The 44,204-nt window shown below is 68.9% G+C and carries 43 protein-coding genes; 21 read left to right on the top strand and 22 right to left on the bottom strand.

Annotated features, from left to right (window positions below):
* Positions 1-81: 81 nt before the first annotated feature.
* From cofD to HUX53_RS29245, 3 genes are all read left to right on the top strand, one after another.
* Entirely contained in the window at positions 82-879 is a 798-nt protein-coding gene (cofD, locus tag HUX53_RS29255; RefSeq protein WP_255205749.1) for a 2-phospho-L-lactate transferase, read from the top strand.
* A complete protein-coding gene (locus tag HUX53_RS29250; protein WP_176406437.1) occupies positions 876-2,162 on the top strand; it encodes a coenzyme F420-0:L-glutamate ligase in 1,287 nt (428 codons plus the stop codon). The genes cofD and HUX53_RS29250 overlap by 4 nt, the downstream gene beginning before the upstream one ends.
* Before the next feature lie 99 nt (positions 2,163-2,261).
* On the top strand, positions 2,262-4,817 hold the full coding sequence (locus HUX53_RS29245) for a bifunctional FO biosynthesis protein CofGH (protein WP_176406436.1): 2,556 nt from the start codon (positions 2,262-2,264) through the stop codon (positions 4,815-4,817).
* A 212-nt stretch (positions 4,818-5,029) separates the two neighbouring features.
* On the opposite strand, the gene HUX53_RS29240 is transcribed toward HUX53_RS29245, so the two are convergent.
* Entirely contained in the window at positions 5,030-5,479 is a 450-nt protein-coding gene (locus HUX53_RS29240) for an ATP-binding protein (RefSeq protein ID WP_176406435.1), read from the bottom strand.
* A 249-nt stretch (positions 5,480-5,728) separates the two neighbouring features.
* Between HUX53_RS29240 and HUX53_RS29235 the strand changes: the two genes are divergently transcribed.
* Together HUX53_RS29235 and HUX53_RS29230 are read left to right on the top strand one after the other, a co-directional pair.
* Positions 5,729-6,712, top strand: a complete 984-nt coding sequence (locus HUX53_RS29235; protein ID WP_309237490.1) for a helix-turn-helix transcriptional regulator — start codon at positions 5,729-5,731, stop codon at positions 6,710-6,712.
* 13 nt (positions 6,713-6,725) lie between these two features.
* Positions 6,726-6,941: a DUF397 domain-containing protein gene (locus HUX53_RS29230; RefSeq protein ID WP_217920054.1), complete on the top strand. Its 216-nt coding sequence runs from the start codon at positions 6,726-6,728 to the stop codon at positions 6,939-6,941.
* A gap of 69 nt (positions 6,942-7,010) precedes the next feature.
* Here the strand turns inward: HUX53_RS29230 and HUX53_RS29225 are convergent, their stop codons facing one another.
* Genes HUX53_RS29225 through HUX53_RS29210 form a run of 4 tightly spaced genes read right to left on the bottom strand, consistent with a single transcriptional unit; the run spans position 7,011 to position 10,083 of the window.
* Positions 7,011-7,814 (bottom strand): protein kinase, encoded by an 804-nt coding sequence (locus HUX53_RS29225; RefSeq protein WP_217920053.1) that lies wholly within the window; start codon positions 7,812-7,814, stop codon positions 7,011-7,013.
* Between the two features lie 13 nt (positions 7,815-7,827).
* The gene (locus HUX53_RS29220; protein ID WP_255205743.1) at positions 7,828-8,772 is read right to left on the bottom strand and encodes a radical SAM/SPASM domain-containing protein; all 945 of its coding nucleotides are present in this window, start codon (positions 8,770-8,772) and stop codon (positions 7,828-7,830) included.
* Between the two features lie 47 nt (positions 8,773-8,819).
* Positions 8,820-9,668, bottom strand: coding sequence for a helix-turn-helix transcriptional regulator (locus HUX53_RS29215; protein ID WP_176406434.1), 849 nt, complete (start codon positions 9,666-9,668; stop codon positions 8,820-8,822).
* A 19-nt stretch (positions 9,669-9,687) separates the two neighbouring features.
* Complete coding sequence (locus HUX53_RS29210; protein ID WP_369009220.1) at positions 9,688-10,083, bottom strand: DUF6879 family protein; 396 nt, start codon at positions 10,081-10,083, stop codon at positions 9,688-9,690.
* A gap of 160 nt (positions 10,084-10,243) precedes the next feature.
* On the opposite strand from HUX53_RS29210, the gene HUX53_RS29205 reads away from it, so the two are divergent.
* From HUX53_RS29205 to HUX53_RS29195, 3 genes are all read left to right on the top strand, one after another.
* A complete protein-coding gene (locus tag HUX53_RS29205) occupies positions 10,244-10,456 on the top strand; it encodes a hypothetical protein (protein ID WP_176406433.1) in 213 nt (70 codons plus the stop codon).
* 232 nt (positions 10,457-10,688) lie between these two features.
* Entirely contained in the window at positions 10,689-11,192 is a 504-nt protein-coding gene (locus tag HUX53_RS29200) for a MarR family transcriptional regulator (RefSeq protein ID WP_176406432.1), read from the top strand.
* A 29-nt stretch (positions 11,193-11,221) separates the two neighbouring features.
* On the top strand, positions 11,222-12,805 hold the full coding sequence (locus HUX53_RS29195) for an MDR family MFS transporter (protein ID WP_217920051.1): 1,584 nt from the start codon (positions 11,222-11,224) through the stop codon (positions 12,803-12,805).
* A 52-nt stretch (positions 12,806-12,857) separates the two neighbouring features.
* Here HUX53_RS29195 and HUX53_RS29190 read toward each other — a convergent pair whose 3' ends face one another.
* Together HUX53_RS29190 and HUX53_RS29185 are read right to left on the bottom strand one after the other, a co-directional pair.
* The gene (locus tag HUX53_RS29190) at positions 12,858-13,508 is read right to left on the bottom strand and encodes a DsbA family protein (RefSeq protein WP_176406431.1); all 651 of its coding nucleotides are present in this window, start codon (positions 13,506-13,508) and stop codon (positions 12,858-12,860) included.
* Positions 13,501-14,475 carry an NADP-dependent oxidoreductase gene (locus HUX53_RS29185; RefSeq protein WP_176406430.1) on the bottom strand — a complete coding sequence of 325 codons (975 nt, stop codon included), beginning with the start codon at positions 14,473-14,475 and terminating at the stop codon, positions 13,501-13,503. Before HUX53_RS29185 ends, HUX53_RS29190 begins: the two co-directional genes overlap by 8 nt.
* Positions 14,476-14,556: 81 nt before the next feature.
* Here HUX53_RS29185 and HUX53_RS29180 point away from each other — a divergent pair, with 81 nt between their 5' ends.
* The 3 genes from HUX53_RS29180 (at position 14,557) to HUX53_RS29170 (ending at position 16,848) form a co-directional block, all read left to right on the top strand.
* Complete coding sequence (locus HUX53_RS29180; RefSeq protein ID WP_176406429.1) at positions 14,557-15,078, top strand: MarR family winged helix-turn-helix transcriptional regulator; 522 nt, start codon at positions 14,557-14,559, stop codon at positions 15,076-15,078.
* On the top strand, positions 15,075-15,791 hold the full coding sequence (locus tag HUX53_RS29175) for an SDR family oxidoreductase (protein ID WP_176406428.1): 717 nt from the start codon (positions 15,075-15,077) through the stop codon (positions 15,789-15,791). Before HUX53_RS29180 ends, HUX53_RS29175 begins: the two co-directional genes overlap by 4 nt.
* A 76-nt stretch (positions 15,792-15,867) precedes the next feature.
* Complete coding sequence (locus HUX53_RS29170; RefSeq protein WP_176406427.1) at positions 15,868-16,848, top strand: substrate-binding domain-containing protein; 981 nt, start codon at positions 15,868-15,870, stop codon at positions 16,846-16,848.
* Here the strand turns inward: HUX53_RS29170 and HUX53_RS29165 are convergent, their stop codons facing one another.
* The 4 genes from HUX53_RS29165 to HUX53_RS29150 form a co-directional block, all read right to left on the bottom strand.
* Positions 16,849-17,793 carry a LysR substrate-binding domain-containing protein gene (locus HUX53_RS29165; RefSeq protein WP_176406426.1) on the bottom strand — a complete coding sequence of 315 codons (945 nt, stop codon included), beginning with the start codon at positions 17,791-17,793 and terminating at the stop codon, positions 16,849-16,851.
* Positions 17,794-18,080: 287 nt separating this feature from the next.
* Positions 18,081-18,503 (bottom strand): DNA-3-methyladenine glycosylase, encoded by a 423-nt coding sequence (locus HUX53_RS41710; protein ID WP_255205742.1) that lies wholly within the window; start codon positions 18,501-18,503, stop codon positions 18,081-18,083.
* Positions 18,504-19,487: 984 nt separating this feature from the next.
* Entirely contained in the window at positions 19,488-20,297 is an 810-nt protein-coding gene (locus HUX53_RS29155; protein ID WP_176406425.1) for a phosphotransferase, read from the bottom strand.
* 22 nt (positions 20,298-20,319) lie between these two features.
* A complete protein-coding gene (locus HUX53_RS29150; protein WP_176406424.1) occupies positions 20,320-20,850 on the bottom strand; it encodes a hypothetical protein in 531 nt (176 codons plus the stop codon).
* 196 nt (positions 20,851-21,046) lie between these two features.
* Between HUX53_RS29150 and HUX53_RS29145 the strand changes: the two genes are divergently transcribed.
* Positions 21,047-22,084 (top strand): transcriptional regulator, encoded by a 1,038-nt coding sequence (locus HUX53_RS29145; RefSeq protein ID WP_176406423.1) that lies wholly within the window; start codon positions 21,047-21,049, stop codon positions 22,082-22,084.
* A 230-nt stretch (positions 22,085-22,314) separates the two neighbouring features.
* Here HUX53_RS29145 and HUX53_RS29140 read toward each other — a convergent pair whose 3' ends face one another.
* Positions 22,315-22,539: a DUF397 domain-containing protein gene (locus HUX53_RS29140; protein WP_176406422.1), complete on the bottom strand. Its 225-nt coding sequence runs from the start codon at positions 22,537-22,539 to the stop codon at positions 22,315-22,317.
* A complete protein-coding gene (locus HUX53_RS29135; RefSeq protein ID WP_176406421.1) occupies positions 22,536-23,393 on the bottom strand; it encodes a helix-turn-helix transcriptional regulator in 858 nt (285 codons plus the stop codon). The genes HUX53_RS29140 and HUX53_RS29135 overlap by 4 nt, the downstream gene beginning before the upstream one ends.
* 199 nt (positions 23,394-23,592) lie before the next feature.
* Here HUX53_RS29135 and HUX53_RS29130 point away from each other — a divergent pair, with 199 nt between their 5' ends.
* Positions 23,593-24,348: an ATP-binding protein gene (locus HUX53_RS29130; RefSeq protein ID WP_176406420.1), complete on the top strand. Its 756-nt coding sequence runs from the start codon at positions 23,593-23,595 to the stop codon at positions 24,346-24,348.
* Positions 24,349-24,442: 94 nt separating this feature from the next.
* Here the strand turns inward: HUX53_RS29130 and HUX53_RS29125 are convergent, their stop codons facing one another.
* Positions 24,443-25,126, bottom strand: coding sequence for a pentapeptide repeat-containing protein (locus HUX53_RS29125; RefSeq protein WP_176406419.1), 684 nt, complete (start codon positions 25,124-25,126; stop codon positions 24,443-24,445).
* Positions 25,127-25,394: 268 nt separating this feature from the next.
* On the opposite strand from HUX53_RS29125, the gene HUX53_RS29120 reads away from it, so the two are divergent.
* The gene (locus HUX53_RS29120; RefSeq protein WP_176406418.1) at positions 25,395-26,216 is read left to right on the top strand and encodes an aminoglycoside phosphotransferase family protein; all 822 of its coding nucleotides are present in this window, start codon (positions 25,395-25,397) and stop codon (positions 26,214-26,216) included.
* 98 nt (positions 26,217-26,314) lie between these two features.
* Here the strand turns inward: HUX53_RS29120 and HUX53_RS29115 are convergent, their stop codons facing one another.
* From HUX53_RS29115 to HUX53_RS29095, 5 genes are all read right to left on the bottom strand, one after another.
* Positions 26,315-27,025 carry a bifunctional 2-polyprenyl-6-hydroxyphenol methylase/3-demethylubiquinol 3-O-methyltransferase UbiG gene (locus HUX53_RS29115; protein WP_176406417.1) on the bottom strand — a complete coding sequence of 237 codons (711 nt, stop codon included), beginning with the start codon at positions 27,023-27,025 and terminating at the stop codon, positions 26,315-26,317.
* Positions 27,026-27,129: 104 nt separating this feature from the next.
* Positions 27,130-28,317 carry a hypothetical protein gene (locus HUX53_RS29110; RefSeq protein ID WP_176406416.1) on the bottom strand — a complete coding sequence of 396 codons (1,188 nt, stop codon included), beginning with the start codon at positions 28,315-28,317 and terminating at the stop codon, positions 27,130-27,132.
* Between the two features lie 83 nt (positions 28,318-28,400).
* Positions 28,401-29,468, bottom strand: a complete 1,068-nt coding sequence (locus tag HUX53_RS29105) for a sugar phosphate nucleotidyltransferase (RefSeq protein ID WP_176406415.1) — start codon at positions 29,466-29,468, stop codon at positions 28,401-28,403.
* Between the two features lie 34 nt (positions 29,469-29,502).
* A complete protein-coding gene (locus HUX53_RS29100; protein ID WP_217920050.1) occupies positions 29,503-30,666 on the bottom strand; it encodes a glycosyltransferase family 1 protein in 1,164 nt (387 codons plus the stop codon).
* 109 nt (positions 30,667-30,775) lie between these two features.
* Positions 30,776-31,480: a class I SAM-dependent methyltransferase gene (locus HUX53_RS29095; RefSeq protein ID WP_176406414.1), complete on the bottom strand. Its 705-nt coding sequence runs from the start codon at positions 31,478-31,480 to the stop codon at positions 30,776-30,778.
* A gap of 66 nt (positions 31,481-31,546) precedes the next feature.
* On the opposite strand from HUX53_RS29095, the gene HUX53_RS29090 reads away from it, so the two are divergent.
* Positions 31,547-32,515 carry a lysylphosphatidylglycerol synthase transmembrane domain-containing protein gene (locus tag HUX53_RS29090; RefSeq protein WP_217920056.1) on the top strand — a complete coding sequence of 323 codons (969 nt, stop codon included), beginning with the start codon at positions 31,547-31,549 and terminating at the stop codon, positions 32,513-32,515.
* The gene (gene trxA / locus HUX53_RS29085) at positions 32,512-32,835 is read left to right on the top strand and encodes a thioredoxin (RefSeq protein WP_176406413.1); all 324 of its coding nucleotides are present in this window, start codon (positions 32,512-32,514) and stop codon (positions 32,833-32,835) included. The genes HUX53_RS29090 and trxA overlap by 4 nt, the downstream gene beginning before the upstream one ends.
* On the opposite strand, the gene HUX53_RS29080 is transcribed toward trxA, so the two are convergent.
* From HUX53_RS29080 to HUX53_RS29070, 3 genes are all read right to left on the bottom strand, one after another.
* Positions 32,810-33,898, bottom strand: coding sequence for a glycosyltransferase family 4 protein (locus tag HUX53_RS29080; protein ID WP_176406412.1), 1,089 nt, complete (start codon positions 33,896-33,898; stop codon positions 32,810-32,812). The genes trxA and HUX53_RS29080 overlap by 26 nt on opposite strands.
* A gap of 4 nt (positions 33,899-33,902) precedes the next feature.
* Positions 33,903-34,823 (bottom strand): glycosyltransferase family 2 protein, encoded by a 921-nt coding sequence (locus tag HUX53_RS29075; RefSeq protein WP_176406440.1) that lies wholly within the window; start codon positions 34,821-34,823, stop codon positions 33,903-33,905.
* Positions 34,824-34,990: 167 nt separating this feature from the next.
* Entirely contained in the window at positions 34,991-37,015 is a 2,025-nt protein-coding gene (locus HUX53_RS29070) for a hypothetical protein (RefSeq protein ID WP_255205741.1), read from the bottom strand.
* Positions 37,016-37,164: 149 nt separating this feature from the next.
* On the opposite strand from HUX53_RS29070, the gene HUX53_RS29065 reads away from it, so the two are divergent.
* The 5 genes from HUX53_RS29065 (at position 37,165) to HUX53_RS29045 (ending at position 44,169) form a co-directional block, all read left to right on the top strand.
* Entirely contained in the window at positions 37,165-38,004 is an 840-nt protein-coding gene (locus HUX53_RS29065; protein ID WP_176406411.1) for a TIGR03089 family protein, read from the top strand.
* Between the two features lie 115 nt (positions 38,005-38,119).
* Entirely contained in the window at positions 38,120-39,541 is a 1,422-nt protein-coding gene (locus tag HUX53_RS29060) for an LCP family protein (RefSeq protein ID WP_176406410.1), read from the top strand.
* 11 nt (positions 39,542-39,552) lie between these two features.
* On the top strand, positions 39,553-40,686 hold the full coding sequence (locus HUX53_RS29055) for an acyltransferase family protein (protein WP_176406409.1): 1,134 nt from the start codon (positions 39,553-39,555) through the stop codon (positions 40,684-40,686).
* 17 nt (positions 40,687-40,703) lie between these two features.
* A complete protein-coding gene (locus HUX53_RS29050; protein ID WP_176406408.1) occupies positions 40,704-41,870 on the top strand; it encodes an acyltransferase family protein in 1,167 nt (388 codons plus the stop codon).
* Complete coding sequence (locus HUX53_RS29045) at positions 41,857-44,169, top strand: bifunctional glycosyltransferase family 2 protein/CDP-glycerol:glycerophosphate glycerophosphotransferase (RefSeq protein WP_176406407.1); 2,313 nt, start codon at positions 41,857-41,859, stop codon at positions 44,167-44,169. Before HUX53_RS29050 ends, HUX53_RS29045 begins: the two co-directional genes overlap by 14 nt.
* Positions 44,170-44,204: the final 35 nt, after the last annotated feature.

Genomic DNA, 44,204 nt, shown 5'->3' with positions numbered 1-44,204 from the left:
TTTTTTGTGGAATCCAGGTGGAGCGAGAGGAGTCTCCGCTAGCCTCTTCGTCGGAGGCGTCAGAGGGTGATAAGGGACGTGATGTACACGCTCGGCGGGGGCATCAACGAGGAGCAGGGGTGGGGGCGCGCCGAGGAGACCTTCACCGTGAAGGAGGAGCTCGCGGCGTACGGGGTCGGACCCGAGTGGTTCGGGCTCGGGGATCGGGACTTCGCCACCCATATCGTCCGGACGCAGATGCTCGCGGCCGGGTACAAGCTGTCGGCCGTCACCGAGGCGCTGTGCGATCGGTGGAAGCCGGGGGTGCGGCTCCTTCCGATGACCGATGACCAGGTCGAGACGCATGTGGTCATCGAGGACGACAAGGGGCGGCGGGCGATCCACTTCCAGGAGTGGTGGGTGCGGATGCGCGCGTCCGTCCCGGCGTTGTCCATCGCGGCGGTCGGCGCGGAGGATTCGAAGCCGGCGCCTGGGGTGCTCGCGGCGATCGAGGCCGCTGACGTGGTGCTTTTCCCGCCGTCCAACCCTGTGGTGAGTATCGGGACGATCCTGGCGGTTCCCGGGATTCGGGACGCCATCGCCGCGAAGACCGTGGTGGGGGTTTCGCCGATCATCGGCGGGGCGCCGGTGCGGGGCATGGCCGATGCCTGTTTGAGCGCGATCGGGGTTGAGACGTCGGCCCGGGCGGTCGCCGAGCTTTACGGCCTCGGGCTGCTGGACGGGTGGCTCGTCGATTCGGCCGACGCTGATGTGCGGGTTGAGGGGATCGAGGTGCGGTCCCGGCCGCTGTTGATGAGCGACGACCAGGCGACGGCCGATATCGCGCGGGCGGCCCTGGATCTCGCGGTGGAGCTCAAGCGGGTGGAGGACGGCGCGTGAGGCTTGAGGTGTTCGGCGTTCCCGGGCTGCCCGAGGTCGCCGAGGGCGATGACATCGCCGCGCTGGTGCCGGTAGACGCCGTTCAGGACGGTGATGTGCTCGTCGTCACGTCCAAGATCGTCAGTAAGGCGGAGGGGCGGGTCCTGGTCGCGGACGACCGGGAGAAGGCCATCGACGCCGAGACCGTGCGGGTGGTGGCGCGGCGGACGCATGCGCGGGGCGAGACGCGGATCGTGGAGACGCGGCAGGGGCTCGTGCTCGCGGCGGCCGGTGTGGACGCGTCCAACACCGAGCCGGGGACCGTGCTGCTGCTGCCGGAGGATCCTGATGCTTCGGCGCGGCGCATCCGGGCCGGGGTGCGCGAGCGGGCTGGTGTGTCCGTGGGCGTCATCGTGTCCGACACGCTGGGGCGGCCCTGGCGGAATGGGCTGATTGACGCCGCTATCGGGGTGGCCGGGCTGGAGCCGCTCAGCGATCTGCGCGGGCGGGACGACTCCTATGGGAACCGGCTCGACGCCACGATTACGGCTGTGGCCGACGAGATCGCGGCTGCCGGGGAACTGGTCAAGGGCAAGCTCGACGGGGTGCCGATCGCCGTTGTGCGTGGGTTGACCGGGATTGTGACGGCTGATGACGGGCCGGGGGCTCGGGTGCTGGTGCGTCCCCCCGAGGAGGACATGTTCCGGTTCGGGTCGGCCGATGTGCTGCGGGCGCGGCGCACGATCCGGGAGTTCACCGAGGAGCCGGTGGATCCGGCGGCGGTGCGGCGGGCCGTGGATGCCGCGATCACCGCGCCGGCGCCGCATCACACGACGCCGTGGCGGTTCGTCCTGCTGGAGTCGGCGGAGTCCCGGACGCGGCTGCTGGACGCGATGCGCGACGCCTGGGAGGCCGACCTGCGGCGGGACGGGTTCTCCGAGGAGTCGATCACCAAGCGGCTGCGGCGGGGCGAGGTGCTGCGGCGGGCTCCGTATCTGGTGGTGCCCTGTCTGGTGATGGACGGTTCGCACGACTATCCGGACGAGCGCCGGTCGTGTGCCGAACGGGAGATGTTCGTCGTGGCGGCGGGCGCGGGAGTGGAGAACCTGCTGGTCGCGCTGGCGGTCGAGGGTCTCGGGTCGTGCTGGGTGTCGAGCACGATGTTCTGCCGCGACGTGGTGCGCGATGTGCTCGACCTGCCGGACGAGTGGGACCCCATGGGCGCCGTTGGGGTCGGGCACGCGGCGGCGCCGCCGCGCGACCGTCCGGCCCGGAGCGCCGACGCGTTCATCGAGGTGCGCTGAGCGGGAATAGATCGTGGGGGGCCGGGGCTGGTCTCGGTGGCGGGTCTTTCCGGGGACCCGGCGCGGTGGAAAATATGACGATTGGCATAGAGTGCCCGCATGGACGCCACGAGCTCCGCTCTTCGCCGGGCCCTGGCCCGCGCGCGTGACGGCAAGACACTGGACCGATCCGAGGCCACCACACTGCTGCAGGCCCGCGGGGCGCAGCTCGACGATCTGCTCGCCTACGCGGCCCGCACCCGGGACGCCGGTCTGGAGGCCGCCGGCCGGCCGGGCGTCATCACCTACAGCCGCAAGGTCTTCATCCCGCTGACCCGCCTGTGCCGGGACCGCTGCGGGTACTGCACGTTCGCGACCGTCCCGCACCGGGTGGAGTCGCCCTATCTCAGCCCGGACGAGGTGCTGGAGATCGCGCGGCAGGGCGCCGAGATGGGCTGCAAGGAGGCCCTGTTCACGCTCGGGGACCGTCCCGAGGACCGGTGGAAGCAGGCCCGCGAGTGGCTCGACGCGCACGGCTACGACGACACGCTCTCGTATGTGCGGGCGATGGCGATCCGGGTGCTGGAGGAGACCGGGCTGCTGCCGCACCTGAACCCGGGTGTGCTGACCTGGCGCGACTTCCAGCGGCTCAAGCCGGTCGCGCCGTCGATGGGCATGATGCTGGAGACGACGGCGACGCGGCTGTTCAGCGAGCGCGGCGGCCCGCACTTCGGGTCGCCGGACAAGGACCCGGCCGTCCGGCTGCGTGTCCTTGAGGACGCGGGACGGACGAACGTGCCGTTCACGACCGGGATCCTGATCGGCATCGGCGAGACGATCGAGGAGCGCGCGGACGCGATCTTCGAGATCCGGCGGACGATGCGGGAGTACGGGGCGATCCAGGAGGTGATCGTCCAGAACTTCCGCGCGAAGCCCGACACGAAGATGCGCGACACGCCCGATGCGGAGCTGGCGGAGCTGGCCGCGACGATCGCGGTGACGCGGCTCGTCCTCGGGCCGAAGGCGCGCGTGCAGGCGCCGCCGAACCTCGTCGCCGACCAGTACGCGCTGATGCTGCGGGCCGGGATCGACGACTGGGGCGGGGTCTCGCCGCTGACGCCCGACCACGTGAATCCGGAGCGGCCGTGGCCGCAGATCGACGAACTGACGGAACGGACCGCCGAGTCTGGGTTCTCGCTGCGGGAACGGCTGACGATCTATCCGGATTACGTGCAGCGGGGTGAGCCGTGGCTCGATCCGCGGCTGATCGGGCACGTTGCTGCTCTGGCCGACCCGGAGACCGGGTTGGCGCGTGAGGACGCCGTTCTTGAGGGGCGTCCTTGGCAGGAGCCTGATGGTGGGTTCGAAGCGTCCGGGCGGACGGATCTGCATACGTCGATCGACACGACCGGGCGGACCAATGACCGGCGCGACGATTTCGATGAGGTCTATGGCGACTGGGATGCGCTGAAGGAGCGCATGGCCGCGCCTCAGCGATTCGATGCCGACGTCAAGGCTGCTCTCGCGCGCGCGGAGCAGGACCCTGCGGGACTGTCGGACGACGAGGCGCTCGCCCTTCTGCACGCTGAGGGGCCTGAACTCGACGCGCTCGCCGCATTGGCCGATGAGCTTCGGCGAGACACTGTCGGGGACGACGTCACCTACGTGGTGACGCGGAACATCAACTTCACCAACGTCTGCTACACCGGCTGCCGGTTCTGCGCGTTCGCGCAGCGTCGGACCGATGCCGACGCCTACACGCTGTCGCTCAGCCAGGTCGGGGACCGGGTGGACGAGGCATGGGCGGCGGGCGCGACCGAGATCTGCATGCAGGGCGGCATCCACCCGGATCTACCGGGCACCGCCTACTTCGACCTCGCGCGTGAGGTGAAGCGGCGAGCACCCGACATCCACCTGCATTCGTACAGCCCGATGGAGGTCGTGAACGGCGCGTCCCGGACCGACCTGTCGATTCGTGAGTGGTTGCAGGCGGCGAAGGAGGCCGGGGTCGACTCGCTTCCTGGGACGGCCGCCGAAATCCTGGACGACGACGTGCGCTGGGTGCTGACCAAGGGGAAACTGCCCACCGACCAGTGGGTCGAGGTCGTCACCACGGCGCATGAGATCGGTATCCCGACGACGTCCACGATGATGTACGGGCATGTGGACACGCCGTCGCACTGGGTCGCGCACATCAAGCTGCTGAGGTCCATCCAGGAGCGGACGGGTGGATTCAGTGAGTTCGTGCTGCTTCCGTTCGTCCACCACAACTCGCCCATCTATCTCGCTGGGCTGGCACGTCCTGGGCCTACGGTTCGGGAGAACGTGGCCGTCCATGCTTTGGCGCGGATCCTGTTGCATGGTGCGATCCCCAACATCCAGACGTCGTGGGTGAAGCTGGGTGACGAACTGTGCACGCGCGTCCTGCAAGGGGGTGTGAACGACCTGGGCGGGACGCTGATGGAGGAGACCATCAGCCGTATGGCCGGGTCGGAGAACGGTTCGTTCAAGCCCATCAGCGACCTGGAGGCGATCGCCCGGCGCGCGGGCCGTCCGGCCAAGCAGCGCCTGACCCTCTACGGCGAGGTGCCGGCGGAACGCCTGGAGGCATCCCGCCGCACGGACGGCATAGGCACTTTCGGACGGCTGCGGGCACTCCCGATCTCGACGGCGTGATCAGGGTGCCCGGACCGCTGCCGTCAGACGAAGCTGCTTCGACATGGGGTTGTCTCCTCTTCAATAGGTATGGCGTCCGTGCCGGCTCCCTTGAGCGCGTCGAGGCGGCCCGATGGCGTGGCGTCCGCCCCGCCTCTGACGCCCCGCCAGGAGGGCGACGGCCGCAAGGCCCGTCGCCACCCCAAGGAAGAACGCCAGGGCGATCGGGACGTTCACCGGGCGGCGTTTCTCGCCACCTCGATCCAGACGATCCGGGCCCCGGTGTCCGGGGCGGTGAGGTGGCCCCAGCGGTCCGCGAGCGCCTCCACGATCATCAGGCCGCGGCCCCGGATGTCATCGGCGTCCGGACGCCGCGGCGCCGGAACCGTAGTCCCGCCCCCGACGTCGGTGACCTCGATCCGCAGGCCGCCCGGGTCGCAGACCGCGACCAGCCGCACCCGGCCGTCGGGGCGGCCGGCTGCACCGGAGTGCTCGCACGCGTTCGTGACGAGTTCCGAGACCATCAGTTCGACGTCGCCGATGTCGAGGTCCTGGACGTCGCCGAGCCATCCGCGCACACAGCGGCGGGCACGTCCCGCCGCTGCCTCCGCGGCGGGCCAGGACACGTCCATGATCGTTTCACAGTTGCCGGGGCCTGATACGGTCTCCAGAAGTACGGGCATGCTCGTCCGTTCCGGGGCCGCGCCAGCCGCCCGCCCCTGACCGCGTCAGGGTCACCGTCCACCTGGTCAGAGGCGGACGGAGGGCATTCAACCTGGCGTCGGCCCCCTCTCTTCGATGGTGCTTGTGGACAGGTACTCACCTTCACCGAGCGCCCTGTGCACCAGCCCAACTCCGGAAAGCGCCTGCCGGACCCCGGGCGGCTATGGCAACGTGATCCCACACGGAGTGTCGACACCTGGTCACCATCAGTGAGCGATGCGCAGCAGTGCTACTATCGCTGGAGTTACTACTTCAGGCAAGTGGTTACGGCGAAAATCTCGGCCGAATCGGCCATGAAGCCCCCGTACACAACTGATCTTGGTGAGGCTGCATTGGCGCCATCCAGACAACCCGCCTACGTGCCGTCCGTACGCGCACGACGACTGGCCCGCTGGCTCCGCGACTTCCGCCGCAAGTCGGGTCTAAGCCAGGAAGCGGTCGCCGCCCGGCTCGGGTGGTCTCAGCAGAAGGTCGGACACCTCGAAACCGGCCGCAACAAGGCCGCACCACGCGACGTCGCCCTCCTGCTCGACATCTACGGCATCGTCACACCGGAACGCGAAATGGTCCTCGAACTCGCCGAACGGGCCGATCAGCGCGGCTGGTGGACTGACTACGCCGACGTCCTCTCCAGCCCGTACGTCGCGCTGGAGGACGAAGCCTCCATGATCGGCGAATGGGCACCCCAGGTCGTGCCTGGGCTCCTCCAGACGCCCGACTACGTACGCGCGCTGCTCACCGCCGGGAACATGGACGGCACCAGCGCCCAAGAGATCGAACGCCGCCTGCAAGCCCGCCTGGCCAGGCAGACGATCACCACCCGCACCGAGAACCCGCCGGACCTCCACGTCATCCTCGACGAAGCCGTCCTCACCCGCCAGGTCGGCGGCCCCGAGGTCCAGCGCGACCAGATGCACCGCCTCCTTAGGGAGACTCGCCGACCGAACATCACCGTCCAGGTCCTACCGGTCTCCGCTGGAGCACACGTCGGCCTCGACGGCGCCTTCATCCTGTTGCGTTTCGCCGAAGCGGCGGACCCGGACGTCGCTTACACCGAGGGATTCCACGGGGCCGTGTACCTCGAGAACCCTCACCTGGTGACCCGTTGTAATGTTGCATTTGAGCGTCTTCGCGAATTGGCGCTCAGCCCGCAGGAGTCAGCGGACCTCATCGAGACCGCTGCCAAACAGTAGAGGTCCAATCCACATGACCCAGATCGACCTGTCCCGCGCCAACTGGTTCAAGAGCAGCCACAGCGGGGACGCCAGCAACACCTGCGTCGAGGTCGCCACCAACATCCCCGCCATCGTGGCCGTCCGCGACAGCACCAACCCCACCGGCCCCGCCCTCATCCTCACCCCAACCGCCTGGAAGACGTTCACCAGCAAACTCAAGAACGGCGAACTCCACCGCAGCGCCTAACCCCTCGCGCTCGAACGAACGAGGCTCCCGCCGTCGGCATGGCGAGAGCCTTCGTGTGCGAACGCGCGGCTATGGACGTGCTCCATCGCCGATGCGCGCCCGGTGGTGCGCCCACGCGCGGGTGGCCGCGGCCATCGCGCCGAGCCACGGCGCGTCGGGGCGCCGGTCAGCGAGCGTCCTGTACATGGACGTGTTGGCGGCGGCGAACGCATCGATCGCTGCAGGATCGGCGTCTTTCCACGACGGGCAGGCGGACGCCCATCCTTCAGCCTGCTCGGGGCTGTGCCCGGCCGCGACGAGTTGGACGACCAAGACCGCCGGGTCGATGAAAGCAGCGCCTCGGGTGGGCCACGCCCAGTCGACCGCCCATGTCCGGTCGCCGATGAGGATGTTGGACGGGTGGATGTCGGTGTAGAGGAGCGTGTCACCGCGCAACAGCTCAGGCTGGTCGGTGTACCGGTCCCACCGGGTCTCATGCCAGTCCGCGGCGAGCTCCGGCAGAGGGAGGCCGCCGATGCGCTTCAGCAGCTCGACCGCGGTGGGCAGATCGGCCGAGCCCGGTGCCAGGTCAGCGTGCCGCCCTCGGACGATCTCGAAGCCGAGCGCGATCCACTCCGGGCTCTCGGCCTGCCATTGCACGGCCGGGGAGATCGGCCGCACGCACGGGTTGATGAGCCCTTCCCGGACCAGGGAGTCGCGACGGCCGCCGGGGCGGTTGCGGACGGCCTTGACGAACCATGCGCCTTTCTCGCCGGTCACCAGGGCGGTGAGGTCCGAGGAGAATCCGCGCTCGGTCGGCTTGACGGTGATGAGTGCACCGGTGTTCGGGTACAGCGCCTCGGCGAGTCCGGCCGGTCCGGGAAGATCACTCAACGTGGATCTCCTGTCAGGTACGAGGGTTGCATTCGCTTCCCGGGTGTCCTGGGGTGCATTCTTGATCGGGGTCACAGGCCCCCGCACGGGGGACGGCGCGAATGGCGGCGGTGGCCTCGGCCATGGCGGTCCCGCCGACGATAGCGGCCAGCGGTTCCTCATGGACGTTGCCCACGCTCATCCACCCGGACATCACGCACGGCGAGACCTCGCCCTGTGGACCGATGGCGGCGCGGCCTTCCCCGCACCGGCCGCACAACTCGGCGGTGGTCGGCGTCTGGTCGGCGTCGGCACGGCCGAACGCCCGTACCCGGTCGACGCGGATCCTCGCGACACCGATCGCGTTCAGGTCGCGGCAAGCCCGCTCGGCCCGGTCGCGGTCGCCGGTGTCGATGACACCGGCGCGCAGCGGGACCCCGAGCCGGACCGCCCGGATGATGTTCGAGCGGGTACGGGCTTGGGAGGGACGCCGAGTGACGGCGTTGTGCTCGGCCGGGTCGGCAGAGTAGTACGACGTCGCCACCGACACCCCGGCGCGCTGGAACAGGTCCCACCAGCGCGGGGACACGTGCACGAGGTTGGTGAACACCTCGACGGAGAGGCCGAGGTCGAGAGCGTGCTCGGTCAGGGAGAGGGCGTCCGGGTGCATCGTCGGCTCGCCACCGATGTACTGGACGCGGCGGACTCCCCAGGCGGCGGCCTGGTCGAGGACGCGGACCCAGTCGCCGCGGGCCATGGTGCCGTGGTCGCCCGCCGGGCCGGAGGCGTTGAAGCAGTGCGCGCAGCCGAGTTGGCACCTGCGGGTCAGGTCGAGCCAGAGCATGACAGGCGCTCCCCGCCTGATCTGCTCGGATTCCAGGGTGATGGTCATCATGTCCTCCTGCGGCGCGCCTCGCTTGTCGAGGTGCGGCGACCCCGGGATCAGGGCCGTCCGTGTCGTCTGCGACAGAGCGTCCATTGAGCGCCACGCCACAGGCCAGGCGTGTGACCAAGTGTTACGACGAATCAGCCGAGCTCGCTGATCGCCGAAGTGATCAGGGCTCGTGCGTCCGCGCCGATCACTGCCATCTCGGCCAGTTCCTCGAACGCCTTCGCGTAGATCGCGATCTCCCCTGGAACAGTCACTGTGATGAGTGCGGAGGGAAGTTCTACCTGAACGTTCTCGGCATCGAACATGGTGAAGTCGGGGCGCGGAACGGTGGTACGCGTCCTGGCGAAGGGGATGATGCCGAGCGCCACCGAGGGCAGTGACATGACGGTCAGCAGATTGCCGAGTTGCCCGGTCATGCACTCGGCGTCGCCGAGCCGGTAGCGGAGCACACTCTCCTCGATCAGGAAGGCGAAGCGGTGGTCTCCCCGGGTGAGGACCCGCTGCCGTTCCATGCGCACGGCGACCGCTGCCTCAACGTCGTCCGGGAGGTCACGGAAACGCTGGATCGACCGGAGGAGAGCGCGGGTGTACTCGGCGGTCTGGAGCAGGCCGGGCACGATGCGGGAGCAGTAGGCGCGCAGGTGCCGGCACTCGTCGAACTCGACCAGCGCCGACTCCTGAAGACGTCTCAGACCAGTGCGCTCGAGCCGTTTCCATTCGACGTAGCCGCCTTCGACGTCGCGGAGTCGGGCGATGAGATCTTCGGCCTCGTCGGCGGCATCGCAGACGCGGCACCAGGTGAGAATGTCGTTCCTGGACGGTGGGCGCGTCGCGTGCTCGATCTGGGAGACCTTCGTACGGTGCCACCCGGCTCTACCGGCCAGCTCCGTTCCGGTCAGTTCGTGTTCGAGCCGGATCTCGCGGAGGCGCGCGGCCAGCTCCGCACGGGCGGCCTGGACAGAAGACGACGGTGATGTGGACATTTCGTAACGACGAGGACCGTCACCGCGGCTCGAACTCGGCCTGGTCAACGGCCCGCGACCAAACCGCTTCGAACGCGCCGAGGCACAGGCTGATGACCCACGGATCTTCGCTGAACTCGTCGTCGAGTGGCTGTCCGTCCCCTGAGAAGTGATGGAACCGCACCAACCGGTTGTCGAACACCCAGAAGTCGTTGCCCGGCAGCGCCAAGTCGGAGGCGCAGCGCCGGGACAACCAGCGGATCTGCTCCCCGGCCGGAACATTGTGCAGGCCGGATACGGCGTGCTCGAAACGGATGTAGTCGGTGACCGGCTCCGACACGAGCCGGGCCCTGCGAACGGCCACACCACGGGCGACCGCCGCACGGATGAGACCGAACCACGCGGAGCCCGCACCGAACCCATCGAGATGAAGCATTGTGAAGTGATTCTTACACAACACTCCAGAAAAGGTCGCTGGACCTGAACGGTCGGCGCGGCCAGCCTGGTGGTGCGACGGAAAGAGGCGGACACCCCGGCTCCACCGATCGCCCCGCGCGGGAACGCCCCCACAGCGATCCCAAAGAAAGAAGAAGACCATGCTGTATGTGCTCGGCATCATCATCGCCCTCGCCGTCCTCGGCCCGTTGTTCGGCTCCGACAGCCGGGACGGCCTCGACTGGACCCCGCGCAACTTCTGGCTGCGCCGCCGCGCGTCCGCCGACCCGGTCAAAACCCCCGGTAGTCCCGGACGGGCAACCGGGGACCGCGCCTCGGCGGGCGCCTCCCGGACGATTCCAGCAGCCGGATGACCCGGTACCGATGACCGGGGGAATCCGGACCCACACCGCGGGCGGCGGCGGAACCCGCAGGTGCGGCGCCCCAGGCGCCAGCGCGCAGCGGGACCGACCAGATCCTTGCCTCGACCACTGCAAACGTGAACACGTCCCGTCGACAGACCGGTAGTTGTTTGTGGCAAGTAACTAAAGTGCTACCGTTGTCTCGTCGCGGAGCAAGATCCGCGCGCTACGGGCAGGAGCGGATGTGATCGATGATCGTCATGCGGGGCGGATCCTCGCCGAGATGGTGCACATTGCGCGCACCTTCCAGCGCGCGGGTCAGCGCAGCAGGGAGCGCAGTCTGGCCGGCACCGAGTTCGGCATTCTGCAGTATCTACGTGAGAGCGATGCTCGCCTGGGCGAGCTCGCCCAGGGTCTCCAAGTCTCGGCGGCCGTCACTTCACGCGCGGTCGACTCGCTGGAGGCGGAGGGTCTCGTAGAGCGGCGACCTGACCCACACGACGCACGGGCGGCGCTGATCTCGATCACCGCGGCTGGGCGCACCAGGCTCGGCGAACGTGAGTCAGAGGTCGTCGCCCGGTTCGCCGAGGCGCTCGGCGACTGGTCGGCCGCAGATGCAGAGCAGGCCATCGCGCTGCTGAACCGGCTGAACCGGCATCTCGGGGAGGTCACTGGTGCGCCGCTCCGGGCCGTCCCACCGGATCCGGACGTGCCCGCGCCCACCGGGCCGGGCGCCACCAACCGCTGATCTCCGACGACGAGGAAGGACCACTTCGGATGACGACATCCCCCACCGCGGTGCCCGCCATGGATGAGTACAGGCAGTACTCGCACCGCGAGATCCTTGAGGTGATGACGGCTCTGCTGGCCGCGCTTTTCACCGCGATGATCTCGACCACGATCGTCTCCACGGCACTGCCGACCATTATCGCCGATCTCGACGGTACGCAGCGGCAGTACACCTGGGTGATCACGGTGAGTCTGCTGGCGATGACCGTGAGCACTCCGGTGTGGGGCAAGCTCTCCGACTTGTTCAATAAGAAGCTTCTCACTCAGATCGCCATCGTCATGTTCGTCGTCGGATCCGTGGTGGCGGGTCTGAGTACCTCCATCACGTTGATGATGGTGGCGCGTGCGGTCCAGGGCCTCGCGATGGGTGGATTGATGGCGCTGGTCCAGGCGATCATGGGCACGATCATGGCTCCGCGGGAACGTGGACGCTATGCCGGTTACATGGGCGCGGTGATGGCGGTCGCGACGGTCTCCGGTCCTCTCCTCGGCGGTGTGATCACCGATTCCCTCGGCTGGCGCTGGTGCTATTTCGTCTGCGTGCCCCTGGCCTTGGTCGCGCTCGTTCTCCTGCAGTTCAAGCTGACGTTGCCCACGATGAGACGCGGAAAGGCACGACTCGACTATCTGGGCGCCGTCCTCGTGACGGTCGCCGCTGCACTGCCGATGCTCTGGCTGACGTTCGCCGGCAGCGACTACGACTGGATCTCATGGCAGTCGGGTGCCTATCTTGCGGCGTTCCTTGTGGCCGTGGTGCTCCTGGTCATCGTCGAACTCCGCTCGCCCGAGCCGGTGATTCCGATCCGAGTGCTGCGCAACAGCACGGCGACCCTCATGATCCTCGCCAGCATTGGGGCCGGCGTCGCCATGTTCGGCTCCGGAGTCTTCCTGACGCAGTACTTCCAGCTCGGGGACGGGGTCTCGCCCACGCGGGCCGGGCTCATGACGATTCCACTGATCCTCGCGCAGATGCTCGCGGCGACGGTCGGCGGTCAGATCGTCTCCCGCACCGGGCGGATCAAACCGGTGATGCTGATCGGCGGCCTCATCATGCTGGCGGGACTGTTCGGCCTGGGCATGATCGATCACACGATGCCCTACTGGCTCGTCGCCGTCTTCATGGTGCTGATGGGCGTGGGAATCGGCGCGCTGGTGCAGAACGTTGTCCTCGCCGTACAGAACACGGTCGATGTCACCCAGATCGGCGCAGCCTCAGCCGCGATATCCTTCTTCCGCTCCCTCGGCGGCGCCATCGGCGTCTCGATCCTCGGAGCGGTGCTCACCGACCGGGTGGCCTCGAACATCGCGGCCGGCCTGGCCGAACTGGGCGTACCCGCCGGGGCGATATCCGGCGGATCCGGTGAGACGAAACTCGACATCAGCGGACTGCCCGGGCCGGTACAGGAGGTGTTCCACAATTCCTATGCGGATGCGTTCGGGGGCGTCTTTCTCATCGCGGCGTTCATCGCGGTCGTCTCCGTCGTGGCGATCATCGCCACGCGTGAGATCCCGCTACGAACGACGATCTCCCTGGCGGAGACAACGCCGCCAGCAGAACCCCGAGGCCAATAGCGCTCTCCTTGCCGTTCGAGCCGAAGCGTGATCGCGCGCAGGGCTTGTGCTGTCACCGAACCGTCGGATCGCCGGACTTGAGAAGCGCCGCCATGGTCTCGGGGGCCTGGGTGGCCGGGAGGCGGCGGACCCCGTCGATGACGTAGAACGGGACGCCCGTGAGCCCGAGGGCGAGTCCGGCGTCGATGTCCGCCCGTACCGCCTGGGCGAACTCGCCGGTGCGCAGCACTTCCCGTACCTCCTCGCCTTCGAGGCCGACGTCGCCGGCGAGCTCAGCGAGCACACCGTCTCGGCTGATCGCTCGTCCCTCCGCGAAGAAAGCGGCAAATAGCCGGTCGACCATTGCCAGTTGGGCGCCGCGGGCCCTGGCAAGGTGCAGGACCTGGTGGGCCTTGCCCGTATTCGCCGGCGATAGGCGCTCCACGTCGTAGACCAGTCCGACCGAGGCGGCGATGCGTGCGACCTGGGTCATGCCTTGCCTGACCTGGGCGGCCGGGATGCCCTTATGGTGCACGAGGAAGTCAAAGGCCGACCCTTCGAAGTCCTGCGGCGCGTCGGGCGACACCTGGAAGCTCCGGTACGTCACGGTGAGATCGGTGCCGACGGCTGCGCCGGCCAGCGCCTGGTCGAGCCGGCGCTTTGCGATGTAGCACCACGGGCACGAGATGTCAGACCACACCTCGAGGCGCACCGGCTCAGCCACGCTCGGTCCCCGCCGACGGCGCCGGGTGCCCCTTCGTCGCCGATGTCCCCGCTCGACGGACCTCGACGACGACCTTGCCTCGGGCGTGGCGGGTCTCGGTTTTCTCCAGCGCCGCCAGCGCCTCATCGAAGGCGTAGACCCGCTCGATCTCGAGATTGATCCGCCCGTGAGCGATCGCCTCGACCAGCTCGGCCATGTCGGCGCCCACGTCCGGCCGGTGGGCGAACTGCTCAACGAAGATGCCCCGCTCGGACGGGCAGGGATCACCCGACACGCTGACGAGGTGCCCGCCGTCGCGCACGACGGCCCGGCTTGACGCAGGCGTGCCGGGCTGGATGGCCAGGGCCGAGTCGACGCCCCCGGGCGCCCAAGCCCGCACCGCGTCGGCCCACGCCGGATCGCGGTAGTCGACCGCCAGCTCCGCGCCGAGGGATCGGACGTAGTCGTGGTTGGCCGGCGACGCCGCGCCGACGACTCGCACGCCCCGCTGAGCCGCCAGCTGCACGACAAGCGTGCCGATGGCACCGGAGGCACCGGCCACGTACAGGGTCTGGTTCGGCTGCATTCCGAGGGTGTGCATGCATTCCACGGCCGCATCGCCGGCTATCGGGATGGCCGCCGCGGTCGTGAAGTCGAACTCGTCCGGAATCGGCGCGACACCGCGCTGATTGACGACCACCGACTCGGCCCACGTGCCGCCTTTCGGGTTCATCATGGTGGTCGCCATGACCCGGTCACCCACCGCGACGCCGTGCACCGCCGAGCCCACAGCGGTGACGACACCGGCGGCCTCCAGACCAATGACGTAGGGGACGGCCACCTCCGGCGAGATGAAGTACCGGTCGTGGACGCCGACGCCGAACGCATGGACCTCGAGGGCGACCTCGTCAGCGTCGGGCGATGGCACCTCGACGTCGGCGAGCTCGACCCGCTGGTCGACCGTATCGATCCTCACATAAGCCTTCATGATCACATGAGTGTATCGCACGCATTTAGGTTCGCGCGCATCTACCTGCTCACGACCCTGCTGGCGGCTATACTCGGAAATATGACAACCACCGGCGGGCGAAGTGCCCTCACATACGAAGAGGAGGCCGCCTGGCTGGCGTTGCTGTTCAGCCACGCCACCGTGATGGCCCGAGTCGAAGCCGCCCTTGCCGATCGCCATGGCATCTCCTTCAGTACCTGCGAAATCCTTTGCCGGCTGGCCAAAGCCGGCCCGACATCCGTGCGGACGCTGGCGGGCGAACTCGTCAGCGTCAGCCCATCCCGGGCGTCGCGGGTCATCCAGGAACTCGTCAACGAAGGCCATCTCCGACGCCAGGCGGTCCAGAACGACGGCCGGATCTCGCTCATCAGCCTGACGCCAAGCGGCCGCCGCTATACGGCAGCGGTGCAAAAGACCTTCGCTGCCGTGGCCTACGAGCACTTTGTCGCGCCCCTCGACGAGACCGACCTCGCCAACATGCGGCGCATCTGGGACAAGCTCTGCCTCGCTGTCGAGCCGCGGGACCGTGCCGGCTCTACCAACGAGTCCATCCACCACATGAGTGCCCCGGAGCAGTCGTGACGCGGGCGTTGGTACTGGGAGCCAACGGACAGATCGGTCGCGCCATCGCCGCCGAACTGGCCCAGGCGGGTCTAGCGCTGATGGTGGCCGCAAGGAACGCCGAAGGGCTGAAGGCGCTGACCGCGGATCTGAGGGCAAGCGGCGCAAAGGTCGATGCGTTCGCGCTCGACGTTCGCGACGCCGCCGCGGTGGCGGAGTTGGTGGATCGTTCGGACGGGTTGTCCGTGGCGGTCAACAACATCGGCATGGCTCAACCGATCGCGCCGCTCGACCGCCTGGACCTCGATGACCTCGACCAGGTGCTGGCCGTGAACCTGCGTGGCGTGGCCGTTGCCATGAAGTATGAACTAGCGGCACTTCCAGACGGTGGGTGCATAGTGAACGTGGCCTCATCGGCTGGCCTTCGAGGCGTCGGCGGAATGGCCGCCTACGCAGCCGCGAAACACGGCGTGATCGGACTGACCAGGTCGGCCGCGCTGGAACAGGCGGGACGGGGCGTCCGGGTTAACGCAGTGGCCCCAGGTACTACCGAGTCCGGGGGCACCCTTGACCTGCCAGCAGCGATGCGTGAACAGATCGGAAGCGGCCTTCCGATGGGAAGAATCGGCCGTGCCGAAGAATTGGCTCGCGCCGTGGCATGGCTGGCGTCGCCGGCGGCCTCATATGTCAACGGCACCGTGCTCTCGGTCGATGGCGGGCAGACCGCCGGCTGATACTTATGGAGGGGGCGTTTAGGGCGACACGCCGCAAGTGAACGCAGGTTCGTCTTCGATCCTGTATGACGGACGCGTGGACGAGGAGACGCGCCCGGTCTGGCGGCGCCCGGCGGTCTGGGCCGCCGCGGCGCTGCTGCTGTCGGGCGCCGTCGGCGGGGCGTGGGCGTCCGGCCTGTTCTCCACGCCGGCCTGCTCCGGCGCACCGGTGCGGATCACCGTCGCCGCGCAGCCGGACATCGCGCCCGCGCTGAGCGACGTGGCGTCCCGCTTCAACGTGGAGAAGCACCGGGTGAGCGGACGCTGCGTCCGCGCCTCGGTCACGCGGGTCGCGCCCGCCGCCTACGAGGGCGACACGGACGCGTGGGTGCCGGAGTCGTCGCTGTGGCTGACCATCGTCCGGGAGGGCACCCCGGTGACGGCGCCGTCCGTGGCCTCGACGCCGGTCGTGCTCGCGACCACGCGTTCGGTGGAGAAGGAGTTCGAGGACGCCGACCTCGACATCGGCTGGAAACTCCTGGCCAAGGACAAGGCGGGCGGGCTCGCTCTGCAGCGGATCGTGGCCGACCCCGGCACCGGCATGACCGGAACCATCGCCATGATCGCGATCGAGCAGGTCGACAAGAAGGCGGACGTGGCCAAGGCGCTCCGCAAGAACGGCGGCTCAACAGCGACCCTGGCCGGACTGGTCGGCGCCGAACGGTTCGACCGTCCCCTGGCGGTCACCACAGAGCAGGCAGTGGTCGCCTATAACGAGACCCACCGTCCGAACCCAGTGGTCAGCCTCATGCCGGACGAAGGCACGCTCATGCTCGACCACCCCTACGCCGTCATCACGAAGGACCCGCGGCGGCGTGACGCGGCGGAAGCGTTCCAAGCGGCCCTCGGCACGCGCTCAGCCCGCGACATCCTGCAACGCGCAGGCTTCCGCACGCCCGACGGCACCATGACGGCCGCCTATGCGCACGAGTACGACCTCCCCGAGAAGGCGCCGAAATCCCTGCGGCTGCCCACCCGCGAGGAGATCGACGAGGCGCTCTCGTCCTGGAAGACCTGATCAGGGCGCACCGCGAAGACAGCTGGGACGCCGCTCGACCAGCACATCGGCCGACCTCCGCAATTCCTCCAGAACGGCCTGAACCGACGGCCGCACCTCGGCACCGATCCGCGTCCACAACACCATGCGGCGGTCAACGGGGGCATCGGCCACATCCCGGACAACAATGCCCTCCTCCCGCTCAGCAAGCGCCAGGTCCGGAATCAGGCAAACGGCGCCACCCGCAGCGACCATCGCGAACATGATCAGCAGATCATTCGACCGATACCGCACATCAGGCCGGAACCCGCCCAGCTCCACACACGTCCGCTCCAGCAGATCGGCGTGGTTCGTCCCGACATGCCCGGTCACCCAGCGACACCCCGAGAGATCGGCCAGCCGCACCGGCGCCCCGTCCAACGCCAGCGGATGATCTTCAGGCAGAGCAACGCGCATCATCTCGGTCACGAGCACCTCGGACGTCAACTCGGGACGCCTCGGACGCGGCAGATGCGAGTACTCATCGGTCAGGACGACATCGATCTCCTGCAACACCAGCGCCTGCAGAACCCGGTGGAACTCCTCGTCCAGAACATCCACGACAAGCTCGGGATACTCCCGCGCCAGCCGCGGCAAGGCAGGCGCCAGCACATGCAGCAACGCCGTCTGAAACCCGACAAGCCGCACAACCCCGGCGACCCGCCCGCTGGCCGCGACCGTCGCCTCCTCGGCCCGCTTGGCCTGCGCCAGCAGCGTCTCCGCATGCTCCGCGAGCACCTCGCCCGCCGTGGTCAGCCGCAGCCGCCGCCCGGCCCGCTCGACCACCGGCACACCGACGTCCTTCTGCAACTGCGCCAACTGCTGCGACACCGCAGAGGGCGTGTACCCGAGCGAATCGGCCACCGCCCCCAGCGTCCCGCGCAGCTTGAGCTCTCGAAGCACCCGCAACCGTCCGAGATCCAGCATAGTGAAGAGATTCTTACACAATCCCTCCAGAAACGGTCGCTGGACCTGAACGTTGGACTGAGTCAAACTGTAGGTGCGACGGAAAGAGACGGACACCCCGGCTCCGCCGATCGCCCCGCGCGGGAACGCCCCTCAGCGATCCCAAAGGAGCAAGACCATGCTGTACGTGCTCGGCATCATCATCGCCCTGGCCGTCCTCGGCCCCCTGTTCGGCGCCGACAGCCGGGACGGCCTCGACTGGACCCCGAACAACTTCTGGCTGCGCCGCCGCTCCACCCCGGACCCGGTCAAAACCGCCGGTAGTCCCGGACGGGCAAACGGGGGCCGCGCCTCGGCGGGCGCCTCCCGGACGATTCCAGCAGCCGGGTGACCCGGTACCGATGACCGGCGTAGGGCTCCAGCAGTTCCAGCATCCCGGCGTCGTCGACCTTCCGGCCGGCCAGCGCCCAGCCCACCAGACCGGGCAGGTTGTAGTCGCCGACGGAGACGGCGTCGGGATCACCGACCGCCCGCTGCCGAACCTCGGCGGCCGTCCAGACCCCGACACCGGGCAGCGACCTGAGCCGCGCCTCCCCGGCGTCCTCCTCCAGCCGCTTCGCGACCCGCGCGGCCCCGATGATCGTCCGGGCCCGGACGGCCTCCAGCCCGGCCCGATGCCACTCCCACGAGGGAATCCGGACCCACACCTCAGGCGGCGGCGGAACCCGCATATGCGGCGCCCCCGGCGCCGGCTCCCCGAACCGCCGCAGTAGGTAACCCCACCCCCGCCACGCTTCCGGCGCCAACACCTTCTGCTCCATAACAGCCGGCCCAAGCGCCTCAAAGACCCGCCGCGACCGCCCGACCCGCAACCCCGGCCGCCGACGCACCTGCTCCCGCACAACGTCATGCCGCGCGACGAACCCGTCCGGCACATCATCAACGCCGAGCAACTCAGGCACCCCATCGAGCAACCACTCGGCCCCCGCCCCCCAAGCGGTCGCCTCCACGGCATCGCCGCCCCACCGAAGCCGCAACGTCCCAGGCCCCTCCGGCGTATAGGACGTCCGCCAAACGGCCCCGTCCTCCTCAACCCGAAACGCCGGATCATGAGGCCCCCGCCGATGCGGCGAGACCGTCCCATGAAGATCAAGCGGCCAAGGCGGCCGCCACTCCCGAACCCGGCCGGGGAGCCGCCCAGCGGTCGCCTCCCCGGCCACCCCGGACGACGGTTCAGTCAGACTCACCGCCACCTGGCCTGGAGATTCATCGCAAGTACTCCATAGTGCGCTAGATCAGTCGACGCGAGGGGATCTCGCGCAGCCCCTGCGCGCCGATCCGTTCGGGGGCCCCGCCCGAACGTCCACACCTCGGCGGTATCGAGGGCCAGTCTGCCACTCCCCAGCGCCGGCCTGCTCCTCGGTCAGCCTCCGCTCGTTAGCCTCGTAGTTGCGTACGGTCTGCTTCTGAGCCTGAACCTGCGCAGGTCATGGGCCATCCAGTGCCAGTGCTAGTCCATCGGATCAAGCGAGTCCGCGAACCCATGGGGTCGGCCCGGGCCGTCCCCGCCGCAGGACGGTCCGGGAGGACGATGTCGACGGCCGCGGTCTGCAGATCGTCGAGCACCTCGCCGAAAGCCGGGGCAAGCGCTCGTCCCCGACCGGCACGACTCCCTGTCCTCCCCAGTGGAAGAGCGAGGGGCGCTCTTGACGTGCTTAATGTCGGTCGCGTCGGTACATCGCCCACCGGACGGCCGCGTCAACGACCGCCCGCGCCCACGGGTGAGTGGGCGTCCAGAACGCCTCCAGCCAGGTCGTGGCCAGAAGCCGGGCGTAGTAGTCGACCACTTCGGGGGCGGCATGCCGCCAAGGGGCAAGGTCGCACACGACGGCCTCGGCGTCCTTGGGAGTGTGGCCGCACGCGATGAGGTTGACCACCAGGTCGGCCGGGTTCACCAGCGGCGCTCCGCGCGACGCCATGCCCCAGTCGACCAGCCGCGCGCCCGCACCGGTCATCAGGACGTTCCCGGCGTTCAGGTCGGTGTGCAGCAGCGCCGTCCCGGCGATCCGGGGCAGACGCTCGGGGACCACGGCGTAATCAGACCATCGGCCCTCGAACCACTGCACGTCCACACCGGCGGGCACCTTCAGGCCGTCCACCGTTGCGAGGGCGTCCAAGACGGCGGGCAGGTCCCGTGAGCCGGGCGTGTAGTCCACGCGCCGCCCCTCCTCGTACTCGAACCCGAGCAGCCGCCACCCGCCGACCTCCATATCGCACACCAGAGCCGGGGAAACCGCTAGGACGTGCGGGTTAACGCTGGCCTCACGGCCGAGTTGCGCGGCCGCGCGCTCGTGATCCAGCGGTGCGCCTTTCAGGAACACCCTCCCGGCGGCGAGATGGGCAACGACGGCGAGCGCGGAACGCCGGCCGTCGCCGATCTGCTCGACCTTCACCGGCGAGCCCAGCTCGCGCTGAACGGCGTCGCGCGCTGTGGTCGGCAGGCTCTCCCACTCGATGCGGTCCATGGTGGGAGAGCCTGCCATGCGGTCAGGCACTGCGCGGCCCGGACGCGTCCGCGGCGGGCGGGGGCGCGCCGGTGTCGGCGTCGCACCCGAACGCCTTCGCCTGCTCGATGACCTTGGCGACGCACGGGTTGGGCGGGCAGCACGGGTAGGCGGCGTCCGCCCAGTGCTCGGTGTCGACGCGATACCCGGTGGCGTTCAGCGCGGGCAGCGTCCGGGCGATCTCGTCCTCGTCCGAGGTGACGCCGGGCGCGGGCGGGATGTGGTGCAGGTAGTAGCCGAGGTGCTCCTCGCACCAGCGCGTGTAGTCCTGCGAGTGGAGCAGGAACGCGTGCCAGCCGGGGTCGACGGTCTCGGACATGGCCAGCCGCACGCCGGGGTTCTCGGCGACAGCGCGCAGCCACACCAGCGCCTGCCCGACGACGCCCTCGGCGTAGGCACGGGTGACGCCCTGGTCCTTGGCGACGTAGGCGGACAGCTTGGTGAACAGGCCGTCGTCGACCAGTTCGCGCGGGTCGTGGGCGGCCAGGGCCGTCCACTCGGTGGTGCGGGTCATGGTGACCTTTTATGGCGCGCCTCATGGATGGTGTCCGCGGCCAGGGATGCGCGCCTTCTCCTGACTGCGATTCATGGGGTGTTGCTTCGGTCACTGTCAGTGAAACCGCGGTGGGCGTCGCACAGGGAGGGGGATGATGGGGGATGGCAGGGGACGCACATCCCCTCCGCTCCGGACGGTCGGAAGGTGCATCGCAGTGTTCCCCGGCAAGAAGGCCATCGGATTACGCCTGCGCAAGGCGCGCGAGGCCCCGCCGTACTGGTCGCGGCCTGACCTGGCAAGACTGCTGCGCGCGGCGGCCGACCCCCGCGACAGGCCCGGCCTGCCCCATGTCAGCCCCCTCGCCGAGATGATCAAACATTGGGAGGCGGGGAAGTTCGTCCCAGGTCACCGATACCGGCCGCTGTATGTGAAAGTGACCGGCATGAGTGAGGACGATCTTTTCGGCGCCGACGAGGCGCTGACCCCCGACGATCGAGACCGGCTCGCCCAAGCCATCGCACGCCCCGCCCGAGTCGACCTCACCGTCGTCGGCTCCCTCGCCACCATCCTCGCCGCGCAGCGTCGCCTGAACGACACCGCCGACCCCGCCGCGATCCTGCCCGCCACCCTCGCCCAGACCGACGTCGCCACGACCCTGCTGCAGGCGGCCCGTGGTCCCGTACGCGATGCCCTCGCACCGGTGGCCGCCGAGTACGTCCAGTTCTCCGGGTGGCTGCGCGCCGAGCACCGCGACGACCAGCGTGCCGCGCACCTGCTCACCGACGCCGAAGCCCTCGCCGACGACGCCGGGTCGGGCGAGCTCGCCGCGCAGGCCGTGAACTTCAAGGGCTACCTCGCCCGGCAGCAGGGCAACGCGCGCGGCGTGGTCCGGCACTTCCTCACCGCTTACCACACGCCCGGTGCCGCGCCCGCGCAGCGGCTCGGCGACGCCGTCCTGGCCGCACACGGTCACGCCCTCCTCGGCGACCATGCGGACGCGCGGCGGCTGCTCGCCGAGGCCGAGACGCTCGAGGACGCCGCGGCGTCCAGCCTGCCGCCGGACACCGCGTACTGGCTGACGCCAGACTTCCAGCACGTCAACATCGGGCTCGCTCTGCTGGGGCTCGGCGAGCACGACGCGGCGGCCGAGCACCTTCAGGCGGGGCTGGAGTCGCTGCCGCCCGACCAGCGCGACGCGGCGTGGACGGCCGAGTACCGGGACGCGCTTCGGCAGGCGCGGGAGGCCCCCTGACGCTAGGCGCCCGGCAGGTACGCCGCGAGGGCGGAGACGAGCCGCCAGGAGTGCACGGTGACCTCCCCGCCAGGCCACACCGCACAAGTCGTCGATGAGATCGGCATCTTGACAGGTCACCCCCCGTTTGGACATCGCCGTATCGATGTCAACAGCCGGAGCGCCCACCGACGTCCGAAAATGCAACCCGCCGCACCTCGGCCCAAGGTGCGGCGTGGGACGGGGTCGACTCAGAGGTCGTAGAAACCTCGCTTGATCTGCGACACCATCGCCGCCCACGCATCCTGCTTCAGGGCCAAGACCCCGCCTTCGGGATCCTTGGAGTCCCGGACCAGGTGACGCGTGTCGCGGACACAGGTCTCGACACAACCGTTCGCACCCTCGCTGTGGCTGCTCTTACGAAAGACAGTCCGATGAAGACGGAGACTGGACACTTTGTCCCTCCATGCACTCATTGTCGCGCTAGCTGTTCGAGCATAGCCACCGACTCCTCGGGGCCCAGCGCCATGGCTGCCATTTGCTCGAACGCCAGCGAGTACGTGTGCACTTCCTTCTCGTCCTCGATGTAGAGAGCGCTCGTCATGTTCTCGACGTACACCACATTGGGGGTGAACCGTTGGGGAAATCCCAGCACAGCGAAGCTCCCCACGACTCCGGGGTGCCCACCGGCGGCTACGGGCATGATCTGAAACATCACGTTCGGCTGCTCGGTCAACTCGATGATGCGTCTGTACTGGGCTCGCATCACCTCTGGACCGCCGATGACTCGCCTGAGCGCCGTCTCGTCCAAGATCGTCCAAAGGCGCGTCGGGTCTTCCCGTTCCGCCCAGGCATGCTGGCGTGCCATACGGGCCGTGACGCGACGCTCGACTTCTGAGGCCGGCGAGAAGCGCATCAAGATCGACTTAGCCACATGATGGGTGTACTCCTCGGTCTGCATTAGGCCGTGCACGAGGCCCATCGTGTAGGAGTTGAGCCACTCGGCTTCAGCTTCCAGGCCCATGTAGGTGGCGTAGTCCGCAGGCAGGCTGTTCTCGTAGACGTCCCACCAGCCGCGCTGCCTGGCCGTACGGGCAAAGCGGGCGAGCGTGTCCAAGCGCGGCCCGCTCACGCCGTAGAGGGTCAGCATCTGCTGAACCTCGCCCACGGTGACACTGCGGATCGCGTTCTCGATCCTGGACAGCTTGGTCTTGCTCCAACCGAGCCGTTCAGCGGCCTCTTCCAAGTTCAGCGCTGTCGTGGATTCCCTGAGCCTCCGCAACTCGCTGGCGAGGCGGCGCTCACGGACCGTGGGTGGCCTGGTTGTCATGTGACCGAGCATGCCCGGTGAGTAGTCGCGTCTCAAGCCGTTTGGGGAAGCAACCCAAAATGATCTTTAGATTCTTCCCTGAAACAGTTGCGGTCTTGGTTTAGACCTTCCATTATGTGACTCGCGACACACAACGGAGAGTGACCATATGTCGCTTTCCGTGCCACTTGCGGCAGTACATGGAGGAGGTCGGGCTTCGATGGAGGTCAAGGGGGCGTGGGGGCTGGTGACCGGGGGGCTGTGCGCGTGGCGGCTGCCGGGGGACGAGAGCAGGCCGGCGACGGCGCGGCGCCTCGTCCGGCAGACAATGTCCGAACTGCGGCTCGACCGGGACGTGATCGAGGACGGTGAACTAGCCGTCTCCGAAACCGCGACCAACGCGCTACGGCACGCCGGGCACGCCCAGGGCGACCGGCCGCCCACCATCCCGGAGCTGTGGATCTGGGCGCGGACCGTCCCCTCCCCCCAGCTCATCGTCTCCGTCTTCGACGGCGCGCGGACGGCCGCACCGCACACATCCGGGGCAGGGCTGCTGGACGAGCACGGCAAGGGCCTCGAACTCGTCCGCCAAGTCACCGCCGCCTGGGGCAGCACCCCGACCCGCTCCCGCGTCGACACCACGTCCACCCTCGGCAAGAGGGTCTGGTTCGCCCTACCGCTCCCCCACGACTGGCCCGGCCTGCACTACCGCGTCCACCCCGGGACCGCCGCGCATCACCTGCTCCTCAACCTCACCCGCCGCGGATTCAAAGGCCAACGCAACACCACCGAAGACGGCCTCTCCGTCCTCGTCTTCCCCACCCTCAACGTCTGGGTCCACCGCCGCACCTTCTGCTGGTGGTCCACTCCGCACCGCTACCTCCGCCGCCCCCTCATCGACCTCCAAGAGACCACCGAACTCCTCACCCACCACTTGGACACCACCCACGCCCCTGCCTGCTCCCCACTCCCCTGAGAAATCCGTCCAGCGGTGGGACGAGCCGGCACGGCGACCGTCGGGAAAGCACACCGCCGACTGCTACAAGAGACTGAAGCCAAGCGGCACCTGATCAGTCTTCGATGACGATGCCCAGCGCCGACGACAGTGCGTACACCAGTGTGTGGGCGTCGGCGCTCGGCACGATCGCCCCGGCGAGACTCTGGATTCCGCCGACACCGTCGAGATTGCAGTCGACCAGCCGGGTGCCTTTCATGTCGGCATTGCTGAATTGAGCTGCGGTCAGCTTGCACCCCTCGAACCGGACACCACGCAGGTCGGCGCTCTGGAAGTTGGACTCTGACAGATTGCAGTCGCGGAACACTACGTTCGTTAGCCGTGAGAACCGGAATGATGTCAGGTCGGCGCGGCAGGAGTCGAACAGCACGTCACGGAATCCGCAGCTAGTGAGATGCATTCCGGTCATACGGCAGTTGGCCACCGTCGTATTAAAGACCCGGGAGTCGGGCATCCGGAGATTGGCCAGGTCACAGCCTTCGAACGCGACATCCGTGATACTCACACGCCGCATCGTTCCCGTCGAAAGACATGTCCCCCGAAACCGGCAACGCTCGAATTCAACATCCTCGGCATCGAATCCCGTAATGATCTCCGGGCCATACTCCAGCGAAAGATATATGCCGTCGTCGGTCGGCTCATCACCCGGAACCTGAGCAAGTGTGAGCCTCTCAGGAATCTTCGGCCCGACAGGCTCTTTAAGACGCTTCCCTTGTCGCGATACTCCGTGCGCGGCCATAGCTCGACCCTACTGGTCGAACAGCACTGCGTCGCGGAGAAATGCGCACCGCCGAGTCACCGCACACGTGCTGCCGGTGCCGATGGAGCAGCAGGCAAGCCCGGGAGGACGACATCGACGGCTGCGCAGATCGCCGAAAGCTGGGCCACCGCCCGTCCCTGAACGCCAGCAAGCCACACGGGCGCGATGCCACCTTCCGTGATCCCGACAGGCACCGTCGTCGAGGGCGTCCGTGAGATCTTGGGGGGCGGCAGAGCGAGGGGCGGGGGTGTTCGTGGACGGGACGTCGAGCACGCACCTGATCGAGCTGCGGCCCAATGTGGTGATCAAGCGCTACCGCGCCTGGAGCAACAACGAGCCCCACCGCGAGTGGCGTGCACTGACCCTGCTGCATGAGCACGCCCCAGGTAGCGCGCCCGCACCAATCAGTGCCGACCTGCACACTGAGCCGCCCGCTGTGGTGATGTCCCGGTTAGACGGTGTGTCGTTGGAGGGCGACTTCACCGCGGATGTGGCTACGGCCGTGGCTCGTACGGTCGCTCGGGTTCAGGAAGCGATCCCCTCGCGCGCTCTGAACGACGTGCCGGTTCGTGCCGGGCATCCAGTCGAGATGTTGCAGCAGGTTCGGACGTGGTGTGCGGCTGTCTCCCGTCCAGTGGTCGACCCCTTGGTGGTCAAGGCGTTCGAATCAGCGACGGCCTGGATCCGGCAGCCCGCGCTGGAGGACGTGCTCGGACGTCCGATGCGGCCTGTGTTCGGCACCGGTGACGGGAACCTGGCCAACTTCCTGTGGGACGGCACCGACGTGCGCCTCGTGGACTTCGAGTACTCCGGCCGCAGCGACCGTCCCTACGAACTGGCTGAGTTGACCGAGCACATCTCCATACGGGTGGCGGACGGCCACGGCATGGAACACGTACTGGACTGCTTCGACCTGAGCGCGGCCGAACTCGGCAGGCTCAAGACCTGCCGACGGCTTCTCGCCCTGTTCTGGCTGCTGAGGATTCTGCACAACGGCCGCGACACGCCGACCCTGGCACGCCAGGCGGCTCGGCTACTGGCTCTGCTCGACGGCCCGGGGCTTAGCTGACACCCGCCTTGATCCTGCGCCACGGACGTCGGCCCCTGCCGCCCCGCCGCAGGAGGCGCGATACGGCGGTCCGGGTGGCCGCATGTCTCGCGAACCGATCAGGGGCTCAGGACGGCGAGCATGCTTTCTCGTTCCATGCTGTATTTGCGCGCCATGGAGTCGGGTATCGAGACGCCCTGTTTGCAGACGAAGGCGAGGACATCTTCGATCTCGACCATGTCAGAGCCGGTTGCTCGCGTTATGGTCGTGCGCAAGGTGTCCTCGGTGAAGTAGTACATGTGGTCGCTGTTGAAGTGGACGTACGCGGCGCCCTGCTCGGCGAGAAGGCGGCCCCCGTAACGCGGGGTAAGAAGCACGATCGCGCCTCCGGGCGCCGTCAGGCCGGCCGCCCAACGCAGAGCTTCCACCGGGTCGGGCAAGTGCTCGATCACATCGATCATCGTGACGACGTCAAACACCGCTTCGCCGACGAGGCCGGATGCACCTATATCGGCCCGTGTGAACTGCCCGCCGCCCGTGTTCGCCCGCGCTCGCTCGATCGCATGGTCGGAGCCGTCCAAGCCCGTCGCATCGACACCTCGTTCGGCCAGCGCGTTGACCAGAAACCCGCCGCCACACCCCAGGTCGAGAACGCGTCTCGCACCCAAGGTGAGGGAGAGCACCATGTCCGCCAGCGCGGATGAGATCTCCGACCGGGGCGCAGCCTCCGCACCGAAGTAGTCGCGGTAACCGGGTCCGGGAGCGCCCGCCCGCCGATAGTAGTCCTCGTCGTAAGAACAGCGCACCAGTTCGCCAGTGTGCTCGACCATGGAGACGAGCGAGCAGCCATGGCACCGCACCACAGTACCCATGGACAATTCGAACTCGGTTTCATGGTTCGTACCCGAGCAAAGTATGCACGGTTGGCAAGAGGTCACCCTTCATGCTCCGAGCCCGCAAGGTGACGCCTGGCCTCCCCGAGCGTATAGACGCTCCCGGGCGAGAACTCTCCGGCGAACAAGGCTTCAGTGAGATCAACTCCGAAGAGGTCCCAAGCGCTGATGTCCTGAATCTCCCAGTTGGCCTTGAGTGACGGGAGTTCGCGACGCGCAAATTCAGGGTCCCGGATGTAAGCGAGACCACAGATGTCAACTTCGCCGTTCAGAGCGTCGAAGCCGAACCCGAGGATCCGGAAGTCCAGTCCCCCGTCCTCGTGGGCGGCGATGAGGCGGGTGATCGGTGGCTCCTGGTAGAACCAGGTCGGGTCCACGCGATTTCCCCGCTTCTCGACCTCCGCACCTCCGTACAACTCCTCATAAGCCTCGCGAAGGAAGTTGTGGAAGACCGAGACCGGCGTCCGGTCGGACAGATCCATCGACTGGCAGCCGAAGACGGGAACGACGGCGAGCGCGCCACCATAGATCGACACCGAGTGCGAGCGTCGCTGGATCAGGACCCGTGGCCGGCCGCCCTCAAGAAAGACGAACGCGCATTGCATACCGAAGCCGTTCGCTCCCCTGCGCGCGTGCGCCGCGTCGTCCACGCTCCCGAGAACCGCGTCCCTGATGGGTGTGGGGCGCCTCGGATTGCGGACTGCGGCGTACGTCTCGTCCTCCAGGGCACCGCACGCGGACAGGAACTGGAAGTACTCCGCCAAGGCCAGTTTTATGCGGGGGCCTTCCTCAGTCTCCTGGACCTCCCGCACCACGGCCAGAAGGTCGTTCCAGGGTTCACCGTTCTCGTCGTCGACCGCCAGATAAGCGCGGCGTCGCCGCAGGACCTCCTCGTCCAACTCCGTGTCCGACCGGCAGTGCGGCGACTCCTGCTGGACAAGGACATTTTCGTCGAAGCCGTGATTCGTCCATGACGGCTTTGTGAGGAATGGGCCGATCCGACGGCGGTTACCGTCCACCAGCAGGTAAAGATCGTCGAGCCTGTCGCGATGCAGGTAGTACTCCAGCAGCCAACCGTGGGTGAACCGCGGATGGCGCTGTTCCCTGATACGGCGGGAGCCTGCCGACTCCTTCGCATTCGCGATCCGCTGCCGCACTGATCGCACGCTCACCCCCAGCGTGAAGGCCAATCCCGAGGCCACAAGGTTGATGATCAGATCCTGTGTCACGGGCCACCCGCCGGTCTCGCCTTTCGAGGAGCCTTGACGAAATCCGATCACATGCGACCGGAAATCATCCTCCCCGTTTGAGGCTACTCGGGGGAGAAGCGGACGGCGGTCGCCGGCAGTTCCACATTCGGCCAGACTCGAGCGCCGTTGATCAGTTGATTCCCCTGGCCTACGGTCGCGCCGTCGCCGATGACGCAGTCCTCCAGGACGACACCGGAGCAGATGCGGGCGCCGTCGCCGATGACCGAACGGATGACCCGGGCGCCGGGCTCGATGACGACGCCGTCGAACAGGACGCTGGACTCGACGCGGGCGTCCGCGCCGACTCTCGCTCCGGCGCCGACGACGGTGCCGCCGCCGACGCGGGCGCTGGGTGCCACGGAGGCATCGTCGAGCAGGAGGACGCCATGCTCGTTCGCCGTGACGACCGGGGACGCCAGCGCACCGAGTACGAGGTCGCTGACGCCCCGGACGAACGCGGCGGGCGTCCCCACGTCCAACCAGTACGCGGCCTCGACATAGCCGCAGACCGGCTCGCCTGCGGCGAGCAGTTCGGGGAAGGTCTCATACTCCGCCGACACGACCCGTCCCACGGGGATGCCGTCGATCACCGAGCGGCGGAAGACGTAACAGCCGGCGTTGACCTGGTTCGTAGGCGGGTTGGGGGACTTCTCCACGAAGTCGAGGACCCGGCCGTCCGGCGACGTCGGGACTGAGCCGTACCGGCGGGCGTCGTCGACCAGGGTCAGGTGCAGGGTGACCGCGGCCTCCCCCTTCTCGTGCGCGGCGATCTGGGCGGAGATGTCATGCCCGGAAAGGATGTCGCCGTTCAGAACGAGGACGGGGCTGTCCGCATCGCACGCCAGGGCGGTGGAGGCGTTGCGGATCGCGCCCGCAGTGCCGAGCGGTTCGTCCTCGGTCACATAGACGATCTCCATGCCGAGGCGCGTACCGTCACCGAATGCCTCGGTGAACATCTCCGCGCGGTATGAGGTGGCGAACACGATGCGTGTCACGCCCGCGTTGCGCGCTCGCGCCAGCTGGTGCTCCAGCAGTGGCGCTCCCGCCGCCGGGAGCAAGGGTTTCGGGGTGGAGATCGTTAGGGGGCGCAGGCGGGTGCCCTGGCCTCCCACCAGGAGGATCGCTTCCACTCGGTTCCTTTCTCCACGCGGTTGGAGAGAGATCCTAGTGGGTGTGGGTGGTGGTGTATTGGGCGACTGCGCGCTGGTAGGAGGCCATGTGGGCTTCGGCGGAGGCCGTCCAGGAGAACTCGCGGGAGCGGGTGTGGGCTGCTTCGGCCAGTTCGGCGCGGCGGGACGGGGCGTCGATCAGGGCCGTCAGGGCGTCCGCTATGCCGGGTGCGTCGGGTTCGGTGTAGGCGACCGCCTCGCCGCCTACCTCGGGGAGGGGGCCTCGGGGGGTTGTGAGGACCGGGGCGCCGCAGGACATGGCCTCTAGGACGGGCAGGCCGAAGCCCTCGCCGCGGCTTGGGATCGCGACGACCAGGGCGCCGCCGAAGAAGCCGGGGAGGGACGGCCACGGTAGGTAGCCGGGGCGTAGGACGCGCAGGTCCAAGGGGACGGTTGCCAAAGCCGCGTCTACCTCGTCGTCCCAGCCTCCGCTGCCTGCTAGGACCAGGGCGGGGGCGTCGGGGCGGTTCGCGCAAGCCTTGGCCCAGCCTCGGATCAGGTTCGGGACGTTCTTGCGGGGTTCGAGGGCGCCCAGGTAGGCGATGTAGGGGCGGCCGTGTAGGCCTAGGCGGTCGGAGACCTGTTTTATCTCGGCCTCGGAGGGGCGGTGGAAGACCTCGTGGTCAACGCCGTGGTAGGCGACGTCTATGTGCGCCGGGTCCGCGCCTAGGACGCTCACCAGTTCGTCGCGGGTCGCGCGGGACGGGGCTATCAGGCGGGTCGCGCGGCGGGCGGCGGTGCGGGTTGCCGACTTGATGTACGAGGTGCGGACGGGGTCGTGCAACTCGGGTTCGGCGAAGAGGGTCACGTCGTGGATCGTCACGACGGTGGGCAGGGCGGCGCTCACCGGCATCGTGTAGGTCGGCAGGTGGATGACCTCCGCGCCGACCCCCTCGGCGAGGTGCGGCAGGCCCGACTGTTCCCAGGCCAGGCGGGTGGCGCGGTGCGCCAGCGTCGCCGGGCCGGCGACCACCCGGGCCCCGGGGACGAGGCCCTCGTAGCGTTTCTCGTCCGCCCGCTGGCAGGCGACGGCGAGATCGGCGCCCTGCGCGTGCAGGGCGCACAGCAGCCCGTCCACGTACCGGCCGAGCCCGCCGCGGTCGGCAGGCACGGCGGTGGCGTCGAGGAGAATTCGAGGCGCCACGGTCCATTCCCCCATCCAAGCGCGGTGGTGTAGATCACTCTTTACCCTCCGAGCCTACGCCCGCAGGGCGCACGCTCGGGTGACCCCGTTGCACGCGATTCACGATGAGGCCCCTACCCGATCGCTACCTCTTACGCGCCTGGACGAGCACGATGCTGCCGCGCTCGTTCGGGGCCTTGCGGTCGGCGAGGGCGACGAGCGGGGTCAGCGGGGCGGCGGCATTGAAGCCGACCTTGCCGCCGTAGGTGGAAAGCGACAGGTAGAGGCGTTCCGTGGCGGCCGTCCGGAACTGGTAGCTGTGCTTGACCAGGTCGAGGCCGCGCTCGTCCATCAGCTTGCGCAGGCTGTCGTGGGTGTAGGTGTGCTGGACGTGGTACTTGGCCTTGTGCGCGTCGCGCAGTTTCGGCCACGTGTCGGCGCGGCTCAGCACGTCGGCGGACATGAAGATCTCACCGCCGGGCTTCAGCACTCGCGCCATCTCGTCCAGCGACTTGCCGCCGTCGTCGAAGTGCTCGATCGCGCAGACGGACAGGATCGCGTCGAACGTCCCGTCCGCGAAGGGGAGCCGCAGCGCGTCGCACTCGATGAGCGCGGGGGCGTTCGCGAGCGTCCGGCCGTAGACCATCTTGCCGCGGGCGAGGTCGATCGAGACGGCGTCGGCGCCGCGCTTGCGCGCCTGGCCGGCCCAGTAGCCGTCGCCGCCCGCGACGTCGAGGACGCGCTTGCCGCGCAGGTCCCGGCCCAGCCAGTCGAGCAGCGTCCCCGCCTCGCGGTACCGGCACACGTGCACCTGGTGCCCCATGAAGGCGACCACATCGGAAATCTTCATCGTGTCCCAACTCTAGGCCGCGCGGGCGGGTGGGAGGTCGCGTTCGCCTAGGCTGGGCGGGTGAGGATGAAGGTCGTCGCCGTGCGGGCGCTGCGGGTGGTGCTGGTGCTGCTCGCGCTGGCGTTCTGCGGCTACAGCGTGGCCTCCCAGTGGGACGCGACGGTGCGGGCGTTCGAGCAGATGTCCTGGGCCGCGCTCGCCGGGGCGCTGGCGGCGGGCCTGGCCGGCCTCTTCATCTGGATGCTGGGCTGGCGGGAGTTCCTCGCCGGGCTCGGGTCGCCGCTGCCGGTGCGGGCCATCTTCCGGATCTCCGGGATCTCCCAGCTCGGCAAGTACGTGCCGGGCAAGGTGTGGGCGCTGGTCACGCAGATCGAGATGACCCGCGAGCACAAGGTGCCGCCGGAGCGCAGCTTCGGCTCGACGATGCTGGCGGTCGCGACGTCCACGGCCTGCGGGCTGATGGTCGCGGCGGTGACACTGCCGCTGACGTCGAAGGCGGCGCGGGACGAGTACTGGTGGCTGTTCCTGCTGGCACCCGTCCTGCTGGTGCTGCTGCACCCGAAGATCGTGACGTGGGCGCTGGGGACGATGCTCCGGCTCATCCGCCGGCCGCCGCTGGAGCACCCGGTGAGCCTCGCCGTCACGCTGAAGGCCGTCGGCTGGACGGTCCTCGGCTGGGTCCTGTTCGGCGTGCACACCTGGCTGCTCTGCATGGCCGTCGGCGGGGACGGGACGGGCCTGCCGTTCGTCGTGACCGGCGCCTACGCGCTGGCGTTCGTCGCCGGCTTCCTGGTGTTCATCGCGCCGGGCGGCATCGGCGCGCGGGAGGCCGCGCTGACCGTGGTGCTGACGCCGGTGCTGCCGGCGGGCGCACCGGTCGTGGTCGCGATCGCGTCGCGGGTGCTGCTGACGCTCGCCGACCTCATCAACGCGGGGGTGGCCTTCCTGCTGGGGCGTACCGCGCCGGCGGCGGGGAATGAACCGCCCCCCAAAGAACTTGTGACGGGAACACAGCCTACGAAGGAGGGACCGTGACGGCCCCGATCACCGTGACCGACGCGACATTCGCGGACGAGGTCCTCAAGAGCGACATTCCAGTGCTGGTCGACTTCTGGGCCGACTGGTGCGGGCCGTGCCGCATGATCGCCCCGATCCTGGAGCAGATCGCCGAGGAGCAGGACGGCAAGATCAAGATCGCGAAGATGGACTACGACGCGAACCCGGACACGCCGAACAAGTACGGCGTGATGGGGCTGCCGACCCTGCTGCTCCTCAAGAACGGCGAGGTCGTCCAGCAGATCGTCGGCGCCAAGCCGAAGCGCGCTCTGCTCAAGGACATCGAACCGCACCTGTGAGCGCGTCGAGGTAGGCGGCCCAGAGGGGCCCGTGGTCGACCGGGCGGACGCCGGAGCGGAGGCGCTCCGGCTCGCCCGGTTCGTAGAAGCGCCGCAGCGCGGACGCCAGGGACGCCACGTCGTCCGGGCGGCAGACCAGGCCGTCCTCGCCGTCGCGGATCTGGGCCGCGAAGCCGCCCACGTCGGTGGCGATGACCGGCAGCCCGTGCTCGTAGGCCATCCAGACGTTCTGCGACGCGGTCGCCGTCCGGTACGGCAGGACGAGCGCGTCGGCGGCGGCGAACAGTCCCGGAACGTCGGCGGCCGGGACGTATCCGGGACGCAACTCCACCCGTGAGGCAAGGTCGAGTGACCTGATCAGCTCGCGGGTCTCGTCCAGGCCGCCCCAGAACTCGCCCGCGACGGTCAGCGCCACGTCGTCCGGGCCCTCGGCCAACGCGCGCAGCAGAACGTCCAAGCCCTTGTACGGGCGGACGATCCCGAAGAACAGCAGCCGCCGCCGCACCTTCTGATCGGCCGGCGACACACTCCCCGCCGCAGGTAGGTGCGCGGCCATCTCCGCGACCCGCACGGGACGGTCGGTAAGGCCGCGCGCCACATCCGCCTGCGCCTCGGTGTGGACGAGCACGCCGTCCACCTTCCGTAGAAGCCGCTTCATCAGCGGTTCGTCGTACGGCTTGCGCTCATGCGGCAGGACGTTGTGGCACAGCGCCACCACCCGCGTCCCGCGCCGGATACCGCTCAGAATCCCCAGGTAGGACGGCACCTGGACGGTGCTCAGCACCACCAGGACCACCAGGTCGTACGAGCGCAGGGCGCGGCCCGTTCGCCACCAGCCGTCCGGACGCCGCCAGTCGAGCCGGTGCCGGGTGCCGGGGAACGGCTCGCCCTCCGGCTCCGCGATCGTCTGCTGCCCCGGATACAGGAACCCCGGGTACTGGGCGCGCCACGACTCGATGGCGACGTCGTGCCCGGCGGCGGCCAGCCGGTGCGCCAGCTCGGTCGTGTGCCGGGCGCCGCCGCCCTTGTACGGGAACGCCGGCCCGACGATGGCTACGCGCATGCCGCTAGACGTCGCCGCGCGATCGGACGATCAGGTCGGCGAGCAGCGCCAGCGACGCGATGATCAACCCGGTCACGAAGATCATGATGGTGTTGTTGGCGAAGTAGCCGAAGTGCACCACCATGTCGAACACGCCCTTGCCGAGCCCGATGAGGATCAGCCACAGCGCGGGCGGCATCAGCACCTTGAGCGGGTTGAAGTACATGACCATCCGCAGCACCTGCAGGATGTAGCGGTAGGCGTCCTTGGTGAAGTGGAACTTCGACTTCCCGGCCCGCTTCGCGTAGTCGATCGGCATGTACCGGACGGGGTGCTGGTTCGACAGAAACGCGATCGTGATCGTCGTGACGCAGGAGAACCCGGGCGGCAGCAGCCGCAGGTACGGCAGCGACACCTCGCGGCGGAACGCGCGCAGCCCCGAGTTCAGGTCGGGGATCTTGGAGTTGGTGAGCCGCTCGGCGACCTTGCGGATGAACCACTTGGCGGGGACGCGCAGCATCTTGTGCGTCCCCTCCTCGCTGGTGCGCGCCCCGACGACCTGGTCGATCGACGGGTCGGTGTCCAGGACGTCCACGAGGTCGGGGATCCGCTCGTTCGGGTAGGACATGTCGGCGTCCGTCCACACGACGATCTCGCCGCGGGCCTGCTGGGAGCCGATGCGCCGGACCGTCCCCGAGCCGCTGTTGTGCTGGAACGCCATGACCCGCATGTTCGGGAAGCGCGGTTCGGCCTCGCGCAGCCGGGCGAGCGTGTCGTCGGACGAGCAGTCGTCGACGGCCAGCAGCTCGTAGGTCTTGCCGCTGTTGTCCATCGCCTTGCAGATGCGCTCGACCTCGTCGATCACGTGGTCCTGCTCGTTGTAGCAGGGCAGGACGATCGTGACGTGGACGGGCCCGGACGCCGGCTCCACGGGCTCGGCCGCCACCGCGGGTTCGGGCGGCGCCTCGTCGGGCGCGGCCGCGACCTCGGCGGGCGCGGCGGGCTCGGCAGGTGCGGTCGGCTCGGCAGACTGGGTGCTCACGCACCGCGAGGATACTCGCCCCGGCCTACCTCAGCAGCCTCCTCGCCCCACGAGGGCACGCGAACGGGCGGCTACGGCGCGGACGGTTCGGCGAGCCAGACGTCCATGACCAGCCCCCACGTCCCGCCCGGCGGCTTGGAGAGGGTGCGCCCGTCCTGCCGCGTCCGCACGTGCAGGACGTGTTCCGGCGTCCCGTACGGCGCGACCTGCTCCCGCTTCGCCGCCATGATCACCGGCTGCCGCCCGGCCGCGAACACGCCGGCGATGACCCGCTTCATGTCGGCGGGCCCGGCCCCGCCGCGCACCCGCGCCGTGGGCACCCCGCACATCCCCCGCACGACCTGCAGGAACCGGTCCGCCGTCGACTGCTCGACCACCACGACCGAACTGCGCGCCGGCAGCGCGTCGCACATGCCTCGCACGGCGCCCACCTCGTGCTGCTCCGTCCGGGTCACCAGGAACCCGCCGGACGTCAGCACGATCGGCACGAGCATCAGCAGGACGCCGACGACGGCGCCCCGGTTCACCAGCTTCGGCCCGTACCCGAGCCGACGGACGCGCCGCACCGTCCACGCCGACGCGAACACGGTGAACAGCAGCAGGCCGGGGATGACGAGGCCGATCAGCCGCCGGGACGCCCACGGATGGTCCGGGGTGATGCCCGGCCGGATCAGCACCTGCGTCGTCGTCCAGACGATCATCGCGTAGGGCAGCAGCCACTCCGGCGAGCGTCCACCCAGCAGCCGCCGCACGATCAGCGCCGCGCCCAGTGTCGCGAACAGCAGCGCGGGGACGCCGATGTACCAGACGACCCAGTACAGGGACAGCTCCGAGTACTGCCGGGTGCCGTCCACCGGGAGGTGCTGGATCCGCTGCACCATCTCGATGAACCGGACGTTCAGCTCGTCGTCCTTCGTCGCCGGGATCCGCCGGACGGTCTGCACCAGCGGCCGGACCGCGAAGCCGATCATCACCAGCACCGTGAGTCCGGCGGCGACGCCCGGCAGCCGTCCGCGCGCGACCGCCGCGCCCAGCCGCCGCAGCCGCGTGCCCGTCCGGCCGACCCGCAGCAGCACGGCCATGACGGCCGTGGCGACGAGCACCGCCGCGCTGATGGCCAGCAGCGGCTTGATCGACGAGTCGAGGTACCGCAGGTAGGGCCGGGACAGCGTGAAGCCCTCGGCCAGCCCGGCGCCCGCGCCGAGCAGCAGCCCGCCGGCCACCCAGTACCCGGTGCGCCGCCGGAGCCCGATGAGCAGGCCGGCGAACGCGAGCACCGGCAGGACGTCCCGCAGCCCGTCGATGCGGACGAGCACGATCAGCCCGAGCGCCAAGGCCGCCAGGAACGCCTTCAGGTCCGCGACCCGGCCCTCGTCCCGGCGCATGTCGACCATCAGCGACAGCCCGCCCAGCAGCAGGACGATCGCGGGCAGCTCGCTGAACGTGCTGCGCGAGACGTAGAGCATCGGCAGCGTCAGCGCCAGCAGCAGCGCCCCGGCGGGCGCCCAGCGCGCGCCGACGAGCCGCGCGACGAGCCCGGCGAACGCGAGCACGCAGCACGCGCCGAGCAGCGGCGCCATGAGCAGGATCCCGTGCGTGCCGCCGAGCCAGCCGCCGAGCGCGAGGACCAGCGGCATCCCCGCCATGAACTGCGGGACGATCGCGCCGCCGTCCGCGTAGAAGGCGGGGCTCTCGAAGGCGAGGACGCCGTCCGGGCCGCCGAACGCGTCGACCGAACGCGGGATGGGCAGCGACCCGTGCTCGGTCAGCCAGGTCGCGAACTGGACATAGGACGCCGGGTCGCGGCGGACGACGATCTGCTCCGAGACCATGACCACCTGGAGCACCAGGAACGCGACGGTGATCGCGAGGACGCTCCCGGTCGTCCACCACGGCACCGGGCCCGGTTCTTCGCGCGGCCGGGACCGGAGCCCGAGCCACAGCACCACCGCCGCGACCGGCACGAACAGCGCGAACGCGGGCGCCGGACGGAACACGCCCGCCATCAGCAGCGGCAGCGCGACCGCCAGCCACGCCACGATGAGCAGGGCGGGGGCGACGGTGACGCGGACGAGCAGCCGACCAGCGTCCATCATCCCGCCCCGTGCTCGTGAACGCAGTGCTCGTCCATGCAGCGTTCGTCCGCTTGCGAATGGTTCATGGGGTGGTCATCCACCCGTGCGGAGCGTAGCGGCACCGGCCGGGTGGTGGCTTCTGGACGATCATGCGGGCATACGCTCGGGCCATGAGCGCACACGACCCGGGCGCCGCCACGCCCGCCGAGCTGCTGCGGCGGCGGGTGGCGGACGACCCGTCCAACCCGCTGGTCACCTTCTACGACGACGCGACCGGCGAACGCGTCGAGCTGTCCGCGCGGACGTTCGACAACTGGGTCGCCAAGACGGCGAACTTCCTGGTGGACGGCCTCGGCGCCGAACCGGGGACCCGGGTCGTGCTCGTCCTGCCGCCGCACTGGCAGACGGCGGTGTGGCTGCTGGCCTGCTGGTCGGCGGGGCTGGTCGCCGAGCCGGTCGACCCCGCGGAGGTGAAGGGCCGGAGCGGCGAACCGGTCAAGCCCTCGGGGCCGTACATCCTGGCGGCGGCTCAGGAGGTGCTGGACGACGTGGTCGACGACGCGGAGGCCGAGGAGGTCGTCGGGCTCTCACTGCACGCGCTCGGCGGCCCGCTCGCCGACTGCCCGCCCGGCGTGACCGACTACGCCGACGAGGTCCGCAGCTACGGCGACCGGTTCGATCCGGTGCCGGAGGTGACGCCCGAGACGCCCGCGTTGAGTGTGACAAACGCCACACTCGGCGGCGGGGAGCTCGTGGCGGCCGCCCGCGCGGCCGTCGAGAAATGGGAGCTGGACGCGCGCGACCGGCTCCTGGTTGACATGCCGTTCGCCACACTCGACGGGCTACTGATCGCGCTGCTCGCACCACTAGCCTCGGGTGCTTCCGTCATAATCCAACGAAACTTCGACAAAGCGACACTAGATCGACGTCTGACCGTGGAGCATGTGACGGTGGTGGCCGGTCCGCCCGGACCGAATGACGCATCCGGGCACCCGTACCGGCTCGCCTGACCTACGCTCTCCTTGCCCCAGACCCGTTACCCGACCCCTGAAAGCGGGCGATCCGCTGCGGGGGGATGACCCCCGCGCCCACCAAGAACCGCTGAGAACCCGGACCACGGAGCCGATGAACAGCAACCCGATGTACATGGAGTACGTCGACGACGCCGACCCGCAGCCGGCGCCGCGACGCGGCTGGCGCATCCTCGGATGGGTGTGCATCGGGCTGTCGGCCGTCATGGTCGCCGGCTCCCTCACCGCCTACGGCCTGTACCGCCAGGCGTTCGGGAACATCTCGCACGAGGACGTGAACGCGCAGCTCGGCCCCGACCGGCCGAAGAAGCTGAACAGCGCGATGAACATCCTGCTGCTCGGGTCGGACACCCGCGCGGGCGCCAACGGCAAGTACGGCCGCTCGCTGAAGAACGAGCTGCCCCGCTCGGACACGATGATCCTGCTGCACCTGTCGCCCGGCGGCGGGCAGGCGATGGGGATCAGCTTCCCCCGCGACCTGATGGTCCGGATGCCGTCCTGCAAGGACCGCCAGGGCGGGGTGCTCCCGGCCCAGTCCCGCGCGCAGATCAACTCGGCGTTCACCAACGGCGGCGCGGCGTGCGTCATCAAGACGATCGAGAGCATCTCCAACATCCGCATCGACCACTTCATGCAGGTCGACTTCAGCGGGTTCAAGACGATCACGAAGGCGGTCGGCGGCGTCCCGGTGTGCCTGCCGAAGGCGGTCAACGACCCCAAGTCCGGGCTCCGGCTCAGCAAGGGCAAGCACAAGATCTCGGGTGAGACGGCGCTGGCGTACGTGCGGGTCCGGCACGGGCTCGGCGACGGCTCCGACCTCGACCGCATCAAGCGGCAGCAGAAGTTCATGGGCGCCCTCGCCAACAAGGCGATGAGCGCGGGCACGCTCAGCAACCCCAAGAAGCTGCTGTCGCTGATGAACGCGGTCACCAAGTCGCTCACCACCGACAAGGAGCTGACGCCGCAGGTCATGATGGACATCGCCCAGGAGATGCAGGGCATGACCTCCGGAAAGCTGCGGTTCGTGACCGTCCCGTCCGGGCCCGACCCGCTCGACACGAACCGGGTGGCGCTCACCGACGCCGCGCAGCCGTTCTTCGCGGCCGTCCGCAACGACAAGACCGTCCCCAAGGAGCCGAAGGCGGGGAGCGCGAACATCCCGCCGAGCCAGGTGCGGGTGCGGGTCTACAACGGCAGCGGCATCAACGGGCAGGCCGGGCGCGTCGCCGACGACCTGGAGTCGCAGGGCTTCCAGGTGACGGTCGGCGGAAACGCGCCTTCCACCACCGCGAGCACCAGGGTGCTGTACGGTTCCGGTGCCGACCAGCAGGCCCAGACACTCGCCGGGCTGATCCCGAGCAAGCCGCAGCCGGCGGCGCGCGGCAAGGGCGCCACGCCGGGCGTCGTCGACCTCGTCGTCGGCAAGGACTGGACGAACCTCAAGAGCGCCGGTGCCGGCATCCCGAAGCAGCAGGGTGAGATCCGGGCCAGCGACAACATCTGCAAGGAGACCTGACCGGGCAGCCCATGACGTACACCACCAGGCCCTCCGGAGCCGACACCGCCCCGCACCCCGCACAGCCGCAGCCGACCGAGGCGGCAGCCCCCGGAGCGTCCGGGACGGCCGCCCCCGCACCCGCGGCCCGGCCCCGCAAGCAGCGCGACCCGTTCTTCGACAACGCGAAGTACTTCGCGATCCTGCTGGTGGTGTCCGGCCACTCCCTGGCCAACCTGCTGAACGTCCCGATGGCCAAGGGCCTGTACATCTTCATCTACATGTTCCACATGCCGCTGTTCATCGTGATCACCGGCTACTTCTCGCGGAACTGGACGTTCGCCGGCGGCAAGGCGCGCAAGCTCATCACCCACGTCGGCGTGCCGTACGTGGTGTTCGAGACGGCCTACTCGCTCTACGACTGGCTGGCCGGGCGCAACGAGCTGGAGATCAGCCTGCTGAACCCGTACTACCTGACGTGGTTCCTGATCGCGCTGTTCATGTGGCGGCTGTCCACCCCGGTCTGGCAGCAGATCCGCTGGCCGCTCGCGGTGGCGGTCGGGTTCGCGCTGCTGTCGTACATGAGCGACCTCGGCGGGACGTTCGACATCCACCGCGTCTTCGGGCTGCTGCCGTTCTACGTCCTCGGCCTGACGCTGCGGCCGGAGCACTTCGAGCTGCTGAAGAAGCCGATCGCGCGGCCGATCGGCGCGGTGGTGCTGGCCGTCGGCCTCACCGGCACCTACTTCGTGATGAACCACATGTCGCGGAACTGGATCTACTGGAAGCACGCGAACTTCGAGCTGCACGTCGGCAACTTCAGCGGCACGCTGATGCGGCTCGCCATGTTCGCCTGCGCGACCGTGTTCGTCGCGGCGTTCCTCAGCCTGATCCCGCGCCGCCGGTACTGGTTCACCCAGCTCGGCGCCTACACGCTCTACGCCTACCTGCTGCACGGGTTCGTCACCCGGCTGCTGAACTTCACCGGCTGGTGGGGCGCCGACTGGATGCACACGCCCCCCGGCGTCGTCATCGTGGTCTGCGGCGCCCTCGTGGTCGGGACGTTCCTGTGCTCCAAGCCCGTCGTCCGGTCCATGAGCTGGGCGCTGGAACCGAAGATGACCTGGGTCTTCACCCCGTTGCGGCGGCCCCGCGGGTCACGCTAGACGAAGACATCGGAGACATGACCGACATCCTTCCCCCCGCACCGCGATCGCCCGCGTCCGTCACCGTCCCGGACCCGGTGGCGCCGGATCCGGTGGCGCCGGGCGCGGCGGTCCCGGCCCAGCGGACGGGTGACCGGCCGGGCGGCGAGCGGCCCGCGCCCAAGCAGCGCGACGCCTACTTCGACAACGTCAAGTTCTTCTTGATCATGCTGGTCGTGCTCGGGCACTGCTGGGAGGTGTTCCGCAACGACAGCCACGCGGTGAACGCCGTCTACTCGCTCGTGTACGGCTTCCACATGCCGGTGTTCGTGTTCGTCTCGGGCTACTTCTCCCGCGGCTTCATGAAGAACACGGAGAAATTCCGGGTTATTTTCCCGACGCTGGTCGTTCCCTATGTGATTTTCGATGTCCTTTACCGGTTGCAGCTGGTGGTCATCCGGGGCAACGAGTTCAGCTTGCACGAGCTTTTCCGTCCGCAGTTCCTGATGTGGTTCCTCGTCGCGCTGGTGTTCTGGCGGCTGAGCGCCCCGCTGTGGGCGCATCTGCGGCACCCGGTCGCGGTGTCGGTGGCGCTGTGCCTGGTCGCCGGCAGCTGGAGCTTCAACGCCGACTCGACGCTGACCCGGACGGCCGGGCTGCTGCCGTTCTTCGTCCTCGGCCTCACCATCAGGCGCGACCGCGTCGACGCGCTGCGCGGCCCCGGCTGGACGCGCTGGGCGGGCGCCGCCGTGCTGCTCGCGGCGCTCCCGGTCGCCTACGTCTGGCAGCTCGGCAGCGTCGTTCCCAAGGTGGAGCGCGGCGTCCTGCTGTGGAACCGCGGCTACGAGCACATGGACTTCTCCGCGCTGGAGGGCATGGCGTACCGCCTGCTCGCGCTGGGGATCGCCACCGTCCTCGGCATCGCGTTCCTCGCGGCCGTCCCGCGCGGGCGCGCCTGGTACACCGCGCTCGGCACCCGGACGATGTACGTCTACCTCCTGCACGGCCTCGTCGTGAAGACGCTCGACTACGGCGGCGTCCTCGACGGCCACTTCTTCCAGACGCCGGCCGGCCTGCTGCTGGTCACCGCCGGCGGACTCTCACTCGGACTCCTGCTCGCCACCGTGCCCGTCCAGCGCCTTACCCACTGGGCCGTCGAGCCCAAGGGGCGATGGCTACTCAAGCCATCGCATGGCGGGACATAAGATCTACCTACGATCTGCGGGTATAGTCCAGATTCACCGAGTAGCTGAAGGCTTACGCGTGAGCACTGATCACGACATCTCATTGAGCATCATCGTTCCCGTGCACAAAGTGCAGGGGTACATCCGGCAGTGCCTGGACTCGATCCTCGACCCGGACCTGCCGAACCTTGAGGTCATCGCGGTCGACGACGCCTCGCCGGACGGCTGCGGTGAGATCCTCGACGAGTTCGCCGCGCGCGACCCGCGGGTCCGGGTGCGGCACCTCACCGAGAACGTCGGCCTCGGGCACGCGCGCAACGTCGGCCTCGACATGGCGACCGGCGACTACGTCTGGTTCTTCGACAGCGACGACTACGCGACCGAGGGCGCCGTCCGGGCGATCATGGACCGGCTGCAGGAGACGCACCCGGACGTGCTGATGTTCGACTACGCGCGGTCCTACTGGAACGGCCGGGTCAAGCGCAGCATCATCAACCACCTGTTCCGGGAGCCGCCCGCCCCGGACGTGTTCACGATCGCCGAGCGGCCGAGCCTGCTGGAGATGTTCACCTCGATCTGGAACCGGGCGATCCGCCGCGAGTTCATGATCGAGCACGGGCTGCGCTTCAACAGCGGCTACTACGAGGACGTCAGCATCACCTACCCGGTCCTGATGGCCGCGGAGCGGGTCAGCTTCCTCGACCGGGTCTGCTACGTCTACCGGCAGCGCCGCCGCGGCGCGATCACCAAGACGGCGAGCGCCAAGCACTTCGACGCCTTCGACCAGTACGACCGCATCTTCGCGTTCATGGACCACCTCGGCCCGTCCATGGACCCGCTGCGCCCGCTGATGTTCAACCGGACGATGTGGCACCTGCTGGTCATCATCGAGCGCGACGACCGCATCTACCCGTCGGAGAGATCGCGGTTCTTCGCCGAGATGTCGAAGACGTACGGCAAGTACAAGCCGGCCGGGCACGTCCCGCCGGACGACGAGCCGGGCCTCGCCGACAAGCACCGGGCGATCGAGCGGAACGACTTCAAGGCGTTCGAGCGCCTCAACTCGCCGACGCTCGGGTCCAAGGCTAGGAAGCGCTCGCGCAAGGTCGGCAAGCTGCGCAAGCGCGGCGTCCTCTACTCCAAGGAGGTCGCCAAGGACCGCTACTACCAGATGCGGCGGCGCATGCCGATCGAGGAGGACCTCGCCGTCTTCGCCGCCTACTGGTACCGCGGCTACGCCTGCAACCCGGCCGCGATCTACGAGAAGGTCCGCGAGCTGGCCCCGCACATCCGCTGCGTGTGGGTCGTGAAGCCGGGCGGCCGCAAGACCATGCCCGAGGGCGTCGACTACGTGGTGGCGGGGTCCGCCGAGTACTACCGGACGATCGCCGCCGCGAAGTACTTCGTCAACAACGTCAACTTCCCCGACCACCTCGTCAAGCGGCCGGGGCAGGTGCACCTGGAGACCCAGCACGGCACGCCGCTGAAGAAGATGGGCCTGGACCAGATGGAGTACCCGGTCGGCGCCGCCGACATGGACTTCAAGGCCCTCATCGAGCGGTCCGACCGCTGGGACTTCCTCGTCTCGGCGAACCCGCTGACCAGCGAGGCGTGGGAGCGCGGCTTCCCGTGCCACTACGAGATGCTGGAGATCGGCTACCCGCGCAACGACCGCCTGGTGCGGGCGACGCCGGAGGAGCAGGCGCGGCTGCGCGCGGAGCTCGGCATCCCCGAGGGCAAGACGGCGGTGCTGTACGCGCCGACGCACCGCGACTACCAGCGCCGCTACACGCCGATGTTCGACATCGGCCGGGTCGTGGAGCAGCTCGGCGACGACCACGTCCTGCTGCTGCGCGCGCACTACTACTACAAGCTGAAGGACATGGCGGCCGACCTGGGCTGGCCCGACGGCCGGGTGATCGACGTGTCCAAGCACCCGTCGGTCGAGGACCTCATGATCGCCTCGGACGCCATGCTCACCGACTACTCGTCGATCATGTTCGACTACGCCAACCTGGGCAAGCCGATCGTGATCTACGCCAACGACTGGGAGACCTACCGGCTCACCCGGGGCGTGAACTTCGACCTCACCGAGTTCCCGCCCGGCGTCGTCGCCTACACCGAGGCCGAGCTCGTGGACGCGTTCGTGTCGAAGGCGCCGTGGGGCGACGCGGCGTCGAAGAACCTGGAGGCGTTCCAGGCGCGGTTCTGCCCGTGGGACGACGGCGACGCGTCCGAGCGGGCCGTCCGCCGGGTGTTCCTGGGCGAGAAGATCGAGAATCCGCCGCAGAGCCCCACGGCGGACGCCGTGGCGCAGTAGCATCCGGCGCACGCCCCCGTTGCGCTCCCCCGGGC

It is taken from the genome of Actinomadura sp. BRA 177 (assembly GCF_013372625.1).
Taxonomy (GTDB): domain Bacteria; phylum Actinomycetota; class Actinomycetes; order Streptosporangiales; family Streptosporangiaceae; genus Spirillospora.
This window is presented reverse-complemented; position numbering and strand designations above follow the sequence as displayed.

Coding starts and splice junctions, on each gene's coding strand:
- HUX53_RS29135 (WP_176406421.1), bottom strand. CDS start 23,393: ATGACAACCAGGCCACCCACGGTCCGTGAGCGCCGCCTCGCCAGCGAG.
- HUX53_RS29060 (WP_176406410.1), top strand. CDS start 38,120: ATGAACAGCAACCCGATGTACATGGAGTACGTCGACGACGCCGACCCG.
- HUX53_RS29100 (WP_217920050.1), bottom strand. CDS start 30,666: ATGGGGGAATGGACCGTGGCGCCTCGAATTCTCCTCGACGCCACCGCC.
- HUX53_RS29150 (WP_176406424.1), bottom strand. CDS start 20,850: ATGACCCGCACCACCGAGTGGACGGCCCTGGCCGCCCACGACCCGCGC.
- HUX53_RS29115 (WP_176406417.1), bottom strand. CDS start 27,025: ATGGTCGAGCACACTGGCGAACTGGTGCGCTGTTCTTACGACGAGGAC.
- HUX53_RS29130 (WP_176406420.1), top strand. CDS start 23,593: ATGGAGGTCAAGGGGGCGTGGGGGCTGGTGACCGGGGGGCTGTGCGCG.
- HUX53_RS29185 (WP_176406430.1), bottom strand. CDS start 14,475: ATGAAGGCTTATGTGAGGATCGATACGGTCGACCAGCGGGTCGAGCTC.
- HUX53_RS29140 (WP_176406422.1), bottom strand. CDS start 22,539: ATGAGTGCATGGAGGGACAAAGTGTCCAGTCTCCGTCTTCATCGGACT.
- HUX53_RS29205 (WP_176406433.1), top strand. CDS start 10,244: ATGCTGTATGTGCTCGGCATCATCATCGCCCTCGCCGTCCTCGGCCCG.
- HUX53_RS29195 (WP_217920051.1), top strand. CDS start 11,222: ATGACGACATCCCCCACCGCGGTGCCCGCCATGGATGAGTACAGGCAG.
- HUX53_RS29050 (WP_176406408.1), top strand. CDS start 40,704: ATGACCGACATCCTTCCCCCCGCACCGCGATCGCCCGCGTCCGTCACC.
- HUX53_RS29210 (WP_369009220.1), bottom strand. CDS start 10,083: ATGCTTCATCTCGATGGGTTCGGTGCGGGCTCCGCGTGGTTCGGTCTC.
- HUX53_RS29070 (WP_255205741.1), bottom strand. CDS start 37,015: ATGATGGACGCTGGTCGGCTGCTCGTCCGCGTCACCGTCGCCCCCGCC.
- HUX53_RS29240 (WP_176406435.1), bottom strand. CDS start 5,479: ATGCCCGTACTTCTGGAGACCGTATCAGGCCCCGGCAACTGTGAAACG.
- HUX53_RS29220 (WP_255205743.1), bottom strand. CDS start 8,772: ATGGACGCTCTGTCGCAGACGACACGGACGGCCCTGATCCCGGGGTCG.
- HUX53_RS29045 (WP_176406407.1), top strand. CDS start 41,857: ATGGCGGGACATAAGATCTACCTACGATCTGCGGGTATAGTCCAGATT.
- cofD (WP_255205749.1), top strand. CDS start 82: ATGTACACGCTCGGCGGGGGCATCAACGAGGAGCAGGGGTGGGGGCGC.
- HUX53_RS29065 (WP_176406411.1), top strand. CDS start 37,165: ATGAGCGCACACGACCCGGGCGCCGCCACGCCCGCCGAGCTGCTGCGG.
- HUX53_RS29095 (WP_176406414.1), bottom strand. CDS start 31,480: ATGAAGATTTCCGATGTGGTCGCCTTCATGGGGCACCAGGTGCACGTG.
- HUX53_RS29080 (WP_176406412.1), bottom strand. CDS start 33,898: ATGCGCGTAGCCATCGTCGGGCCGGCGTTCCCGTACAAGGGCGGCGGC.
- HUX53_RS29215 (WP_176406434.1), bottom strand. CDS start 9,668: ATGTCCACATCACCGTCGTCTTCTGTCCAGGCCGCCCGTGCGGAGCTG.
- HUX53_RS29165 (WP_176406426.1), bottom strand. CDS start 17,793: ATGCTGGATCTCGGACGGTTGCGGGTGCTTCGAGAGCTCAAGCTGCGC.
- HUX53_RS29155 (WP_176406425.1), bottom strand. CDS start 20,297: ATGGACCGCATCGAGTGGGAGAGCCTGCCGACCACAGCGCGCGACGCC.
- HUX53_RS29230 (WP_217920054.1), top strand. CDS start 6,726: ATGACCCAGATCGACCTGTCCCGCGCCAACTGGTTCAAGAGCAGCCAC.
- HUX53_RS29245 (WP_176406436.1), top strand. CDS start 2,262: ATGGACGCCACGAGCTCCGCTCTTCGCCGGGCCCTGGCCCGCGCGCGT.
- HUX53_RS29180 (WP_176406429.1), top strand. CDS start 14,557: ATGACAACCACCGGCGGGCGAAGTGCCCTCACATACGAAGAGGAGGCC.
- HUX53_RS29090 (WP_217920056.1), top strand. CDS start 31,547: ATGAAGGTCGTCGCCGTGCGGGCGCTGCGGGTGGTGCTGGTGCTGCTC.
- HUX53_RS29055 (WP_176406409.1), top strand. CDS start 39,553: ATGACGTACACCACCAGGCCCTCCGGAGCCGACACCGCCCCGCACCCC.
- HUX53_RS29125 (WP_176406419.1), bottom strand. CDS start 25,126: ATGGCCGCGCACGGAGTATCGCGACAAGGGAAGCGTCTTAAAGAGCCT.
- HUX53_RS41710 (WP_255205742.1), bottom strand. CDS start 18,503: ATGCGGGTTCCGCCGCCGCCTGAGGTGTGGGTCCGGATTCCCTCGTGG.